At 74.9% G+C, this 57,503-nt stretch carries 46 protein-coding genes (1 of these 46 running past the window's edge); 29 read left to right on the top strand and 17 right to left on the bottom strand.

Annotated features, from left to right (window positions below; translation table 11 throughout):
- The 6 genes in view from AB0K43_RS10480 to AB0K43_RS10455 are tightly spaced (at most 17 nt apart) and all read left to right on the top strand, a layout consistent with a single transcriptional unit that may run on beyond the window.
- A protein-coding gene (locus AB0K43_RS10480; protein ID WP_363637975.1) for an ATP-grasp domain-containing protein crosses the window boundary here: on the top strand, positions 1-260 show its 3' portion. 1,066 nt of this gene lie to the left of the window's left edge; only the last 260 of its 1,326 coding nucleotides appear in the window; the start codon falls outside the window, past its left edge; it ends in the stop codon at positions 258-260.
- Positions 253-1,551 carry an MFS transporter gene (locus tag AB0K43_RS10475; RefSeq protein WP_363637973.1) on the top strand — a complete coding sequence of 433 codons (1,299 nt, stop codon included), beginning with the start codon at positions 253-255 and terminating at the stop codon, positions 1,549-1,551. Before AB0K43_RS10480 ends, AB0K43_RS10475 begins: the two co-directional genes overlap by 8 nt.
- A gap of 6 nt (positions 1,552-1,557) precedes the next feature.
- Positions 1,558-2,859, top strand: coding sequence for an ATP-grasp domain-containing protein (locus tag AB0K43_RS10470; RefSeq protein ID WP_363637971.1), 1,302 nt, complete (start codon positions 1,558-1,560; stop codon positions 2,857-2,859).
- A gap of 17 nt (positions 2,860-2,876) precedes the next feature.
- Positions 2,877-4,061, top strand: coding sequence for a 3-deoxy-7-phosphoheptulonate synthase (locus tag AB0K43_RS10465; protein WP_363637969.1), 1,185 nt, complete (start codon positions 2,877-2,879; stop codon positions 4,059-4,061).
- The gene (locus AB0K43_RS10460; protein WP_363637967.1) at positions 4,058-5,683 is read left to right on the top strand and encodes an aromatic amino acid ammonia-lyase; all 1,626 of its coding nucleotides are present in this window, start codon (positions 4,058-4,060) and stop codon (positions 5,681-5,683) included. The genes AB0K43_RS10465 and AB0K43_RS10460 overlap by 4 nt, the downstream gene beginning before the upstream one ends.
- Positions 5,676-7,055, top strand: coding sequence for an amidase (locus tag AB0K43_RS10455; RefSeq protein ID WP_363637965.1), 1,380 nt, complete (start codon positions 5,676-5,678; stop codon positions 7,053-7,055). The genes AB0K43_RS10460 and AB0K43_RS10455 overlap by 8 nt, the downstream gene beginning before the upstream one ends.
- Positions 7,056-7,064: 9 nt before the next feature.
- Here AB0K43_RS10455 and AB0K43_RS10450 read toward each other — a convergent pair whose 3' ends face one another.
- Positions 7,065-10,154: a BTAD domain-containing putative transcriptional regulator gene (locus tag AB0K43_RS10450; RefSeq protein ID WP_363637963.1), complete on the bottom strand. Its 3,090-nt coding sequence runs from the start codon at positions 10,152-10,154 to the stop codon at positions 7,065-7,067.
- A 145-nt stretch (positions 10,155-10,299) separates the two neighbouring features.
- Here AB0K43_RS10450 and AB0K43_RS10445 point away from each other — a divergent pair, with 145 nt between their 5' ends.
- The 5 genes from AB0K43_RS10445 (at position 10,300) to AB0K43_RS10425 (ending at position 15,712) form a co-directional block, all read left to right on the top strand.
- Entirely contained in the window at positions 10,300-10,905 is a 606-nt protein-coding gene (locus tag AB0K43_RS10445; RefSeq protein ID WP_363637961.1) for a hypothetical protein, read from the top strand.
- Positions 10,902-11,801, top strand: a complete 900-nt coding sequence (locus AB0K43_RS10440; protein WP_363637959.1) for a sporulation-delaying protein SdpB family protein — start codon at positions 10,902-10,904, stop codon at positions 11,799-11,801. The genes AB0K43_RS10445 and AB0K43_RS10440 overlap by 4 nt, the downstream gene beginning before the upstream one ends.
- Positions 11,802-12,064: 263 nt before the next feature.
- Complete coding sequence (locus AB0K43_RS10435; RefSeq protein ID WP_363637957.1) at positions 12,065-12,814, top strand: SDR family oxidoreductase; 750 nt, start codon at positions 12,065-12,067, stop codon at positions 12,812-12,814.
- Between the two features lie 89 nt (positions 12,815-12,903).
- Positions 12,904-14,502, top strand: coding sequence for an NAD(P)/FAD-dependent oxidoreductase (locus AB0K43_RS10430; protein ID WP_363637955.1), 1,599 nt, complete (start codon positions 12,904-12,906; stop codon positions 14,500-14,502).
- 133 nt (positions 14,503-14,635) lie between these two features.
- Positions 14,636-15,712 (top strand): PAS domain-containing protein, encoded by a 1,077-nt coding sequence (locus AB0K43_RS10425; RefSeq protein ID WP_363637953.1) that lies wholly within the window; start codon positions 14,636-14,638, stop codon positions 15,710-15,712.
- Here AB0K43_RS10425 and AB0K43_RS10420 read toward each other — a convergent pair.
- The 3 genes from AB0K43_RS10420 to AB0K43_RS10410 are packed head-to-tail and all read right to left on the bottom strand — an operon-like array spanning position 15,703 to position 20,453.
- The gene (locus tag AB0K43_RS10420) at positions 15,703-16,977 is read right to left on the bottom strand and encodes an MFS transporter (RefSeq protein ID WP_363637951.1); all 1,275 of its coding nucleotides are present in this window, start codon (positions 16,975-16,977) and stop codon (positions 15,703-15,705) included. The two genes, AB0K43_RS10425 and AB0K43_RS10420, sit on opposite strands and share 10 nt — an antisense overlap.
- A 36-nt stretch (positions 16,978-17,013) precedes the next feature.
- Positions 17,014-19,083, bottom strand: a complete 2,070-nt coding sequence (locus AB0K43_RS10415) for a PEP/pyruvate-binding domain-containing protein (protein ID WP_363637949.1) — start codon at positions 19,081-19,083, stop codon at positions 17,014-17,016.
- Entirely contained in the window at positions 19,080-20,453 is a 1,374-nt protein-coding gene (locus AB0K43_RS10410) for an ATP-grasp domain-containing protein (protein ID WP_363637947.1), read from the bottom strand. The genes AB0K43_RS10415 and AB0K43_RS10410 overlap by 4 nt, the downstream gene beginning before the upstream one ends.
- A 335-nt stretch (positions 20,454-20,788) precedes the next feature.
- On the opposite strand from AB0K43_RS10410, the gene AB0K43_RS10405 reads away from it, so the two are divergent.
- The 3 genes from AB0K43_RS10405 to rph all read left to right on the top strand — a co-directional run bounded on the left by AB0K43_RS10405 (position 20,789) and on the right by rph (position 26,287).
- Positions 20,789-21,301: a DinB family protein gene (locus AB0K43_RS10405; protein WP_363637945.1), complete on the top strand. Its 513-nt coding sequence runs from the start codon at positions 20,789-20,791 to the stop codon at positions 21,299-21,301.
- 172 nt (positions 21,302-21,473) lie between these two features.
- Positions 21,474-23,618: an RNA polymerase recycling motor ATPase HelR gene (gene helR, locus AB0K43_RS10400; protein ID WP_363638186.1), complete on the top strand. Its 2,145-nt coding sequence runs from the start codon at positions 21,474-21,476 to the stop codon at positions 23,616-23,618.
- 71 nt (positions 23,619-23,689) lie between these two features.
- On the top strand, positions 23,690-26,287 hold the full coding sequence (gene rph, locus AB0K43_RS10395; RefSeq protein ID WP_363637943.1) for a rifamycin-inactivating phosphotransferase: 2,598 nt from the start codon (positions 23,690-23,692) through the stop codon (positions 26,285-26,287).
- Positions 26,288-26,437: 150 nt separating this feature from the next.
- Here rph and AB0K43_RS10390 read toward each other — a convergent pair whose 3' ends face one another.
- A complete protein-coding gene (locus AB0K43_RS10390; protein WP_363637941.1) occupies positions 26,438-27,049 on the bottom strand; it encodes a response regulator transcription factor in 612 nt (203 codons plus the stop codon).
- Between the two features lie 162 nt (positions 27,050-27,211).
- On the opposite strand from AB0K43_RS10390, the gene AB0K43_RS10385 reads away from it, so the two are divergent.
- The 9 genes from AB0K43_RS10385 (at position 27,212) to AB0K43_RS10345 (ending at position 38,730) form a co-directional block, all read left to right on the top strand.
- The gene (locus AB0K43_RS10385) at positions 27,212-28,051 is read left to right on the top strand and encodes a hypothetical protein (RefSeq protein ID WP_363637939.1); all 840 of its coding nucleotides are present in this window, start codon (positions 27,212-27,214) and stop codon (positions 28,049-28,051) included.
- A 285-nt stretch (positions 28,052-28,336) separates the two neighbouring features.
- Positions 28,337-29,398 (top strand): 3-oxoacyl-[acyl-carrier-protein] synthase III C-terminal domain-containing protein, encoded by a 1,062-nt coding sequence (locus tag AB0K43_RS10380; RefSeq protein WP_363637937.1) that lies wholly within the window; start codon positions 28,337-28,339, stop codon positions 29,396-29,398.
- A gap of 3 nt (positions 29,399-29,401) precedes the next feature.
- Positions 29,402-30,319, top strand: a complete 918-nt coding sequence (locus AB0K43_RS10375) for a hypothetical protein (protein WP_363637935.1) — start codon at positions 29,402-29,404, stop codon at positions 30,317-30,319.
- Between the two features lie 4 nt (positions 30,320-30,323).
- Positions 30,324-32,267, top strand: coding sequence for a fatty acid CoA ligase family protein (locus AB0K43_RS10370; RefSeq protein ID WP_363637933.1), 1,944 nt, complete (start codon positions 30,324-30,326; stop codon positions 32,265-32,267).
- Between the two features lie 8 nt (positions 32,268-32,275).
- Complete coding sequence (locus AB0K43_RS10365; protein ID WP_363637931.1) at positions 32,276-33,307, top strand: NAD-dependent epimerase/dehydratase family protein; 1,032 nt, start codon at positions 32,276-32,278, stop codon at positions 33,305-33,307.
- A 29-nt stretch (positions 33,308-33,336) separates the two neighbouring features.
- Positions 33,337-36,474, top strand: coding sequence for a non-ribosomal peptide synthetase (locus AB0K43_RS10360; protein ID WP_363637929.1), 3,138 nt, complete (start codon positions 33,337-33,339; stop codon positions 36,472-36,474).
- Positions 36,471-37,241: a formyltransferase family protein gene (locus tag AB0K43_RS10355; protein ID WP_363637927.1), complete on the top strand. Its 771-nt coding sequence runs from the start codon at positions 36,471-36,473 to the stop codon at positions 37,239-37,241. The genes AB0K43_RS10360 and AB0K43_RS10355 overlap by 4 nt, the downstream gene beginning before the upstream one ends.
- 32 nt (positions 37,242-37,273) lie before the next feature.
- Positions 37,274-38,077, top strand: coding sequence for an alpha/beta fold hydrolase (locus tag AB0K43_RS10350; protein ID WP_363637925.1), 804 nt, complete (start codon positions 37,274-37,276; stop codon positions 38,075-38,077).
- 248 nt (positions 38,078-38,325) lie between these two features.
- A complete protein-coding gene (locus AB0K43_RS10345) occupies positions 38,326-38,730 on the top strand; it encodes a PPOX class F420-dependent oxidoreductase (RefSeq protein WP_363637923.1) in 405 nt (134 codons plus the stop codon).
- Between the two features lie 59 nt (positions 38,731-38,789).
- Here the strand turns inward: AB0K43_RS10345 and AB0K43_RS10340 are convergent, their stop codons facing one another.
- From AB0K43_RS10340 to AB0K43_RS10325, 4 genes are all read right to left on the bottom strand, one after another.
- On the bottom strand, positions 38,790-39,641 hold the full coding sequence (locus tag AB0K43_RS10340) for an NmrA family NAD(P)-binding protein (protein ID WP_363637921.1): 852 nt from the start codon (positions 39,639-39,641) through the stop codon (positions 38,790-38,792).
- Between the two features lie 11 nt (positions 39,642-39,652).
- Complete coding sequence (locus AB0K43_RS10335; RefSeq protein WP_363637919.1) at positions 39,653-40,120, bottom strand: hypothetical protein; 468 nt, start codon at positions 40,118-40,120, stop codon at positions 39,653-39,655.
- 95 nt (positions 40,121-40,215) lie between these two features.
- Positions 40,216-40,737, bottom strand: a complete 522-nt coding sequence (locus tag AB0K43_RS10330; RefSeq protein WP_363637917.1) for a MarR family transcriptional regulator — start codon at positions 40,735-40,737, stop codon at positions 40,216-40,218.
- A 120-nt stretch (positions 40,738-40,857) separates the two neighbouring features.
- Positions 40,858-41,619 carry an SDR family oxidoreductase gene (locus tag AB0K43_RS10325; protein WP_363637915.1) on the bottom strand — a complete coding sequence of 254 codons (762 nt, stop codon included), beginning with the start codon at positions 41,617-41,619 and terminating at the stop codon, positions 40,858-40,860.
- Positions 41,620-41,797: 178 nt separating this feature from the next.
- Between AB0K43_RS10325 and AB0K43_RS10320 the strand changes: the two genes are divergently transcribed.
- Positions 41,798-42,373, top strand: coding sequence for a helix-turn-helix domain-containing protein (locus AB0K43_RS10320; protein WP_363637913.1), 576 nt, complete (start codon positions 41,798-41,800; stop codon positions 42,371-42,373).
- A 93-nt stretch (positions 42,374-42,466) separates the two neighbouring features.
- Here the strand turns inward: AB0K43_RS10320 and AB0K43_RS10315 are convergent, their stop codons facing one another.
- Positions 42,467-42,820 (bottom strand): VOC family protein, encoded by a 354-nt coding sequence (locus tag AB0K43_RS10315; RefSeq protein WP_363637911.1) that lies wholly within the window; start codon positions 42,818-42,820, stop codon positions 42,467-42,469.
- Between the two features lie 105 nt (positions 42,821-42,925).
- On the opposite strand from AB0K43_RS10315, the gene AB0K43_RS10310 reads away from it, so the two are divergent.
- Positions 42,926-43,714, top strand: a complete 789-nt coding sequence (locus AB0K43_RS10310; protein ID WP_363637909.1) for a DUF6193 family natural product biosynthesis protein — start codon at positions 42,926-42,928, stop codon at positions 43,712-43,714.
- A gap of 100 nt (positions 43,715-43,814) precedes the next feature.
- Here the strand turns inward: AB0K43_RS10310 and AB0K43_RS10305 are convergent, their stop codons facing one another.
- Entirely contained in the window at positions 43,815-46,034 is a 2,220-nt protein-coding gene (locus AB0K43_RS10305) for an NADP-dependent isocitrate dehydrogenase (protein WP_363637907.1), read from the bottom strand.
- Between the two features lie 159 nt (positions 46,035-46,193).
- On the opposite strand from AB0K43_RS10305, the gene AB0K43_RS10300 reads away from it, so the two are divergent.
- On the top strand, positions 46,194-46,964 hold the full coding sequence (locus tag AB0K43_RS10300; protein ID WP_363637905.1) for a Mut7-C RNAse domain-containing protein: 771 nt from the start codon (positions 46,194-46,196) through the stop codon (positions 46,962-46,964).
- Here AB0K43_RS10300 and AB0K43_RS10295 read toward each other — a convergent pair.
- Positions 46,930-48,240, bottom strand: a complete 1,311-nt coding sequence (locus tag AB0K43_RS10295; RefSeq protein ID WP_363637903.1) for a M64 family metallopeptidase — start codon at positions 48,238-48,240, stop codon at positions 46,930-46,932. The genes AB0K43_RS10300 and AB0K43_RS10295 overlap by 35 nt on opposite strands.
- 129 nt (positions 48,241-48,369) lie before the next feature.
- Between AB0K43_RS10295 and AB0K43_RS10290 the strand changes: the two genes are divergently transcribed.
- Complete coding sequence (locus tag AB0K43_RS10290) at positions 48,370-49,740, top strand: helix-turn-helix transcriptional regulator (protein ID WP_363637901.1); 1,371 nt, start codon at positions 48,370-48,372, stop codon at positions 49,738-49,740.
- A gap of 14 nt (positions 49,741-49,754) precedes the next feature.
- Here the strand turns inward: AB0K43_RS10290 and AB0K43_RS10285 are convergent, their stop codons facing one another.
- On the bottom strand, positions 49,755-50,168 hold the full coding sequence (locus AB0K43_RS10285) for a helix-turn-helix domain-containing protein (protein ID WP_363637899.1): 414 nt from the start codon (positions 50,166-50,168) through the stop codon (positions 49,755-49,757).
- A gap of 85 nt (positions 50,169-50,253) precedes the next feature.
- On the opposite strand from AB0K43_RS10285, the gene AB0K43_RS10280 reads away from it, so the two are divergent.
- The gene (locus AB0K43_RS10280; protein ID WP_363637897.1) at positions 50,254-51,084 is read left to right on the top strand and encodes an NAD(P)H-binding protein; all 831 of its coding nucleotides are present in this window, start codon (positions 50,254-50,256) and stop codon (positions 51,082-51,084) included.
- On the opposite strand, the gene AB0K43_RS10275 is transcribed toward AB0K43_RS10280, so the two are convergent.
- From AB0K43_RS10275 to AB0K43_RS10260, 4 genes are all read right to left on the bottom strand, one after another.
- Positions 51,074-54,448, bottom strand: coding sequence for a pyruvate carboxylase (locus AB0K43_RS10275; protein WP_363637895.1), 3,375 nt, complete (start codon positions 54,446-54,448; stop codon positions 51,074-51,076). The genes AB0K43_RS10280 and AB0K43_RS10275 overlap by 11 nt on opposite strands.
- A gap of 226 nt (positions 54,449-54,674) precedes the next feature.
- Positions 54,675-55,682, bottom strand: a complete 1,008-nt coding sequence (locus AB0K43_RS10270) for an NADP-dependent oxidoreductase (RefSeq protein ID WP_363637893.1) — start codon at positions 55,680-55,682, stop codon at positions 54,675-54,677.
- 125 nt (positions 55,683-55,807) lie between these two features.
- Positions 55,808-56,236 carry a DUF3224 domain-containing protein gene (locus AB0K43_RS10265; protein WP_363637891.1) on the bottom strand — a complete coding sequence of 143 codons (429 nt, stop codon included), beginning with the start codon at positions 56,234-56,236 and terminating at the stop codon, positions 55,808-55,810.
- A 53-nt stretch (positions 56,237-56,289) separates the two neighbouring features.
- A complete protein-coding gene (locus AB0K43_RS10260; protein WP_363637889.1) occupies positions 56,290-56,652 on the bottom strand; it encodes a hypothetical protein in 363 nt (120 codons plus the stop codon).
- 332 nt (positions 56,653-56,984) lie between these two features.
- On the opposite strand from AB0K43_RS10260, the gene AB0K43_RS10255 reads away from it, so the two are divergent.
- A partial coding sequence (locus AB0K43_RS10255; RefSeq protein WP_363637887.1) for a substrate-binding domain-containing protein occupies positions 56,985-57,503 on the top strand: 519 nt, incomplete at its 3' end.

Here is a 57,503-nt window from a genome sequence, read left to right as displayed (position 1 = left end):
CGGCGCCGGGCCTGGACACCGAGGTCAGCTGGCTCGCCGAGCACTGGATGTGGCCCGCCGTCAAACCGCTGTCCGACGAGCCGGGGGCGGTCCACATGATCGTCGCGGGCCGCGCCCGCGGCGACCGGCTGGCCGAGATCAAGGCATCCTCGGACCGCTCGGCCATGTACGTCATCGACGCGCCGACACCCGAGGCGCTCGACGCGCTCCAGGCCCGGGTGGACGCGGCGCTCACCGTGGAGGTCGACCCGAATGGCTGAATCCCGTACGGCCGCGGTCAAGCGGCTGGTCCGCGAGCGGCTGGACCCGCTGCGCCCGCCCGGCTACCGGCGGATCGCCGCCGCGATGCTGGTCACCAACGTCGGCAACGGCATGCAGTTCATCGCCAACTGCCTGCTGGTGCTGGAGATGACCCACAGCCCGCGGGCGGTGGCGCTGGTGCTGCTCACCGCGGCGATCCCGGGGGTCTTCTTCGGCCCGCTGATCGGCGTGGCGATCGACAAGTTCGAGCGCCGCTGGGTGTTCGCGCTGGCCGACACCGTCTCGGTGGCCACCCTGGCCGTCACGCTGGCCCTGATCGGCACCGGGCACCTGCGGACCTGGCACGTGTTCGCGATGGTCTTCGTGCTCGGGCTGACCGAGTCGACGGCGGTGCCCACCGGGACGACCATGGTGCGTGAGATCGTCCCGGTCCAGAAGCTGCTGGCGGCCAACGCCACCACCGGCGTGGCGGTCCAGATCGGCAACGTCATCGGCACCGCCTTCGGCGGGTTCCTGATCGCCGCGTCCTCGGTGACCTGGGTGCTGGCGATCAATCTGGTGTCGTTCACCGCCTCGGCGCTGTTCGTCTCCGGGGTGAAGACCGAGCGGGTGATCACCAAGACCGGCGGCGACGGCTGGCGGGAGACGGTCAAGCGGGCCGCGGCCGGCTTCACGTACCTGCGCACGCACCCGGCCACGCTGCCCTCGTACACCATGCTGCTGGTGCTGTTCGCGGTGCTGTACATGATGAACACCCTGGTGGCGCCGTACGCGGAGAGCGTGCTGCAGGTCGGGGCGAGCGGGCTCGGGTTCATCGACGCGATGTTCGCGGTGGGCGCGATCCTCGGCGGGCTGGCGCTGCCGCTGCTGACCGCGCGGCTCAACCGGGACCGGCTGGCCTGCTTCGGGCTGGTCGGCATGGGCATCACGCTGATCCTGCTCTGGCGGGCGGAGGGCCTGGCCCAGCCGATGGTGCTGTACGCCCTGGCGGGCATCAACTTCCAGGCCTTCTACATCTTCCGCACCCGGGTGCAGGAGCAGGTCCCGGTGGACATCCAGGGCCGGGTGATGGCGCTGCTGATCACCACCGTGGGCATCTGCCGGATGGCCGTGTACATCGTGCTCGCGGCCTTCGTCTCCACCCTCACACTGCGGCTGATCTACCTGTTCTGCGGGATCGCGGTGGTGGTCCTCGGAGTCGTCATGACCACCCACACGATCGTGCGGCGGGTCGAATCGCGTCCGCCGGAGAGCGAGCCCGAGCTCGTCCCGGCCACCTCAGGGAGGTAGCCCACCATGGAGAACCGACCCCCCGCCCTGCTGCTGGTCGGCGGGCTGACCGTGGCCTGGAACCAGCGCTACCTGGACGCCGCCCGGGCCCGCGGCCTGGCCGTCCTGGTGCTGGACGCGCCCACCGCGGCCGCCACCGCGCTGCTCGCCGACCCGGCCGCCGCCGGGCTGGCGCCGGGCGCGCTGGCCGAGGCCGCGCTGGTGGCGGCCGAGGACCACGCCGGCCTCGCCGACCGGGCGGCCGGCTGGGCCCGGGCGTACGACATCCGCGGGGTCTGCTGCCTGCGCGAGGAGTACGTGGAGGGCAGCGCCCTGGTCGCCGACCTGCTGGGCCTGCGCTCGCCCGGGCTGCGGGCCGCCCGGGTCTGCCGCAACAAGCACCTCCAGCGCCGCTACCTGGCGGACTGGAGCCCGGCCTCCGCCCTGGTGGCGGCCGGCTCGCGGGAGCGGATCGCGGCCGGCTGGCAGGACTTCCCGCTGGTCGTCAAGCCGGTCGGCCGGCTGGCCAGTTCGGGGGTGCGGCTGGCCGCCGACCGCGAGCAACTGCTCGACTCGCTCGGCGAGTACGGGCCGGACGAGACGCTGCTGTTCGAGCAGCGGGCGGCCGGCCCCGAGTACTCGGTGGAGTCGCTCAGCCTGGACGGCGAGGTGCGCTACCTCGGCACCACCGAGAAGCGCACCACCGAGGTCTTCGGTGACTACTTCGTCGAGATGGGGCACACCACCCCGGCACCGAGCCTGGACGAGGAGGCCCGGGAGCGGCTGTACACCGCGCACCGGGCGGTGCTGGCGCGCCTCGCGTTCGGCACCGGGATGGCCCACGCCGAGTACCGGCTCGGCCCCGACGGCCGGATCACCCTGATCGAGATCGCGGCCCGGCCGCCGGGCGACAGCATCATGGCGCTGCACTGGCTGGCCACCCTCGCGCCGCTGGAGGACGCCGTGGTCGCGGTCGCGCTGGGAGAGCCCCCGGCGCCGGCCCGCCCGCACCGGGTCGCCCGGCAGGTCTACCTGCCGCACCGGGCCGGCGTGCTGGACGCCTTGGAGGTGGCCGAGCAGTTGCGGACCCCCGCCCAGTGGTTCGACCCGGCGCTGGTCCGGCCCCAGGTGACCGCCTGCGGCGAGAGCGCCTCCCCGGCGGCGCTGCGCTGCGTGGTGGCGCTGAAGCCGGTCGGCACGGTGCTGGAGCCGATCCGGCAGTCCGGCGACCGCGCCGCGATGTTCGTGGTGGACGCCCCGACGGCCGAGGCACTGGACGAGATCGAGCAGCGCTGCCTCGCGGCGATCTCGCTGCGGACCCGAGACTGAACGGACGACACCCGACCATGTCAGCACTGTCCACCGTGCGGAGCGCACCCGCACCGGCCCCCGCGCCCGCGGCGGCCCCCGAAGCCGGCTGGCCGTCCCCGCAGGCGGTCACCGAGGTGTCGGCCCGGCTGCGCGCGCTGCCGCCGCTGGTCGCCCTCGGCGACTGTCTCGAACTGCGCCGCCGGCTGGCCGAGGTGGCCGCCGGCGGGGCCCACCTGATCCAGGGCGGGGACTGCGCGGAGCTGTTCGCCGAGGTCTCCGCGCACACCACCCGCCGCAAGGCCGCCCAGCTGCGCGAGCTGGCCGGCCTGCTGGAGGACGGCACCGGCCGGCCCGCCCTCGCGGTCGGCCGGATCGCCGGCCAGTTCGCCAAGCCCCGCTCCCAGCCCGTGGAGAGCGGACCGCTCGGCGAGAGCCTGCCGGTCTACCGGGGGGACGCCGTCAACGGCTTCGCCCCGACCGCCGAGGCCCGCACCCCCGACCCGGGCCGGCTGCTCACCGCGTACGAACTCGCCTCGGACATCCACCGGTACCTGGCCGCCGAGACCGAGAGCGCCGGGCGGCGGGTCTGGACCAGCCACGAGGCGCTGCTGCTGGACTACGAGCTGCCGCTCGCGCGGACCCTGGGCGACCAGCACTACGGCTCCTCCGGGCACCTGCTGTGGATCGGCGAGCGGACCAGGCAGCCGGACGGACGGCACGTCAGGGCGCTGGCCGCGCTGGCCAATCCGGTGGCGGTCAAGCTCGGCCCGGCCACCACCGCCGCCGATGTCGCCGAGCTGGTGGCCCGGCTCGACCCGGAGCGTGCCCCGGGCCGGCTCTCCTTCGTACTGCGCTGCGGCGCCGACCTGGTCGAGCAGGTGCTGCCCGGCCTGGTCCGCGCGGCCGCCGACGCGGGCGCCCGGCCGGTGTGGATCTGCGACCCGATGCACGGCAACACCGAGCGCTCCGCCGACGGCCGCAAGACCCGGCGGATGACCAGGGTGGCCGCCGAGATCCGGTCCTTCGTCCGGGTGCTGCGGCGCCTGGGCGAGCACCCCGGCGGCGTCCACCTCGAACTCACCCCGGACGACGTCACCGAGTGCGTGGCCGGGCCCGGCGACACGCCCGGCGCGGCCCGCTACTGGACGGCCTGCGACCCCCGGCTGAACCCCGCCCAGGCGCGCTTCGCGACCGCCGTGTTCATCGAGGAGGCGCGGTGATCCCGCTGGGTACCGGCGAGTTGAGCGCCGCGCAGGTGGCCCGGCTGGCCGTCCGGCCGGTGGGCCGACGGCTCGGCCTGGACGAGGCGACCGCCGGGCGGATCGACGCCTCGGTGGAGCTGCGGGACCGCCTGGTCGCCTCGGGCGAACCGCTGTACGGGGTGACCACCGGATTCGGCGACCGCAACATCGGCCAGATCGCGGCCGACCGCGCCGCGGCCCTCCAGCACAACCTGGTCCGCTACCACCTGGTCGGCAGCGGGCCCGAGGCCGCCGACGACGTGGTCCGGGCGACCATGCTGGTGCGCGCCAACTGCCTGGCCCGCGGGTACTCCGGGGTGCGCCGGGAGGTGATCGGCCTGCTGCTGGACTGCCTGGCCGAGGACATCCTGCCGATCGTGCCGGAGCGCGGCTCGGTCGGTGCCAGCGGCGATCTGGTGCCGCTGTGCTACCTGGCCTCGCTGCTGATCGGCGAGGGCGAGGCGCGGCACCGCGGTGAACGGGTCACCGCCCGTCAGGCGCTGGCGGCCGCCGGGCTGCGGCCCCTGGTGCTGCAGCCCAAGGAGGCGCTGGCGCTGATCAACGGCACTTCCTTCATGTCCGGCTTCGCGGTGCTGGCCGCCGCCGAGGCGCGCCGGCTGGCCGAGGTCGCCGAGGTCTGCACGGCGCTCACCGTCGAGGTGCTGCTGGGCAACCGCGACCACTACCACCCCGTGATCCACCGGCAGAAGCCGCACCCCGGACAGGTCCGCTCGGCGGCCGCGATCCGGCGGCTGCTGGAGGGCTCCCTGCTCGCCCGGGACCACGCCCAGGTGCTGCGAGCCAACGGCGCGGCCGGGTCGGACGGCTACCGCCGGCTGGAGCACCCCATCCAGGACCGGTACTCGGTGCGGTGCGCACCGCACGTGGTCGGCGTGCTGCACGACACCCTGGACTGGGTGGACCCGTGGCTGGACACCGAGGTCAACTCCACCAACGACAACCCGCTGTTCGACGCGGACAGCGGGCGGGTGCACAACGGCGGCAACTTCTACGGCGGGCACGTGGGCCTGGCGATGGACGCGCTGCGGGTGGCGGTGGCCAGCGTCGGCGATCTGCTGGACCGCCAACTGGCCTGCGTGGTGGACGAGAAGTTCAGCAACGGGCTGCCCGCGGGGCTGGTCCGCCCGGCCGAGCAGGGCGGCCCCGAGGCGGGCCTGCACCACGGCTTCAAGGGGGCCCAGATCGCCTGCTCCGCGCTGGTCGCGGAGGCGCTCTCGCAGGGGATGCCGACGACCGCGTTCTCGCGCTCGACCGAGGCCCACAACCAGGACAAGGTCAGCATGGCCACCATCGGCGCCCGGGCCACCCGGAGCGTCACCCGGCTGGTCTTCGAGGCGGCGGCGATCCAGCTCGCGGCGCTCTGCCAGGCGGCCGACCTGCGCGGCGCCGAACGGCTCGGGCCCGGCACCGCGGCGGCCCACCGGCTGGTCCGCACCCACCTGGCGTTCATGACCGAGGACCGCCGGCTGGACACCGAACTGGCCTCGCTCGCCGAGGCGTTGCGCACCGGCGCGCTCGCGCCGGCCGCCGCCGCCGACGACGAGCCGGCCCCGAGGATCGAGGAGACGACCCATGTCTGAGGTCTCGACCGTCCCGAGCGGCGCGAGCGGCGTCTCGGCCGCGGTGACCGGCTACCTGGCCGGGCTCGGCCCCGAGCCGGTGGAGCCGGCCCGACCGCCGGCCGTGCTGGCCCTGCCGCTTCGGCAGCGGCTCGCCCTGCTCGCCTCCGGGGAGCTGGCACCGGCCGAGTGGAACCGGGCCGCCGACGACTGGAGCCGCGAGGCCGACGCCCGCTACCGGGCCTGCGCCGAACTGCGGCCCGGGGGCCCCGCGGCGGCCCCGCTGCGGCTCGGCGTGAAGGACACCGTGGACGTGGCGGGCTTCGCCACCCGGCTCGGACTGCGCCGCTACCGCCACCATCCGGCGCGCGGCGCGCGGGTGCTCGACGGGGCGCGCGCCCTGGCCACCATCGCCAAGCTGGTCACCACCGAGCTCAACATCGGGATCGGCTCCGGCTGCGGCAACCCGTGGTTCCCCCTGATCGACCCGGCCGGCTCCAGCACCGGGTGCGGGGTCGCCGTCGCCGCCGGGATCTGCGATCTGGCGCTGGGCACCGACGTGCTCGGCTCGGTGCGGTGGCCGGCCGGCCGGTGCGGGGTGGTGGGCCTGCGGATGACCCACGACCCGGCCGCCGTGCACGGGATGCTCCCGCTGAGCCCGTCGATGGACGCCCCCGGCTGGGTGGCACGGACCGCGGACGACCTCGCGGTGCTGGCGGAGGTCTCGGGGCTGCCGATCCCCCGCGCGGAGCGGCACCGGCAGCTGCGGATCGGCGTGGTCGCGGAGGTCGCCGAGGGCGGCGCCGAGGCCGAGATCCTGGCCGCGCTCGGGGCGACCGGCGAGCGGCTCGCCGCGCTCGGCCACCGGGTCCGGCCGGCCCGCCTGGGTGCGCTGTGGGGGCTGCGCGGCGCGGCCTGGGAGCTCTGCGCCCGGGAGGCCTGGGAGGGCAGCCGGGTCTGGGCCGGGCGGATCGCGGACGAGCTGTCGCCCTCGACCCGGCGGGCGCTGGACTCCGGCGCGGCGGTCGGCGACGAGCGGTGGAACGAGGTGCGGGCGCAGCAGGCCGCGGTACGGGCCGGGGTGCCCGGGCTGTTCGAGGACGCGGGGGTGGACGTCTGGCTGCTGCCGCTGGATCCGGACGTGCCGCGACCGCGGGGCGCGGCACGGGCCGCGTCCTCGCTGGTGACGCCCGGTCATCCGGACTACGACCGGGAGATCGGCTACACACCGGTGGCGAGCTTCGCCGGGCTGCCGGCGATCACGTTTCCGGTGGGCCGGAGCGGGGCCGCCCCGCTGGCGATGCAGCTGGTGGGGCGGCCGGGGGCGGAGGGGATGCTGATCGGCCTGGCGTCCGGGGTGGCGGCCGAGCCGGGGTGGCCCGCGACGGGTTGACCGCGTGGCTCAGTGGGCGGGTTGGGGTTGCGGCAGCAGGGTGTCGCGGAGCCGGCGGAGGTCGGCCGCGCGGCCCGGGTGGATGCGGTCGAAGAGGGCCAGGGCCTGGTCGGTGTGGTCGAGCGCGGCCGGGGTGTCGCCGGCGTCCTGGGCCAGGCGGGCCAGGCCCTCGTGGGCGACGCCCTGCTCGAAGCGCAGGCCGAGGTCGACCGCCAGCCGCAGGGCGCGCCGGTGACTGTCCAGGGATTCGTCGGGCGCGTTCCGGCTGTGGTGGATCGCCCCGATCAGATTGAGGGTCTGGCTCTCCAGGTCGCGGCTGCCGATCTCGCGGGCCGCCACCAGCGCCTCCCGGGCCCAGCCCAGGGCCGCGGCCTGGTCGCCGGTGGAGTGCAGCAGGTCGCCGAACGCCCACCGGGTCTGGGCCTCCACCTCCCGGGCCCCCAGCTCGCGGGTGCGGGCCAGCGCCTGCTCCAGGCAGGTCCAGGCCTGGTCGGTGTGCCCGAGCCGGGCGTGCACCCAGCCGACGTTGACCAGGTCGACGGCCTCCCGGAACGGGTTGTCCAGGCCCCGGCTCAGCGCCAGGGCGAGGCGGTGGTACTCCAGCGCCTGGCGGTAGTCGGCCAGGTAGCCGTGGACCACGCCGATGTTGCCCAGCACCGCCGCCTGGTCCCGCGCCGACCCCAGTTGCTCGAAGATCTCCAGCGCCGCCCGGTAGCGGTCCAGCACCTCGGGGTAGTCCCCGCGCAGCAGGCCGACGTGGCCGAGCGTCCACAGGGTCCGGGCCTCGCCGTGCCGGTTGCCGGTGGCCCGGCACAGCAGCAGCGCGCTGCGCAGCGTACGGACCGCCAGGTCGTAGCGGCCGAGCGCGCGGTGGGCGAGCGCGAGGTTGATCTGCACCTCGGCCCGGCCCTCCTCGTCCCCGGCGGTGCGGGTGGCGGCCAGGGCGTGCTGGTAGCCGGTCAGGGCGTCCTCGGCGAAGCCGTTGCGGACCAGCAGCGGGCCGACCGCCACGGCCAGCCGCCAGCTGCGTCCGAGGTCCTCCCCGCTCCAGTCGTGGGCGAGCACCGCGATGATGTTGGCCCGCTCGGCCGCCAGCATCTCGGTCGCGTCGGCCACCGTGCGCAGCCCCGGGATGGCGCCCGGTGCCTCGCCGGCCGGCCGGGTCTGGCGGCCCGGGTCGGAGACCTCGGCGGCACAGCGCGCCAGGGTGAGGTAGTGCTCGCGCAGGCGGCGCAGCGCGGCGAGGCGGCCCTCGCTCTGCTCCTCGTGCTCCGCCCGGGCCAGGGCGTACTGGTGGATGAGGTCGTGGAAGTAGTAGCGGCCGACGGTGTGCTGGCTCAGCAGGTGGGTGTCGAACAGCTCCTCCAGCAGCACCTCCGCCTCGGCCACGGTGGAGCCGCTGAGGACGGCGGCGGTCAGCGCGTCGAAGTCGTGGCCGGGGTGCAGGCCGAGCAGGCGGAAGAGCCGGCGCTGGGGCTCGCCGAGCTGGAGGTAGGACACCTCGAAGGCGGCGGCCACGCTGCGGTCCCCGGCGACGAGTTCGGCGAGCCGGCGCTGGCGGTCGCGGAGCCGGTCGGCGAGGTGGGCGACGGTCCAGGCGGGGCGGTGGCGCAGCCGGGAGGCGGCGATCCGGATCGCCAGCGGCAGCCAGCCGCAGAGCGCCGCGACGTCCCCGATCGCCTCCCGCTCGTCGGTGGCGGTGCGCTCTCGGCCGGCGATCCGGACGAACAGGTCGGCCGCGTCCTCGGGAGCCAGCACCTCCAGCGACAGGTTGACGGCGCCGTCCAGCGCCGCGAGTCTTCGCCGGCTGGTGATCAGGACCAGGGCGTGGCCGGCGCCGGGGAGCAGCGGGCGGACCTGCCGGACGTCCAGGGCGTTGTCGAGGACCACCAGCACCCGCTGGTCGGCCAGCACCGAGCGCCAGGTGGCGGCCCGCTGGTCGACCCCGTCGGGGATCCGCTCGGGGCTGACGCCGACGTAGCGCAGCAGGCGGTCCAGCGCGGTGGCGGGGGCGATCGGGTCCTGGCCGGGGGTGTGGCCGTGCAGGTCGATGAAGAGCTGGCCGTCCGGGTAGCGGTCGGCCAGGGCGTGCGCGGCGCGGACGGCGAGGGTGGTCTTGCCGATGCCGGCCATGCCGTCGACCGCGGTGACCACCAGGGTGGAGCTCTCGGCCGAGTCGGCCAGCGCGACCAGGCGGCCGAACTCGTCGCCGCGGCCGGTGAAGTCGGTGATGTCGTAGGGCAGGAAGCGGCGCTGCTGGGTGCGGAACGCGCTGCTGTCGATCCGGGTGGCGGGCTCCGCGGGCGGCGTGCGGGCGGCCTCGGGGGCGTCGGCCGCCGGGCGGTCCAGGGCCGGGTCGCAGCGCAGGATCTGCCCGTGCAGCCGGCGCAGTTCGGCCCGGGTGTCCAGGCCGAGGTCGGCGGCCAGCAGCGCGCGGCCCTGCTCGTAGACCTCCAGCGCGTCGGCCTGCCGTCCGGCGCGGTAGAGGGCGAGCATCAGCTGGCGGCGGAACGGGTCGCGCAGCGGGTGGGCGGCGACCAGTCCGGACAGGGCGGGGATGAGTTCGGCCGGCTCGTCGGCGTCCAGCCGGACTTCGAACAGCCGCTCCATGGAGGTGAGCCGCTGCTCGTCCAGCCGGGTGGCGGCGATCCGGACGGCCCGGCCGTCCAGCCCGGACAGCGCCGGGCCCTCCCACAGGGCCAGGCCCTCGTCGAGCGCGGCCGCGGCGTCCTCGCGGCGGGCCTCGGCGAGGGCCAGGTCGGCGGCCTCCACGAGGCCGAGGTAGCGGTAGACGTCGACCCGCTCCCGCGGGATCCGGGCCAGGTAGCCGCGGCCGTCGGTGACGATCGAGCCGCGCAGCGGGCCGAGTGAACGGCGCAGCGCCGCGATGGCGTTGTGGACCTGGCGGCGGGCGGTGTCGGGCGGGTTGTCGTCCCACAGCGCGTCGACCAGGGTGTCGAACGGGACGACCCGGTCGGCGCCGAGCACCAGCATCGCGAGTAACTTCTCCTGCCGCGGGCCGTTCAGGTCCAGCTGCCGTCCGCCGACGTGCACCCGGACCGGACCCAGCAGCCCGATTCCCCATTCCTCGCTGCTCACGAGAGTACCGTCCTTCGGGCTTCGGATAGCGGTGGACGACCCGGATCATATATATCAGCAGTCGTAGCGGCTCCGGATTCTCGAACTCCGGGCCGGAGTTGGGACGGTGGCGGCGCGCGCGGGCCGCGGGGAGGCGCGGCGGCCGATGGCGGACCGGGCGGATCAGGCAGGTCGGACGGATCGGTCGGATCAGGCCGAGCGGGCGGAGCGGGGGCGGGCCGAGGAGGCCCGGGGCTTCCAGCGGACGCTGCTGGTGCTGGGGGCGGTGCTGGTGCTCGGCCTGCTCGCCCAACTGCCGGCCGACTGGGGGGCTCCGGCGGCCGGCTCCCGGGTGCGGGACGCCGCCCGGCTGGTGTGGCCGCAGGGGTGGAACCTCTTCGACGACGGCGCCGGAGCCCCGGAGCTGGCCGCCTACCGGCGGGGCCCGTCAGGCTGGACCAGCGCGCTGCTCACCCCGCACGCCCAGGCCCGTAACAGCTGGGGGCTGGACCGCGGCCCGCGCGCCCAGATCGGTGAGGTCGCCGCGCTGGCGGACCTGGTGCCACCGGACGCCTGGCGGCCCTGCGGCGCCCCGACGCCGGACGGCTGCCGCTGGGTGCCGCCGGTGCTGGAGGTGGCCAGCCCGGCCGCCCGGCCGACCCTGTGCGGCGAGCTGGCGCTGACCGTGGAGTCGCTCGACCGCTGGGGCAGCCGGCCGGGCGGCGGCCGGCGGATCGACCGGGCCGTGCAGCTCCGGGTGGGGTGCCCGTGAGCCGGCTGCCGGCCCCGCCCCGGCCGGTGCTGCGGCCCGCTTCGGCGGCCGGCGGCCCGCCTGCGCCGCGCCACGGCCGGCTGCTGGGCGCGGGCCGCGCGCTGCTGGCGGTGGCCCAGGTGCTCACCCTGTTGTTCACCTCCGATGCGGAGCTGTTCCCCGGCGGTCCGCAGTGCGGCGGCGGGCGGCTGCTGACGCTCTGGTGCCTCGGCCCGCCGGACGTCGCGCCGGGCCTGCGCCACCTGCTCGCCGTACTCGGCCTGCTGCTGGTCGCCACCGGCTGGCTGCCGCGCTGGACCTGCCTGGTGCACTGGTACCTGACGTTCAGCCTGACCAGCACGATCGCGGGCGCGGACGCCGGGGACCAGGCCGCCCGGATCGGCACCCTGCTGCTGCTCCCGCTGCTGCTGGGCGACACCAGGCGGTGGATCTGGGCCCGCCCGCCCGTGGCGCCCGCGCCCACCTGGCAGGGGGCCGGCCGGGCCGCACTGCTCCTGCTGCGGCTCCAGGTGCTGATCGTCTACACCCAGGCCGCCGGCTCCAAGCTGCTGGATCCGCTGTGGCGGGAGGGGACGGCGCTGTACTACTGGCTGCACAGCCGCTACTGGGGCAGCTCGCCGGGGCTGCTCCCGCTGCTGGAACCGGCCCTGGAGCACGGCTGGTCGGTGCGGGCACTGACCTGGACGGCGATCGCGCTGGAGCTGGGGATCGCGGGGTGCATGCTCGCCCCGGGCCGGCTGCGGCGGTGGGCGGTACCGGCGGCGGTGCTGCTGCACGGCGGGATCGCGGTCTTCATGGGGCTGCCCGGGTTCGCCCTCACCATGGTCGGCCTGGTGCTGCTGGCCTGCGCCGACATCCCCGCGCTCGGGCGGCGGTGGTGGCCGATGCACTTCTGATGTAACCGGGCCGCAGACTGAGGGGCGGTCAACCACGCTCCCGCACCGCGGGGTGAACGACCGTCGAACGGATCGGCCCGCGGGGCACGGTCCTTGGAGAAGGAGCGGTATGAAGCCGGCATGGCTCGTGGCATGCTTCGTCGCGGCGGTGGCCGTACTCACCGTCGTGTCCCAACCAGCCGCACCGGCGCACCCCGTGCACCGGATGCAGGCCAGTGATGGCTGCCCCTCGATCGGGCCCTGCTAGAGAAGGAGGGACTGCCATGACACGTCTGGTGGTTGTGTCCGGCGGCGGCAGCGGCATCGGCCGGGCGGTCGCCGAGGGCTTCGCCGAGGCCGGCGACGACGTTCTGATCATCGGCCGCCGGGCCTCGACCCTGGAGGAGGCCGCCGCGGCCGTGAACGCCGCCGTGGCGGGCGAGCGGGTCTCCTGGCGGGCGGCCGACCTCACCGACCTCGCGGACATCGAGAAGGTGGCGGCGCAGCTGGCCGAGGGCGGTCGCAGCGTGGACGTCCTGGTCAACAACGCGGGCGGGTTCTACGGGCTGGACCAGCCCGACACGCTGGCCGGCTACGCGGCCCAGTGGCGGGCGAACTTCGAGGGCAACGTGCTGCCGGCGGTGCTGCTGACCGAGGCGCTGCTGCCGCAGCTCACCCGGCCCGGCGCCCGGATCCTCACGCTCTCCTCGATCGCCGCGCTGCGCGGCCCCGGCACCTACGGCGGCGCGAAGGCGGCGCTGCACCCGTGGAACGCCGAGCAGGCCGCGGCCCTCGGGCCGCAGGGCATCACGGCGAACATCATCGCGCCGGGCTTCGTGGAGGACACCGAGTTCTTCGGGGAGCGGATGACCCCGGCGGGCCACGCGGCCCGGGTGGCCCAGACCCTGGTCGGCAAGGCCGGCCAGGCGACCGAGATCGCGGCCCTGGCCCGCTACCTCGCCTCGCCCGAGGCCGGGTTCGTCACCGGCCAGATCTACCAGATCAACGGCGGGGCGCTGCTCGGCCGCGGCTGACCGGCTCCCGCCTTGGCCACGGTCGCGGTGCCCCGCTCGGGTGCCGGCACCGTGGCCAAGGCGTCCCGGCTCTGGTACGACTGGGATTCATGCAGCCACCCAGCCACGGCCCGGCGGCCGAGCACCCGCCGCACCGGCCCACCCGTTCCAGGTACGACGCCGTGATCGTCGGCGGCGGGCACAACGGCCTGGTCGCCGCCGCCTACCTGGCCCGCGCCGGGCGCAGCGTGCTGCTGCTGGAGCGGCTCGGCCGCACCGGCGGCGCGGCCGTGTCCACCGAGGCCTTCCCGGGCGTGCCGGCCCGGCTGTCGCAGTACTCGTACCTGGTCAGCCTGTTGCCCGGCAAGGTGGTGGCCGATCTCGGGCTGAAGTTCGCGGTGCGCCGGCGGGAGGTCTCCTCGTACACCCCGACGCTCTCCGCGGGCCGGGCGACCGGGTTGCTGGTGACCGGGGACGAGGGGCGCACGGCCGAGTCCTTCCGGCAGCTCACCGGATCGGACCGGGAGTTCGACGCCTGGCGGGAGTTCTACGGCCGCACGGCGCGGGTCGCCCGGCGGGTCTTCCCCACCCTCACCGAGCCGCTGCCGAGCCGGGCGGAGCTGCGCCGGGCGGTGGACGACGAGGTGGCCTGGGAGATGCTCTTCGAGCGGCCGATCGGCGAGGCTCTCGAACGGCACTTCCGGCACGACCTGGTCCGCGGGGTGGTGCTGACGGACGCCCTGATCGGCACCTTCACCCATGCCCACGACCCGGGCCTGGCGCAGAACCGCTGCTTCCTCTACCACGTGATCGGCGGCGGCGACGGCGGCTGGCACGTCCCGGTGGGCGGGATGGGCGCGCTGACCGAGGCGCTGGAGGATGCCGCGGCGGCGGCCGGCGCGGAGCTGCGCACCGGCTGCGAGGTGACCGCGATCGACCCGGGCGGCGAGCTCGCCGAGGTGGCCTACCGGGTGGACGGGGTCGAGCACCGGGTCGGCGCGGGCAAGGTGCTGTGCAACGCGGCCCCGAGCACGCTGGCCCGGCTGCTCGGCGAGGAGCCGGCGGCGCCCGCCCCGCAGGGCGCGCAGCTGAAGGTGAACATGCTGCTCCGGCGGCTGCCCCGGCTGCGCGACGCCTCGGTGGACCCGCGTGAGGCCTTCGCCGGGACGTTCCACATCGCTGAGTCGTACCGCGAGCTGGAGGGGGCCTACCGGCAGGCCGCCGCCGGGGCGCTGCCCGCACCGGCACCCTCGGAGATCTACTGCCACTCGCTCACCGACCCCTCGATCCTGGGCACCGAGCTGGCCGCCCGCGGGTACCAGACCCTCACCCTGTTCGGCCTGCACACCCCGGCCGAGCTGTTCGCCCGGGACCGGGAGGCCGCCCGGCGGGCCGCCCTGGACGGGGTGCTCGCGGCGCTGGACGCGCACCTGGACGAGCCGCTCACCGAGTGCCTGGCCGTGGACGGCGACGGCCGCCCCTGCATCGAGTCGAAGTGCCCGCCGGACCTGGAGGACGAACTCGGCCTGCCCGGCGGCAACATCTTCCACCGCGACCTGCGCTTTCCGTACGGCGATCCGGGCGCCGACCGCTGGGGGGTGGCGACCGGCCGGCCGAACGTGCTGCTGTGCGGGGCGGGGGCGCTGCGCGGCGGCGGGGTGAGCGGCATCCCCGGGCACAACGCGGCGATGGCGGTGCTCGGAGGCTAGACACGGCCTAGGCCGTGGTGTGCGAACGGGCACCTCACCACCCCCGGTCGCCGGTGCGGCCGGCGTCTCGTCCATGATCATTGGCGGGCCCCCCGGAGCGGGACCGGCCTGCGGCGGACGGAGGAGCACGCGGATGGACAGTGGCTGGCGGCCGGGGCAGGCGGCCTCCGACCGGCCGGGCGGGCGCCCGGAGATGACGGACGGTCAGCCCGGCGCGGGCGGCGATCCGCAGGCGCAGCGGTGGTTCGCCACCCTGGCGGCGTACGCACCGGCGCCGGCCTTCGTGCGGGACGGCGAGGGCCGCTACCTGTGGGTCAACGCGGCCTACGCGCACCTCTACCAGCTGGAGCCGCAGGCGGTGGCCGGCCGGCGGGTGGAGGAGATCGACCGGCCGGCCGACGCGGCCCAGTTCCTGGCCCTGGACCAGGACGTGCTGGCCTCCCGCCGGCCGGTCCGGCACACCCTGGACTTCCGCCACCCCGACGGCACCCCGGGCCAGGTGGTCGGCCACCGGTTCGTCCTGGACAGCAGCAGCGGCCCCTGCGTCGGCGGCATCTACTCCGACGTCACCAGCCACACCCGCGCGGTGGAGGAGAAGGCGGCCGTCGACGAGGAGATGCACGCGCTGCGCGAGCGGACCGGGCTGGCGGTGGTCACCCTGACCCCGGGCGGCCTGGTGGAACGCGTCAGCGGCGGGGCCGCGCAGCTGCTCGGCACCTCCCGCGGCGCGCTGGAGGGCTCGGCCGCGCTCGACCACCTGGACCCGTCCACCGACCCGGCGCCGCCCGCCCGCCAGATGCGGGACCTGCTCGCCGGCCGGACCTCGCGCGGCAGCGCGCTGGTGCGCTTACGGGTGGCGGGCGGCGGCGGCCGGCTGCTGCGGGCCGATCTCGCGGCCGTCCGCGCCCAGGGGGTCACCGAGCGGGTGGTGGCGGTGCTGACCCCGCTGGGTGCGCCGAGCCCGAGGGCGGTCCGGGTCAGCCCGCTCCAGCTGAGGGTGCTGACCCTGATGGCCGGCGGCGAGCCGAACAGCGGCATGGCGACCCTGCTCGGCCTCTCCCGGCAGGCACTGGACTACCACCTGCGCCGGCTGCGGGAGCTGCTGCAGGCGGCCTCGCGCCCGGAGATGGTGGCCCGTGCCTACGCGCTGGGGATCCTGGACGCCACCGCCTGGCCGCCCCGGGCGACCTCCGGCGTCCTTCACTGCTGATCGGCGGCCGGCCGGGCGGCGGCGCGCCGCACCCTGCGCAGGGCGAGGGCGACCACGGCCAGCAGCACCCCGGTGCCGAGCGCGGCGTGCACCAGCAGCGCGTCCAGCCGGCCCGCCGCCAGGTACCCGCCGACGGCGAGCGCCACCAGCGCGCAGACCCCGCGGTCGATGATCGACTCCAGCGACAGCAGGGTCGCCCGGTACGGGGTGGGCGGGATGGCCGCGTTGATCAGGTTCCGCTGGACGGGGTAGGCGAGGCCGGTGGCGGCGGCGAAGACGCACAGCCAGCCGACCGTCGCCATCGCGCCGGACAGGCTGGTGGCGGCCAGCGACAGTGCCATCACCACGCTCAGCAGCGTCACCGCGGCGGTGTCGGACATCCGGGCCCGCACCCAGCCCGGCCGGGCGGAGCCGACCGCCTCGGCCACCGTCATCGCGGACAGCACCGCACCGTGGTCCGCCAGTGGCACCGCCTTGGCGAGCAGCAGCGGCTGGAACAGGTTGACCTGGCAGATCCGGGCCAGGGTGAAGATCGCCACGCCCTGCACCATCAGCGGCCCGAGCGCCCGGGAGCCGCGCAGCACCGCCAGCGCGTGGCGGGCGGAGTCCAGGTAGCCCCCGGCCGGCCGCTCCCCGCCCGGCCGGGCCGCACCGGCGGGCGCCTCGGGCAGCGCCGGCAGCGCGGTGGCGCAGGCCAGGGAGCCGAGCGTGCAGGCCGCCGTCAGCAGGTAGGGCGCCTGGTGCTGGATGCCCATCAGCACCCCCACCAGCGGCCAGCAGGCGATCTTCGCCCAGAGCCCGAACGCCCGCGCGGTGCCCTCCGCCTGCACGTAGTGCGCGCCCGCGCCCTCGGCGTGCAGGTAGTCGTAGAGGTACGCGCTGGAGGCGCCGGACACCAGCGAGCGGGCCGCCGCGATCGCCAGGAAGTGCAGCAGGAAGCCGGTGGCGGAGGGCAGCGCCACCGGCAGCAGGTTGGCGGCGGTCATCACCGCGGCCCCCAGTTGCAGGCAGCGACGGCGGCCGATCCGGTCGGCGACGAAGCCGGTGGGGATCTCCAGCAGGCAGAAGGCCACGTAGTAGACGCTCTGGATGCCGAAGATCTGATTATCCGTCAGACCGGCCTGGCGCTGGTACTGGTAGAAGACCGGCAGCCACCAGAGCAGGTTGAACAGCAGCTGGAAGCCGTTGTTCAGCCGGATCACGCGGCGGACCGGGGGCGGGGCGGGGAGGGCGCGGGGAGCGCGGGCGAGCAGGGACGGCGGCATGGTTCCTCGTCGGTGTGGGCGGGTGGCGGGGCGCGGTCAGCCGTTGTACGGCCGCAGTTGCAGCAGGTGCACCCGCCCGCCGGGGGCGAGCAGCCACTCGATGTCGAGCGGCGCCGCGAAGGTGTAGTCGGTGGCGAAGTGCGACTGCAGCAGCCGTCCGGCCAGCGCGAGCCGGCCGAGCTGCGCCCTGGTCTCCCGGTCGAGGTCCTGCTCGGCGGCGCCGAGCGAGACGGTCCGGCCGCCGCCCTCCACGGTGTTGTAGAGGTACTGCAGGGGCAGCGCGGTGCCGTCGACCACCGCTTCGGCCGAGCCGAGCGCGCAGTTGAGGTAGACGTTGCGGAAGTCGGCCCGGTTGGTGGGGTTGCAGGTCACCATCACCCCGCCGAGCGGGGACGGCTCGTACCGCTGGACGATCACGCCCATGAAGGTGTCGTCCAGGGCAATGCCGGCCTCGTGGCGCAGCCGGACGCTGCGCGGCGAGAGCAGCGAGGCCCAGACCTGCCGGATCGCGTCGAGCAGCCCGGGCAGGTCGGTGACCTTGGTGTGCGACTCGTAGACTCCCGCGGCGGAGAAGCCCGGCAGGTCCTCGGCGTTGGAGGAGGAGCGCACCGCGAGGCGGTCGGCGCCGGCCAGGTGGCGCACCACGTGGGCGTCCAGCGCGCGCACCAGGTCCTCGGGCACCGGGGTGGCCGCCACCAGCTGCTGGAGCTGGACGCAGACCGGGTCGACGGCGTCCATCGCGCCGAGCTCCAGCGCCATCTTCAGCTTCCCGATGCCCTGCTGGACGGCCCGGGAGGAGTCCAGGAAGCGCTGCTGGAAGGCGAACGGCACCGCGATCCCCTCCGGCGCGCTGACGTGCCGGGCCAGGAACTCGCCCGCGGCCTCGACCAGGTCGGCGCCGTCCGGCGCCGCCAGCCGGCCCGCCAGGTGGCCCAGCAGGTCGGGGCGCGGCGGCCGGGGCACCGCGTAGTAGCCGGTCAGCCGGGCCGAGCCGTGGCGCAGCACGTGGTGCAGTTCGCCGAGGTTGGCGGCCTTGGTGCCGTAGCCGCGGCGGTCGGCGGCGCGCAGCTCGCAGAGCGGCACGATCGGCACGTCCTCCACCCGGGGGGCCTCGATCCGGATCCGCTGGGTGTGCCAGCCGGGGCGGGTGAGGTCGGTGGGCTCCTCGACCCGTTCGAGGGTGGCGTCGTCGGCGGTCACCTCGTAGCGCACCCAGCAGCCGTCCAGGCCGTCCGCGGCGATCCGGTCGAGCACCTCGCGCCGGACGGCGTTGGGTATCCCCCAGCCGGCCGCCAGCATGTTGGTGTGCGACAGCGGGGTGGTGGGCCGGTCGTTGAGCAGCCCGGCCAGCCGCGGGATGTCCTCGGGGACGACCGGCATCGCCACGATGTCGTACCACTCGAGCTCGGACCGGGCGGCCCGGTACTCCTCGGGCCCGGCGAAGGCGCGGAGCCGGCCGACGGCGCAGCCGAGCGTGAGCGGGACGAACGGCCGGGCGGCGAACAGCTCGTCCCCGCTGGTGCGGGGCACGACGGCGGCCGGCACGGCGGCGAGGGCGTGCTCCTGGGTGTGGTTGGCCGGCTTGGTCAGCAGGGCCAGCGCGTGGTCCAGGTGCTCGCGGACGAAGCGGTGGAACTCGGTGAGCAGGTCGGCGCCCATGGTGTCGGCCTCGGTGGTCTCCAGCACCATGAACGGCTGCGGGCGCTCGGCCGCCGGGCCGCCGGCGTGCAGCGAGAGCACGCCGAGCAGGAAGCGGCGGTCCGGGTCGTGGTAGACGCCGTGGTTGAAGCCGTCCAGGTCGGCGTCGAGCTCCGCCAGGGTGAGGCCGGTGATCCGGGTGGCGATGTAGTCGACGTGGAAGGGGTGGACGGCGCTGTCCAGGAGGTGCCACTCGCCCTGCTGCCGGTCCACCACGACCTTCACGTACGGGTGGCCGCCGAGCATCCCGCAGAGCCGCTCGAACAGCGGCAGGGTGAGGCGGGCGCCGATCACCGCGCCGTCCGGGGCGCCGGTGGCCGCGGGGTCGGTGCCGAGGTCGGTGCCGGGGTCGGTGCCGAGGTCGGTGCCGAGGTCGGTGCCGAGGTCGGTGCCGGGGTGCGCGTTCACCGGTCTGCTCCTGTGATGAGGTGGGCGGTCAGGGCCTTGGGGAGGGCGTCGACGATCCGGGCGCAGTCCGCCAGCAGGGCGGGCGCGGACTCGGCGGTCAGGAAGCACAGCGCCGCCATGGTGTTGGCGCCCTCGGCCTCCCGGTAGGCGGGCACCGGGGTGCCGGGCGGGAGGCTGCGCTCGTGCACCGGCTCGATCGTGGAGCCGGGGGTGAGCAGTTCGGACCAGTCGACCGCGTCGAAGTCCCAGCGCGGGTGTTCGGTCCACGGCTCGCCGGCCTGGTCCACCGCCAGGATCACCAGCGAACCGGCCGCCCGCAGGCCCTCGGTGAGCATCCGGGGCGGGTAGGTGACGGGCCGTCCGAGCAGCTGGCGGGTCAGCATCCCGATCATGTCGAGGCCGAACACCTCCTCGGCCTGCCGGGTGGTCAGCACGCCGCCGAAGCGGGCCGCGGTCTCGATCAGCCAGGTGCCCTCGCCGCCGGGGGCGAGCTTGAGCTCGGTGTGGGTGGCGCAGGTGTCCAGGCCCAGGGCGTCGACCGCGGCCCGGGAGGCCTGCTCGATCCGGCGTTGCAAGGGCTCGGGCAGCTCGACCGGGGCGATCGAGGCCCGTTCGGTGAAGGGCGGCACGGTCGGCAGCCGGCCGGTGATGCACAGCGGGTGGTAGACGCCGTCGGCCACGATGCCCTCGACGCTGACGTAGTCGCCCCAGCCGGGCCCGGTGAACCAGCCCCGGGTGCCGGCGGTGACGATCTCCTCCAGCAGGAAGTCGCTCACCCCGGCGCCGGTGGAGTGCAGCTCGGCGTAGCCCTCCTCCGCGGAGGCCGCCATCACGGCGCGACCGAGCCGCCAGGCCCGGGCCGCCTGCCGGCGGTCGTGCACCGTGAGGTGGGCGGTGGAGCCGGCGCTCCAGGCCGCTTTGAGCAGCAGCGGCGGGGTCAGCCGGTCGAAGGCCTCGTCGATGTCGGCGGCCCGGTGGATCTCGGCGAAGCCGGGGACGGGCACCCCGGCGTCCCGCCAGATCCGCCGCATCAGGCGCTTGTCGCGGGCCGCGGCCACCCGCTCCCCCGCGCCGGCCAGGCCGAGCCGGCGGCAGGCCAGCGCGACCGCCACCACCGCGTACTCCGAGAAGGTCAGCACCGCCTCGGCCGCGACCAGCCCGGCCTGCGCGGCGATCAGGTCGACCAGGGCCGCGCCGTCCGCCGGCTCGGCCTCGGTGACCGAGGCGCAGTGCGGCCGCCAGGTCTCGGCGCCGACCTCCGGCATCGGGGCCAGCGCCAGGACGTGGACCTCGGCGTGCGCGGCCATCTTGGGCAGCGCGTACTCCAGGGGCGGCCCGCCCCTGGCATGGACGAACAGGATCGCGCTCATATCGCTCCTCGGCGTCGGGCAGGCCCGGACGGGCCCGTGGATTCGGCTGGGTGGCACCGGACGGAACCGACAGACCGTCAGGTACCGACCTGAGCAACCGAACCACGACGGAGGGTGACGAAACGCCCGGGTGGGCCGCTGCGCACTTTGGCGTACGCCAAACAACCGTCCGAGGCGGGGACTTGCGGGGCGCCCGGGAGTTGACCCCGTTCACCGGTGGGGCCGACGGTGCTGCAGGGGTTCTGCCGGCGCGGATCGTCGTGGCGTACCCGGGCCCGTGGCGGGCGGCGGAAATACCGCGTGCGGCCCGGATCGGCTGCGGTACGGTCGCGTGCATGACACCGCCTCCCCGCAGCCGCCCGGCCTACGACGCCGACGAGCGGACCCAGTTGCTCGGCTGGCTCGACCTCCAGCGCGCGATCATCCACTGGAAGTGCGAGGGCCTGTCGGAGCAGGACGCGCACCGCGCCGTCCTGCCGGGCTCGCCGCTGATGACGATGGCCGGCCTGGTCTCCCACATGCGCTGGGTGGAGCACTGCTGGTTCGAGGTCATGCTGCTCGGCCGCCCGGCCGTCGGGCCGCAGTTCGAGGGGCCGGACGACGCCGACATGCAGGTGGAGGGCCGCCCGCTGGCCGGCCTCCTGGCGGAGTACACCCAGCAGTGCGCCGTCTCGGACGAGATCATCGCCGCCGCCGCACTGGACGACGTGGGCCGCCACCCGGACTACGCGGCCGGCAAGGCGACCCTGCGCTGGATGCTGCTCCACATGATCGAGGAGACCGCCCGGCACGCCGGCCACGCCGACGCCGTCCGCGAGCTCCTGGACGGCTCGACGGGCTACTACTGACGCACCCGGGCCACCGGGCGCAGCCGGGAACGACGAAGGCGAGAGGGAACATCCACCTCTCGCCACTCTCAAGGTATAGCGCACCGGGGGGCTTGCGGCAAGGCCCCCTACCTGCGGCAGGATCGTCGGCCGACGCCGGAACCTGCCGAAATGAGTGAGCCACGTGGTGCATGTGCATCCGTCGACCAGCGCGTTCGACCTGCCCGAGCGCCTCGCCGCCAAGGCCGACCCGGGGCTGATCGCCGGGGACGAACGGCATTTCGCGGCCGTCGCCGAGAGCCTCGACCGGACGATCGCCGAGCTGTCCGAGAGCCTCGATGCCACCCGCCGGGCGCCCGGCGGCGCCGGCCGGGCGGCGATGGACCGGGACGCGGAGATCCACCGGCTGACCGGTCGTCTGCGTGCCCTGCGCCGCTTCGGCCTGGACCTGTGCCTGGGGCGGATCGTCGCCGCGGACACCCCCGAGCCGCTGTACATCGGCCGGCTCGGCCTCACCGACAGCGCGGGCCGCCGGCTGCTGGTCGACTGGCGCTCCCCCGCGGCCGAGCCGTTCTTCGCCGCCACCCACGCCCACCCGATGGGCCTGGCCAGCCGCCGCAGGTACCGCTGGACAGCTGGCCGGATCGGCGACTACTGGGACGAGGTGTTCACCGCGGAGGGGTTCGAGGGGCACGCCGCGCTCGACGACCAGTCCGCCTTCATCGCCAGCCTGGGCGGCGCCCGCTCGGCCCGGATGCGTGACGTGCTCGGCACCATCCAGGCCGACCAGGACGCCATCATCCGCGCGGGCTCCCGCGGCGCCCTCGTGGTCGACGGCGGGCCGGGCACCGGGAAGACCGTGGTCGCGCTGCACCGCGCCGCCTACCTGCTGCACTCCGACCCCCGCCTCGGCCACCGTCGGGGCGGCGTGCTGTTCGTCGGCCCGCACCAGCCCTACCTGGCCTACGTCGCCGACGTCCTCCCCGGCCTCGGCGAGGAGGGCGTGCAGACCTGCACCGTGCGCGACCTCGTCGCGGAGGGCGCCGGCGCAGCGGCGGAGACCGACCCGGAGGTGGCTCGGCTGAAGTCGTCCGCGGCGATGGTGCAGGCGATCGAACCGGCGGTCAGGCTGTACGAGGAGCCACCGACCGAGGGCATGACCGTCGAGACCCACTGGTCCGACCTCCGTCTGAGCCCCGAGGACTGGGCCGCGGCCTTCGACGCCGCGGAACCGGGCGCCGCGCACAACGAGGCGCGCGAGCAGGTCCTGGAGGAGCTGATCACCATCCTGATGGACCAGGACGACGGCGAGGCCCCGCCCGATCAGCTCCGGCGGTCGCTGCTGCAGAACCGGGAGCTGATCGGTACCCTCCACCGCGCCTGGCCGATGCTCGAAGCGACCGATCTCGTCGGGGACCTGTGGTCGGTGCCCGCCTACCTGCGCAGGTGCGCGCCCTGGCTCGACCGCGATGCGGTGCTGCGGCTCCAGCGCGCGCGGGCCCAGGCCTGGACGGTGTCCGACCTGCCGCTGCTGGACGCCGCCCGGCAGCGGCTCGGCGACCCAAAGGCAGCACGGCGCAAGCGTCGCAACGCCGCCGCGGTCGCCGCCGAACGCGCGCGGATGGCCGAGGTCATCGACCACATCCTCCAGGCGGACGAGGACGGCGAGGGCGCGGTGACCATGCTGCGCGGACACGACCTGCAGGGGAGCCTGGTCGACGGGACCGCCCTGGCCGACGCCGACCCCGACCGGCTCGCCGGACCGTTCGCGCACATCGTCGTGGACGAGGCCCAGGAACTGACCGACGCCGAGTGGCGGATGCTGCTGCTCCGCTGCCCGTCCCGGAGCTTCACCATCGTCGGCGACCGCGCCCAGGCCAGGCACGGGTTCACCGAGTCGTGGCAGGAGCGACTGGAGCGGGTCGGGCTGGACCGGATCGAGCTGGCCTCACTGAGCATCAACTACCGGACGCCCGGGGAGGTCATGGCGCAGGCCGAGCCGGTGATCCGGGCCGCGCTGCCGGACGCCAACGTGCCGACCTCCATCCGCCGCAGCGGCGTCCCCGTCCGGCACGGATCCGCCTCGGAGCTGGACGCGATCCTCGGCGACTGGCTCGCAGCGCACGCCGACGGGATCGCCTGCGTCATCGGCGCTCCCGCATACCCGGCGACCGACCGGATCCGGTCGCTGACACCGGAGTTGTCGAAGGGGCTCGAATTCGACCTGGTCGTCCTGATCGACCCGGAGACCTTCGGCGAGGGTATCGAAGGAGCGGTCGACCGCTACGTCGCGATGACCCGGGCGACCCGGCAGCTGGTCGTCCTGACCACCCCGTGACCCCGGCCGAGCAGCCCGACCGGAGGGCCGACAGTGGTACGACGCAGAACGAACGCCCCGGAGGTGGCGCGATGATCGAGCAGCGGTATGTGGTGGGTCTTCAAGAGGTCGACGAGACGCAGGTCGTGAGGGTCGGCGGCAAGGGCGCGCACCTGGGCGCGCTGTCCCGGATCGACGGCGTCCGGGTGCCGGCGGGCTTCTGCGTGACGACGGACGCCTTCCGGCGGATCATGGCCGAGGCTCCGGCGCTCGACGAGCAGCTCGACCGGCTGGCGCGCGTGCACCCGGACGACCGGGAGGCGATCCGCACGCTCGGCGCGCGGATCCGCCGGAGCATCGAGGAGGTCGCCGTCCCGGACGACCTGGCGGCGGCGATCACCCGCGCACTCGCCCGGCTCGGCGAGCAGGGCGGCTACGCCGTCCGATCCAGCGCGACGGCGGAGGACCTGCCGACGGCCTCCTTCGCCGGCCAGCAGGACACGTACCTGAACGTCGTGGGGCCGACGGCGGTCCTGCGGCACATCGGCCGGTGCTGGGCCTCGCTGTTCACCGAGCGGGCCATCGTGTACCGGCGGCGCAACGGCATCGATCACCGTACGGTCCGGATGGCCGTGGTGGTGCAGCGGATGGTCCTCCCGCGGGCGGCCGGCGTCCTGTTCACCGCCGACCCGGTCACGGGCAACCGGAAGATCGCCACCGTGGACGCCGGCTTCGGCCTCGGCGAGGCCCTGGTCTCCGGCCTGGTCAACCCGGACGTCTTCACGGTGCGGGGCGGCGAGGTCGTCGCCAGGACGGTGGCCGTCAAACAGCGCGCCGTGCACGCCGTACCGGGTGGCGGTACGCAGGAAGTGGCGATCGAGCCGCACCGGCGGGAGCAGCCGGCCTTGACGGATGCGCAGGCGGTGCGGCTCGTGCAGCTCGGGCGGCGGATCGAGGCGCACTTCGGCCGCCCGCAGGACATCGAATGGTGCCTGGTGGACGACGAGTTCCGGATCGTCCAGAGCCGGCCGATCACCACGCTGTTCCCCGTCCCCGAGGCCGCCGACGGGGCGGATCACCTCTACGTCTCCGTCGGCCATCAGCAGATGATGACCGATCCGATGAAGCCCCTGGGGCTCTCCATGTGGCAGCTGACGGCCATGGTGCCGATGCACGAGGCCGGCGGGAGGCTGTTCGTCGACGTCTCCGGGCGGCTGGCCTCGCCCGCGAGCCGGGCCGGCCTCCTGGAGCTCATGGGGCGAGGCGATCCGCTGGTCAGGGACGCCCTGGAGACCGTCCTCGACCGCGGCGACTTCCTCCCGCCGCTCCCGGACACGGCTCCCGGTGGCCCGCCGCCCGCCCCGTCGGACCCGGTCGAGGCCGATCCGGCCATCGTCACCGAGCTGATCGGGCGCAGCCGGGAGTCCCTCGCCGCGCTGCGGCGCGACATCGGGGCGAAGACCGGGCCGGCGCTGTTCGACTTCCTGCTGGAGGCCTTCGAGGAGCACAAGCGACTCCTCGCGGATCCGCTGAACCTGCGGGCGATCATGGCGGGGATGGAGGCCACCTGGTGGCTGAACGACCAGCTGCTGGAGTGGCTGGGCGAGAAGAACGCGGCCGACACGCTCACGCTGTCCGCCCCCGACAACGTCACCTCCCAGATGGGGCTGGCGCTGCTCGACGTCGCGGACGTGATCCGCCCGCACCCGGAGGTGGTGGCGTTCCTGCGGGGCGTCGAGGACGACGGCTTCCTGGACCAGCTGGCGAAGCTCCCGGGCGGCACCGAGGCGCGCGACGCCATCGAGGCCTACCTCGACCGGTACGGCATGCGCTGCGTCGGCGAGATCGACATCACCAGGCCGCGTTGGCGCGAGCGCCCCAGCACCCTGGTGCCCGTGATCCTCGACAACGTCCGGAACTTCGAGCCGGGCGCCGCCGGGCGGCGCTTCGAGCACGGGCGGCAGGCGGCGTGGGAGAAGGAACAGGACGTGCTGGCACGGTTGCGCGCCCTGCCGGACGGGGAGCGCAAGGCCGACCGGGCCAAGCGGATGATCGACCAGGTCCGGAGCTTCGCCGGCTACCGCGAGTACCCGAAGTACGGCATCGTCAGCCGCTCCTTCGTCTACAAGCAGGCCCTGCTGGCGGAGGCCGAGCGTCTCGTGCGGGCCGGCGTGCTCGCCGACCGGGAGGACGTCTTCCACCTCACCTTCCAGGAGTTCCACGACCTCGTGCGAACGAACCGGGTGGACGGCCGGCTCATCCGGCGGCGCAAGGACGCGTTCCGGTCGTACCAGGCGCTCACCCCGCCCCGGGTGCTCACCTCGGACGGTGAGGCCGTCGCCGGGGCGTACCGGCGCGACGATGTGCCGGCCGGTGCCCTGATCGGCCTGGCGGTCTCCGCCGGGACGATCGAGGGCAGGGCCCGCGTCATCCTCGACATGGCGCAGGCCGATCTCGAGGCGGGCGACATCCTGGTGACGGCCCACACCGACCCCAGCTGGTCGCCGCTGTTCGTCGGGATCGCGGGCCTGGTGACGGAGGTGGGCGGCCTGATGACCCACGGCTCGGTGATCGCCCGGGAGTACGGCCTGCCGGCCGTCGTGGGCGTGGCACAGGCCACCCGGCTGATCCAGGACGGCCGGCGGATCCGGGTGCACGGGACCGACGGGTACGTCGAGATCCTGCCCTGACCGACCGCGCCCGGGAGCCGGCGGCGGCGTTCGGGGCTCGCCGCAGCGCGAGCCCGAGGAACTCCTCGATGATGCCCGGCGCGGCCCGGTGCACCTCGCGCGGGTCGCACCCCGGGCCCCACGGCGGTCGAGCTCATGGCCGACGGGCGTCTAGGAGCTGGGGGCGATGTCGTTCGCGATGGCGAAGCGGGTGAGGTCGGCGCGGCGGCGGGAGCCGATCTTGTCGCGGAGCCGGTCCAGGTGCGAGTGCACGGTGTGCTCGCTGATCCCGAGCCGCTGGGCGATGCCGTGGTCGGTCTCCCCGGCGGCGAGCAGTTCCAGGATCTGGCGTTCGCGGTCGGTGACCCGGCAGGCGGCCTGCGACCAGGGCCGGACGGCGAGCGCCGCGGAGACGTACTCGCACCCGGCGGCGAGCAGCCCCACCGCCGCCAGCAGCTCCGGCTCACCGGCCTGCCGGCTCAGGCACCCGCGGGCGCCGGCCTCCATCAGCGGCAGGATGTCGGCCCGGCCGGCCGAGCACAGCACCAGCACGGCCAGGCCCTGCCCGGCCAGCCGGTGCACCGTCGCCGCGAGCTCGGAGGTCGGCGACGCCAGGTCCAGCAGCACCACGTCGCCGCTCTCCAGCCGGCCGCCGGCCTCCTCGACCGACCGGGTGGTCACGGTGAGCTCCAGGTCCGCGGCCGACTCGACCACCTGGGCCAGGCCGCGCCGTAGCAGCGGGCAGTCGCCGACGACGGCGACACGTCTCGGATCGGAACACATGGGTGGACCTCGGCGTGGGCGGCTCCTCCAGTCTTCGCCCTGCGGCCCCGTCCGGCACCCGGAGCGCGCGGGCCCGCCGGCCCGCCGGCCGGTTGCCCCACCGCCGCCCGGTGCCACGTTTCGTACCCGGGAATGCCCCGCCGGCGGGGCTAGGCTCGGCCCGTGCAGCGACCCGAGGAGCGTGCGGAAGGCGCCGGACCGTTCGTCACCAGGGTCACCTGGCGGCTCGCGGAGGGTGGCGCGGCGGTCTGGGAATCCCGGCTGGCTCGCAAGCGCGGGGCGCTCAGGGTGCGGGCCGAGGGCGGGGCGGAGCGCTCGCCGCGGAGCGCGGACCGGGTGGTGCTGCGCCGGCTGGCCCGGCTGAACGCGGTGGCCGCGGTGGCGTTCATGATCGGTGGCGCGCTGTTCGCGCTCGGCGCCGGGATCGCCCAGTTCGGCTCGGCCGGCCCGACGACGATCGCCTCGGTCTACTTCGCCGGGGGCCTGTGCTTCAATCTCGGCGGCTACGTCTCGCTGCTCCAGGCGATCAACGCGCCCCGGCGGGCGGCCGGCTCCGGTGCGCTGGTCTCGGCCGGCTGGCGGTGGTGGAGCTACGAGCCGGTGCGGATCGACTGGTTGAGCACCTTCGTGCTGTTCCTCGGCACGCTGGTGTTCGGCGTCAACCTGCTGGACTCGTTCCTCCAGGGGCTCACCGCCCAGCAGGTGAACCGGCTGATCTGGGCGCCCGACCTGGTGGGCTGCCTGCTGTTCCTGGTCTCCGGGCACCTCGCGGTGGTCGAGGTCTGCCACGGTCGGCCGTGCCTGCACGCGCGCAGCCTCGGCTGGTGGATCGTGGCGGTCAACCAGCTCGGTTCGGTGCTCTTCCTGGTCTCCGCGCTGGCCGCCTTCACCCGCCCCGAGACCGGCAGCCTGGTCAACGTCTCCATCGCCGACTGGGGCACCCTGCTCGGCGCGCTGTGCTTCTCGGTCGGCGGTGCGGTCCAGCTCTTCGAGCGTCCGTAGCGCCCTTTCTCCCCCACCGGCGGCGCCGCGCAAGGTCGGTGACCGACCGTCAGTCGACGGTGACTGCCGCGCGTGATGATCGTCACGAATCACCATCGGTTACACATCGGCAACATACTGTCAGGTAACGTGCAGTTGTGACCAGATGACCGGCCGTAGGGCCCCGTCCGCCGACGGCTCCGCCATGGAGCCGGACCAGGTGTCGCACGGGCCCGGTTCGAGGCCGTCCACCGGTCCGGCGCGAGCGGGTTGCCCGCCGGCCGACGAGTACATGAAAGAGGAAAGATGACCTCCGACGCACGGGGCAGTCGTTTCGAGGCCCTTGGCGCGTACCTGCCACCTACGATTCTCGGTACGCCCGACCTGGTCGCCACCGTGACCGGGGCACCGGACGTGGACCTGGAGCGGATCACCGGGGTGTCCCGGCGCCGGGTGTACGACAAGCGGCCGACGGCCGGCGAGGACTCCTACGGGCTGGCGCTGAAGGCCGCCCGGGACGCGCTCGACCACTCCCGGTACGACGCGGGCGACCTGGACCTGGTGGTCTCGGCCTCGATCACCCGCTACCGGGACGGCGACGACTTCTACTTCGAGCCCTCCTTCGCGGGCCTGCTGGCCAAGGAGCTCGGCGCCCACCGGGCGATCCACTTCGACGTCTCCAACGCCTGCGCCGGCATGATGACCGGCGTCCAGTTGCTGGACCGTCTGATCCGCGCGGGCATCGTCCGCAACGGCCTGGTGGTCAGCGGGGAGCAGGCCACCCGGGTGGCCGAGACCGCCGCCCGCGAGATATCCGACTCCTACGACCCGCAGTTCGCCTCCCTGTCGGTCGGCGACTCCGCGGTGGCCGTGGTGCTGGACCGCGCGGTCGACGAGGCCGACCGGATCCACTACGTGGACCTGATGACCTGCTCCGAGTACTCCCACCTGTGCCTGGGCATGCCCAGCGACCGGACCGAGGGCATCGCCCTCTACACCGACAACAAGCAGATGCACAAGGAGGACCGGCTGCGCCTGTGGCCGGCCTTCCACGGCGACCAACTCGCCAAGCTGGGGCGGAGCTTCACCGACGAGGGGTTCGACTACGTGGTCCAGCACCAGGTCGGCACCCGGTTCGTCGACTACGTGAACCGCACCGGGGAGCGCGAGTTCGCCACCCCGATGCCCGAATCGCTGTCCGTGGTCGAGGAGTTCGGCAACACCGCGTCCACCTCGCACTTCCTGGTGCTGCACCGCCACCTGAAGGCCGGCACGGCCCGCCGCGGCGCCCGGTACCTGCTGGTGCCGGCCGCCTCCGGTGTCGTCACCGGCGCACTGTCCGCGACCATCACCAACCTGGGGGTCTGAGCGATGACGACCGTCATCACGGCCGCCGCCACCGTCGCCGCACCGGCGGACGGGCCGGCCGCCGCCGTCCTGCTCGCCGGCCGGGCCTCCCGGGAGTGCCTGGCCGAGGCCCGGCTGTCGCCGGACGCCGTCGGCCTGCTGATCAACGTCGGCGTGTACCGCGAGCACAACACCTTCGAGCCCGCCGTCGCCGCCCTGGTGCAGAAGGAGGCCGGGATCAACCTCGACTACCTGGCCGACCCGGTGCCCGGCGCGGCCTTCTCCTTCGATCTGATGAACGGCGCCTGCGGCGTGCTGAACGCCGTCCAGGTCGCCCAGGCCATGCTGGCCACCGGCAGCACCGAGCGGGTCCTGATCACCGCCGCGGACGTCCACCCGGGCGGCCGGGCCGCACTCGACCCGCACTACCCGTACGCCGACCTCGGTGCCGCCCTGCTGCTGGAGCGCTCGGCGGGCGCCGAGGGCGGCTTCGGCCCGGTCCGCACGGCCGGCTCCACCGAGCCCTCCGCCGTCGCCGGCTACCTGCCGACGGCCGGGATGCGCGCGGGCGGCCGCTCGATGATCACCGTGCGGCGCGAGGCCGGCTTCGCCGACCAGCTGCTCGACCTCGCGGCGGCCACCGCCGCCGAGTACGCCCGCGCCGAAGGGCTGGACCTGGACCGCACCCTGCTGGTCACCTCCCGGCCGACCGCGGACTTCGCCCAGCGCCTCGCCGCCCGGCTGGGCCTGCCGGCGAGCGCCGCCCTGGCCCCCGACGCGCCCGGCCCCGGCGCAGGGCTGCCGCACACCGCCGCCCCGATCCTGGGCTACCTCGAGGCCGTGGCCGAGGGGCTGCCGGCGGGCGTGGACCAGCTGCTGTTCGTCGCGGCGGGCGCCGGCCCGAGCGCCGCGTGCGTCTCCTACCGCCCCCTGGACCGGTGACCCGGTGACCACCGCCACCGACCTGCTCACCGGCGGCCCCGGCCTCGCCGACCAGCTGGAGCGCAACGCGCTGGCGTTCCCCGCCAAGACCGCGCTGATCCACCCCGTGGGCGACCGGCACACCGAGCTCAGCTACGGCGAGCTCTGGCAGGACGTGGTCCGGCTGGCGGACGCGCTGGCCGGCATCGGGATCGGGCACGGCACCAGGACGGTGCTGATGGCACCGCCCGGCCCGGACCTCTTCGTGCTGCTCTTCGCCCTGCTGCGCAACGGCGCCGTGCCCGTCGTGGTCGACCCCGGCATGGGCGTGCGGCGGATGCTGCACTGCTACCGCGCGGTGGGCGCCGAGGCGTTCGTCGGGCCGCCGGTCGCGCACGCCGTCCGGGTGCTCGGCCGGCGCGCGTTCGCCGCGGTCAAGGTGCCGGTGACGCTCGGCCGGCGGTACGCCTGGGGCGGCCACACCCTGACCGCGCTGCGCACCCGCGGACGGGCCGACCAGGCACCGCCCGCGCCCGTCCGCGGCGAGGACCTGATGATGATCGGGTTCACCACCGGCTCCACCGGCCCCGCCAAGGGCGTCGAGTACACCCACCGGTCCGCGGCCGCGATGGCCCGGGCGGTGCGGGCCGCCCACGACCGCGACCGCGACGAGGTCTCCCTGGTCACGCTGCCGCTCTACGGGATGCTCGACCTGCTCTACGGCTCCACCCTGGTGCTGGCGCCCCTCGCGCCCGCCCGGGTCGGCGCGGCCGACCCGGCCCGGCTGGTGGCCGTGATGCGCGAGTACCGCACCTCCACGATGTTCGCCTCCCCCGCACTGCTGCGGCGCCTCGGCGACCATCTGACGGAGCATCCGGCCGCGCTGCCGGACCTGCGCTGCGTGGTGTCCGGCGGCGCCCCCGTGCCGCCGGAGGTGGTCGCCACGCTGCGCCGGGTGCTGGACGAGAAGGCGGCGATCCACGTCACGTACGGCGCCACCGAGGCGCTGCCGATCACCTCGATCGAGTCCGCCGAGATCCTGGCGCAGACCGCCGGCCTGGCACCGCTGGGTGCCGGCACCTGCGTCGGCCGCCCGGTGCCCGGCACCGAGGTCCGGATCGTCCGGGTCACCGACGGCCCGCTGCCGCACTGGCACGACGGACTCCCGGCACCGGCCGGCGAGATCGGCGAGATCGTGGTCCGCGGGGAGTCCGTCAGCCCGCGCTACCACGCCTCCCCCGCCGCGGACGCCGCGCACCGGATCGCCGACGGCGCCGGGCCGTCCTGGCACCGCACCGGCGACCTCGGCCGGCTCGACGAGCAGGGCCGGCTGTGGTTCTGCGGGCGGCGCAGCCAGCGGGTCCGCACCGCCGGGGGCGACCTGCACACCGTCCGCTGCGAGGGCGTCTTCAACGCGCATCCGCTGGTGCGCCGCACCGCCCTGGTCGGGGTCGGCGCACCGGGCGCCCAGCGTCCGGTGGTGTGCGTGGAGACCGAGCCCGGGGTCACGGACGCGCAGTGGGCCCGGCTGCTGCCCGAGCTGCGGGCGCTCGGCGCCGCGCAGCCGCCGACCGCGGGCCTGGAGGAGTTCCTGCGGCATCCGGCCTTCCCGGTGGACATCCGGCACAACGCCAAGATCGGCCGCGAGCGGCTGGCCCGCTGGGCCGCCGGACGCCTGGCCGGGCCGGGCCCGGCCCGGGCCGGGGCCCTGCGCGCCGTCCCGCTGGCCGGCTGGGCCTACCTGGCCGCCGGGCTGCTGCACCCGGTCGACCAGCCGGCGCTGGTCGCGCTCTGGTGGGTCGACGCCTTCCTGAGCATCGTCGTGCACGCCGTCCAGATCCCCGCGGCGCTGCCCCGGGGCCGGGCCGCCGGGCGCGGTGCGGCGGCCACCGCCGCGCTCACCCTGCTGTACGGCGCGACCTGGTGGCGCCTGCTGCCCGCCGCGGCCGGGGCGGGGGCCGGCCGGTGAGGATCCTGGTGACCGGGGCGTCCGGGTTCCTCGGCGGCCACCTGGTGGACGGCGCGCTCCGGGCCGGGCACCAGGTCCGCGCCCTGGTCCGGCCGACCAGCGACCTGACCCGGCTGCGGACGGTGCCCGGACTGGAACTGGCCTTCGGCGACCTCGGCGACGGCGACTCGCTGCGGCGCGCGGTCGACGGGGTGGACGTGGTGCAGCACAGCGCCGCCCGGGTGGTCGACTTCGGCGGCCGGGCCCGGTTCACCGCGGAGAACGTCGAGGGCACCGCCCGGCTGCTGGCGGCCGCGCGCTCCGCCGGCAGCGGCCGGTTCGTGTTCATCAGCAGCCCCAGCGCGCTGATGGGCCCGGCCGACGGCGACCGGCTGGGGATCGACGAGACGATCCCCTACCCGGAGCGCTGGCTGAACCTCTACTCCGAGACCAAGGCCGCCGCCGAGCAGCTGGTGCTGGCCGCCAACGGGCCCGGGTTCACCACCCTCGCGCTGCGCCCGCGCGGCATCTGGGGGCCCCGCGACCACGCCGGCTTCCTGCCCCGGCTGGTGGGCCGGATGGTGGCGGGCCGCCTGCCGGACCTGTCCGGCGGCCGGCCGGTCCTGGTCTCGCTGTGCCACTGCGACAACGCGGTCGCGGCCACCCTGCTGGCCTCCACCGCGCCGGCCGAACGGGTGGGCGGCAGGCCGTACTTCGTCACCGACCGGGAGCAGACCGACCTGTGGGCCTTCCTCGGCCGGCTGGCCGGCCTGTTCGGCGGCACGCCGCCGACCCGCCGGCTGCCGCCGCCAATCCTGAACGCGCTGGTGGCGGCGGTGGAGCTGCTCTGGCGGGTGCCGGCGCTGGCCGACCACCGCGAGCCACCGCTCAGCCGGTACTCGATGGCGCTGCTCACCCGCTCCGCGACGTACAGCACCGCGGCGGCCGAACGGGACTTCGGCTACCGGCCCGTGACGGACCAGGAGAGCGGCCTGCGAGGGCTGCTCGACTGGGCCCGGTCGATCGACGGCGGCCCGGCCTTCGCCCGGCCGCCGCACTGACGACCCCGCACCGACCCTGGAAGACAGTGATGACTCCGCACGACCACACCGCCTCCACCCCGGCGGGCGAGCCCGCGTTCCGGCGCCCGGTCTCGGCCACCGAGTGGCTCTACCTCGGCGCGCACCGGCTCGGCAGCGCCATGGTGCTCCAGCTGGTGGTGGAGGGCGACGGCGCCCCCGACCCGGCCGGGCTCAGGGCGGCGCTGGCCACCGCCGCCCGGGCCTGCCCCGGCTCCCGGCTGATCCGCCAGGGCCGCAGCTGGATCGACTCGGGCCGCCCGCCGCGTCTGCGGGTGGCCCCGCCCGACAGCGGACCGGACGGCGAACTCCGCCTCGGCACCGCCCTGTTGGAGGCCCCGCTGGACCTGGCCGAAGGGCCCGGATGCGAGCTGCTGCTCCTGCCCGGCCCGCCGGGCGGGCGCACCGCGCTCGTCTTCCGCGCCTTCCACGGCGTGATGGACGGGCACGGCGCGCAGCTGTGGATGGGCGAGGTCTTCCGCGCCCTGCGCGGTGAGGCGCCCCGGCCGGCCCGCTCCCCGCTGACCGACACCGACCTGCTGGCCGGGCTCGGCGCCCGCGGCCGCCGGCCCGCGCTGCTGCTCGACCAGCCGTCGCCGTTGGGGCCGGCCCTCGCACCCGCGCCGCCCGCACCGGCGGCCGCGCCCGGGCCGACCGCGCTGTGGCGGCGGCGTACGCTGCCGGGCCGGCACCGCTCGCTGACCGCGCGGCTGGCCCGGGCGGTGGCCGACGCCACCGGTGCGCCGCAGGCCCGGGTGATGGTGCCGGTGGACCTGCGCCGCCACCGCGGCGGCTCGTCCAACACCGGCAACCTGACCCTGCCGATCTTCCTCGACCTGGCCGCGGGCGAGGGCTGGCAGGGCGCCCAGGCGCAGCTGCTGGGCGCCTTGGCGGAGCGCCGGGAGCTGGCCGCCGGCTTCGAGTCGGCGCTGGCCCGGCTGCCGCTGCCGGCCGCCGCCGCACTGCTGCGGGCGGGCGGGGCCGTGGCGCGCCGGCGCGACCGGCACCTGGCCTCGGCGGTGGTCTCCCATCTGGGCCGGATCGGCCCGGCGGACTGCTCGGCCGGCGCCTTCACCGCGCGCTCGGTCTACGCCCTCCCGGTGCACGCGCCCCTGGTGCCGGTGTCCTGCGTGGCGGTCGAACTGCCCGGGCACACCGAGCTGACCGTCGGCTTCCAGGGCGGCCCCGGGCTGGCCGAGCGGGCGGACGACCTGATGGAGCAGCTGGTCGCGGCCGTGACCGGGCAGGTCGGCACCGGCGCCCGGCGCCGCACCGGCGCGCTCCCCGCCGATCCGACCACGGTGGTCGGGGTACTCCGGCGGCAGGCGGCCCGGACCCCGGCGGCCCCCGCGCTCGACGGGCCGGCCGGCCCGGTCGGCTACGCCGCGCTGGACCGCCGCTCGGACGCCGTCGCGGCGGAGCTGATCCGGCGTGGGGTCGGGCCCGAGCAGGTGGTCGCTCTGCTGGTGGAGCGGTCCCCGGCCGGGGTGGCGGGGCTGTGGGGCATCCTCAAGGCGGGCGCCGCCTACCTGCCGCTGGACCCGCACCAGCCGGATGCCCGGATCGCCGAGGTGCTCCGCGAGTCCGGCGCCGTCGCCTGCCTCACCGAGCGGTCCTCGCTCGCCCGGGCGGCCGGCCTCGCGCCGGGCCCCGTACTGGCCGTCGAGGACGTCCCCGACGCGCCGGCGGACGCCGTGCCGCTGCCCGAGCCCGACCCCGGCCGGCTCGCCTACGTCATCTACACCTCGGGCTCCACCGGCCGGCCCAAGGGCGTGCAGATCGAACACCGGGCGCTGCTCGCCTTCGTACGCTGGGCGGCCGAGCTCTGCCGGGTGGACGAGCGGACCAGGTTCGCCTTCCTGTCCTCGTTCGCCTTCGACATCTCCTGCTTCCCGCTGTTCGTCCCGGCGCTGCACGGCGGGACGACCGTGCTGGTGCCGGGCGGCCCGACCCGGCCGGCGCTGCGCGAGCTGCTGGCGCGCCACCGGGCGGACACCCTCGCCGTGACGCCCACCCACCTGCAGCTGGCCGAGGCCTACGACCTGGACCTCTCGGGGCTGCGCACCCTGCTGGTCGGCGGGGAGCAGTTCACCCGGACCGCCGCCGAGCGGGCCGGGCGCCGGCTCGGGCCGGATGCCCGGCTGGTCAACGCCTACGGGCCGACCGAGGCGACCGTCGGGTGCCTGGCGCACGTGCTCGACGGCACCGGGACGGGGGCGGTCGTCCCGATCGGCCATCCCGCGCCGACCGTCGGGGTCGAACTGGTCGACGCCGAGGGCGAGCCGGTCGGGCCGGAGCGGGCGGGCGCGGTCGGCGAGATCCTGCTCTCCGGGGTCCAGCTGGCCCGTGGCTACCGGGGCCGGCCGGATCTGGACGCGCAGGCGTTCCCGGTCGGCGCCGACGGCGTCCGCCGCTACCGCACCGGCGACCTCGGCCGCCGACTGCCCGGTGGCGCGCTGGAGTTCGCGGGTCGCAACGACGAGCAGCTGAAGCTCGCCGGGCACCGGATCGAACCCGCCGAGGTGCGCGCCGCGCTGGAGGGCCACCCGGAGGTGCGGGCCGCCGCGGTGACCGTCCGCACCCGCCCCGGCGGCGGGCCCGCGCTGTGCGCGTACGTGCTGACCACCGATCCGGCCGGTACCGAGGCAGGGGACGCGCTGGGCGCGGCGCTGCGCGCCCGGCTCGGCGAGCAGCTTCCGGCCCATCTGGTGCCCGCCGTGGTCCTGCCGGTCGCCGAGTTCCCCCGGACGGTGTCCGGCAAGACGGACCTGGCGGCCCTGCCCGACCCCTTCGGCCCCCGGGAGCCGGCCGACACCGCCCCGGCGGCGCCCGCCACCGCGACACCGACGGACGCCCTGGTCGAGCGGGTGGCCGAGGTGTGGGCCCGCACGCTCGGGGTGGACCGGCGGCTGATCGATGCCGAATCGGACTTCCAGGAGCTCGGCGGCGACTCGCTGGCCGTGCTGGAGATGCTCTCCACGGTCGCCGAGGAACTGCTGGTGCCGGCCGCGGCCGACGCTTTCACCGCCGATCTCGACGGCGTGCTGGCCGCGTTGACCCTCACCCGGGTCGCCGAGGCGGTGGACCGGGCCCGGCGCGGAGCCGGGCCGGGCGGCCGGACGGCCGGGAGCACGGGGAGCACGGCATGATCTTCGTCGGACGCGGCGCCCTGCTCGGCCGGGCCGTCGGCCACGCCCTCCGTGCGGGCCACCGGGTGGATCTGGTCGTCTCGGACGACCCCGCCGACCCGCCGACGGCCGAGGTACGGCATCTGGTCGGCACGGACGTCAACGCGCTGGCCGGGGAGCTGATCGCGCGCTGCTCGGACGGCCTGGTCTGGTCGGTCAACAATCGGATGATCTTCCGCGAGCCGCTGCTCTCGGCCGGTCTGCGGATCCTCAACATCCACAACGGCCTGCTGCCGCAGCACCGCGGGCTGCCCTCGGCCGCGGTGGCCTTCGCCCTGCTGCGCGGCGACCGGGAGTACGGCGCCACGCTGCACGAGGTCGACGCGGGCGTGGACACCGGCCGGGTGCTGGCGGAGCTGCCGTTCCCGGTCGGTGCCGAGGCCCGCTACCACCAGGTGCTGCTGCGCGGGGTGCAGAGCTGCCACCGGCTCTTCCAGCAGACGCTGGACCGGGTGGCCGCCGGGCTCGCCCTGGCGCCGCCGGCCGCCCGCGTACCGGCCGGCGCCGGCTACTACGGCCTGCGGGCGCTGCGCGAGCTGCCCTCGTACGCCGGGCATCCCGCCTACTCCCGGGCGACCGACCTGGGGGTGGCCGCGCCGTTCGTACCGGAGCTGGTCGAGGCGCTGCGCGCCGGGCGGGCCGGCTCCGCGACCGGCTCGGCAGCCGGGTCGGCGACCGGCTCGGGATCCGGTTTCGGACTATTGACGAAAGTTCTCACAAGTGAGTGACCCGCGGGTAACTTAGCCCTACGCTCGTGGCCATGGACCTTGTACACGAGCGTCGCGGCGACGGCCCTCCCCTCCTGCTGCTGCACGGGATCGGCCACCGCTGGCAGGGCTGGAAGCCCGTTCTCGACCTGCTCGCCCGCGAGCGCGAGGTGATCGCCGTCGACCTCCCCGGCTTCGGCGCCTCGCCGCCGCTGCCCGCGGGCATGCCCTACACCGTCGCCAGCGCGGTCACCGTACTCGGCGACTTCCTGGCCTCGATCGGTGTCGAGCGCCCGCACCTGGCCGGCAACTCGCTGGGCGGCCTGTTCGCCCTGCACGCCGCCCAGCACGGGCTGGCCTCCTCCGCCACCGTCCTGTCACCGGCCGGCTTCTACCGCGCGGCGGGCTTCCGCTACGCCGCCGGCGTGCTGAACCTGCACCGGTTCGCCGCCCGCACCCCCGAACCGGTCCGGGCCCGGCTGGCCGAGTACCCGCTGGGCCGCAAGGCGATGTTCGGCATGATCTACGGGCGGCCCGAGCAGCTCGACCCCAAGGAGCTGCTGCTCGACACCAGGGCGCTGCTGGAGGCCCCCGGCTTCCGCCAGACCCTGCGAGCGGGGCACGGCGAGCGGGCCCAGGGCTTCCCGTCCGCCATCCCCGCCGACGTCCCGGTCACCATCGCCTGGGGCACCCGCGACCGGCTGCTGCCCAACCTCCAGGGCCGGCGGGCCCGCCAAGTCCTGCCGACCGCGCGCTTCGTGCCGCTGGTCGACTGCGGGCACGTGCCGATGGGCGACAACCCGGCCCTGGTGGCCCGGGTCCTGCTGGACGGCAGCAGCTCCCCGCTGCTCCGCTGATCCCGGCCGATCGGCCCCGGTGGCACCGCACCGCGGCTCGGCCGGCGGCAATTCCGTTCAGGTGAGGGGCCGTTGTGCCACACCACCGGCAGCGAGCAGCCGGGCGGGAAGCGGCCGACCGCCGCCGGCGAGCCCGTCGGGCCGGCCGGCGGCGGTGTTTGGGGAACGGTCCACGGTCGGTCGAACGCCCTGCCGCGGCAGCGGGGCCGCATCGTGCCGGCCGGCCCCACCGTCCTAGACTCTCGGCCATGGACCACACGCCGCAGGAGCGGCTCGAACGCCTCGTCACCCTCGCCTCCGGGAGCTACCTGCTGGTCACCACCTACCGGAAGGACGGCACCGCGGTGCCCACGCCGGTCTGGGTGGTCCGGGACGGCGACGCGCTCGGCGTCTGGACCGCCACCGACTCCTGGAAGGTCCGGCGGATCCGCAACCGCGCCGACGTCCTGGTCGGCCCGTGCGACGCGCGCGGCAGGTCGACCGGCGAGCAGGTGCCGGCCGTGGCGGAGATCTGCTCGCCCGAGCGGACGGCCGCCTACCGGACGCTGCTGCGCCAGAAGTACGGCCTGCTCGGCGTGGTGACGCTGCTGGGCAGCCGGCTGCGGCGTGGCGAGCGCGGCACCACCGGCATCCGGATCACCCTGACGGACTGACGGACTGACGGCCGCCGCGGCCGGCCCGGCCCGGTCCGTCGCCGGATCCGTCGCCCCGCTCAGCGGAACGCGTCGATGTGCTCCGTCAGGAATGCCTCCAGCCCGCGCGGGGCGCGCCCCAGGAGCCGGGCGACCGTGTCGGTCGGGGTCTCCGGTCGGGCGACCGCGAGCTGCTGGATCTCCACCACGTGGTCCGCCAGCCAGCCCGGCAGTCCACGCTCCGCGCTCAGCTGGGCCCGCAACTGCTCCGGCGGCAGGTCCAGGTGGCGGACCGGGCGCCCGCGCAACCGGCCCAGCAGCTCGGCGAGCCGGCCGAACGAGCAGGTCTCGGCGCCGGTCAGGCTGTACATGCCGCCGGCCAGTTCGGGGCGGGTCAGGACCGCGGCCGCCACCTCACCGATGTCCCGGCAGTCGATGTAGTTGCACGGTGCCTGGCCCATCGCGCCCACCACCGGGCCGCCGTGGGCCACGCCCGGCCCCAGCAGCAGAAGGTTCTGCATGAACGCGTAGGGGCGCAGGACGGAGGCGGTGACACCGGCCGCCCGCAGCCGGCTCTCGATGGTGTGGTGGCCGCGGGCTATCGCGACCGGGGAGTCCGGCTCCGCGGCCGGGGAGGAGATCTTGACGATGTGTTCGATGCCGGCCTCCACGGCGGCCTCGATGGCACGCAGCTCGAATTCGACCTGCCGCGGGCCGTTCTCCATGGTGAGGAAGAGCTGCCGGCCACCGCTGAACGCGGCGCGCAGCGAGGCGGGGTCGGCCGCGTCGGCGGCGTGGACCTCGACCTGCGGGGCTGCCGCGCCGAGGCGGGCGCGCAGTCCCTGCGGCTCGCGGCTCAGGGCCCGGCAGGGCACCCCGCTGCCGGCCAGACTGCGCACCAGTGCGCCGCCGGTCGCTCCGGTGGCTCCCATGACGATGATCATCAGTTTCCCTTCAGGGGTCGGGTGGTGAACCGGCCGCGCCAGCGCCAGCCGACGATCGTGGCGGCGAGCGCCGCGGAGAGCGGCAGGTCGAGGGAGAGGCGCTCCAGCCACGGCCCGCGCCACCCGGTCCAGCCGGGCAGCCAGCGCAGGGCCGCGCAGGCAAGGGCGAAGGCGAGCGCGGCCGCCAGGACCGCGCCGGCCAGCGACAGGACGGCCCGGTGCGCCGGCCCGGTGGCGCGGCGGCGGCCGAAGGCCTGCAGCAAGCCGCCGGCCAGCAGGGCGACCACCGCCGAGGTGCCGGCTATCGAGGTGCCGGCCGCCCGCAGCAGCTCGGTGTTCCCGCCGATGAGCGCGCCCGCGCCCGCCGTCACCGCGGGCGCGAGGTAGGCCATCGCGACCTCGCGCCAGAGCACGAACGGCGGCGGCCCCCCGGTCCGTTCGCCGGTCCGATGCTTCACCTTGGTCATGCGTTCCTCCCGAGAACAGTTAATTAGCTGCCTAACTATATGGGCCGAACAAAGCCCGCCGACCAGTGGCGGCGGGCGATGCCACGACCCTTCCCCTACTCCTCCACCAGGGCGCCGATGCCCTGCGCGATCCGCTCCAACAGCTCCAGGAACGTGCCTCGTTCGACCTCGCTGAGCCCCCCGACCATCGCTTCCAGTCGCCGGAAGTGCTCGGGGGCCATCTCCCGCAGCCGCTGCGCGCCGCGCGCCGTCAGCACCACGACCGTCCCCCGACCGTCCTCCCGGGAGGAGCGGCGAGCCACCAGGCCCTCCCGCTCCAGCCCGTCCACCAGGCCGGTGACCGTGGCCCGCGTCACGCCGAGCCCGGCCGCCAGCTGCGAGGGCGACTTCTCGCCACCGCAGTCCTCCAGGTCGGCCAGCAGCCGGTAGCGCCCCGTGGACAGACCGAACCTGCCGAAGTGCACCTCGCTCGCCTGCCCGAGCCGGGCGCCGGCAGCCATCAGCCGGACCGCGACCAGGACGGCCTGCGGGTCGGCGGTCAGCCCGTAGCGCCGGATCTGAACTGCGGCCTGATCCAGCGTCGGCTGGGCGAACTCACGATCGGCATCCTGCGGCATGCAAGTAATATGGCAGCTAATCACTGACTTCGTCAACCAGGTCCGCACCCCACTTGCAGGGCACGCCACCAAGCGGACCCGGCGGCCCGACCGGATGGCCGGGCCGCCGGGCGGTGTGACTCACACCTGCGCCATGCCGCCGTCCGCGAAGAGTTCGACACCGGTGATGAAGCTGGAGGCCTCGCTGGAGAGGAAGACCGCGGCCCTGCCCATCTCCCGCGGGTCGGCGATCCGGCCGGTGGGGTTGCCCTCCCCCATGGCCGTGACGGAGGCGTCGACCTGGTCGGCCCCTTGCGCCATCGCCAGCGCGCTGCGCAGCGAGGCGGTGTCGACCGCACCGGGGCTGAGGATGTTCATCCGGATGCCCGATCCCTTGATGTCCTGGATCCAGGCCCGGATGAAGTTGCGCACCGCCGCCTTCGAGCCGCCGTACAGGCTCATCCCGCGCGGCGGCTGGATGGAGGCGGTGGAGCCGATGATGACGACGGTGCCGCCGGGCGGCAGCAGCGCGAGCGCGGGCTGGACGGTGAACAGCACGCCCTTGGCATTGACGTCGAAGGTCCGGTCGAACTGCTCCTCGGTGATCGCGCCGAGCGGGGCGTGCGCGCCGATCCCGGCATTGGCCACGACCGCGTCGAGCCGCCCGTGACGCTCCTTCACCTGCCGGTAGGCGGCCTCCATGTCCGCGAGCCTGGTGACGTCGGCCACCACGCCCGAGCAGTTCGGCCCGATCGCCGCGACCGCCTCGTCCAGCGCCTCCTGCTGCAGGTCGGTGATGACCACGCGGGCGCCGTTGGCGACGAACTCCTGGGCGATGCCCAGGCCGACCCCGGACGCGCCGCCGGTGACGACGGCGACCTTTCCTTCGAGCGAGAGGCTCATCTTCTTCTCCTGTGGGTGAGCGGATTGCCGCATGCCGCCTGCGCGGCGGTAGCGGGGCACACCGGCGCGCGGCCGCCGGCCGGCATGCCCTAGAGTGGGAAGTGGAGGCGCCTCCAGTTCCTTTACTGTAAGTGGAGGCGCCGCCGGTTAGCAAGCCGGAACGACAGGGAGGCCGCGGATGGCCGCAGAGACAGGGCGCCCGCTACGGGCCGACGCGCAGCGCAACCGGGACAAGATCCTCGCGGCCGCGGTGCGGGTCTTCGCCGAGGACGGACTGGAGGCGCACCTGGAGCGCATCGCCAAGGAGGCCGGTGTCGGCTCCGGCACGCTCTACCGCAACTTCCCCACCCGGGAGGTCCTGATCGAGGCGGCCTACCGCAACGAGCTGATCCGGCTGTGCGACGCCGCCCCCGAGTTGCTGGCCACGTCGGCCCCGCGGGAGGCCCTGCGCGCCTGGACGGGCCGCTTCATCGACTACGCGACCGCCAAGTTCGGCATGGCCGACGCCCTGCGCGCCCTCGTCGAATCCGGCGTCAACCCCTATGCCCGGAGCCACGAGATGATGATGGCCGCCCTGTCCTCGCTGCTGGCCGCCGGCGTCGAGGCCGGCACCATCCGTTCCGACATCGGCGCCGCCGACATGTTCGCCGCGCTCACCGGCATCGCCCTCACCTCGGGAAAGCCGGAACAGCGGGAGCAGGCCGAACGCCTCCTCGACCTCACCCTGGACGGCCTGAGCACCGACCGCCGCTGACCGGCGGCGGGCTGCCGGCGCGAGCGCCGGGTCGTTCGTGGTCCTGCCGGGAGCGGGCACCTCACCGCTCCCGGCAGGACCACGGTGTGAGCCTTACGGGCGCCGCTGGCCCAGGACGCAGAACTCGTTGCCTTCGGGGTCCGCCAGGACGACCCACGACTGGTCGCCCTGGCCGATGTCGACACGCTGTGCGCCGTGGGCCACCAGCCGGGCCACCTCGGCGTCCTGGTCGTCAGGCCTGAAGTCGAGGTGCAGCCGGCTCTTGCTCTTCCTGCTCTCTTCGATCCGGACGAAGTCCAGCCCCGGCAGGCGATCCGGCGCCGGGCGGATCTCGAACTCGTCGTCCGAGGAGTGGACCACCACCCAGCCGAGAGCCGTGGCCCACCACTGCCCCAAGGCCGCCGGATCCACCGAGTGGACGATTACCTGTTCCCATTCCAAGGTCATTTACCGAGCTTAGAGCTGATCGGGCGTCGAACAACAGGGGCTCAGGCCCACCTCGTCGCCCACCTCACCGCCTGCCGGCGGACGGCGACCGCGAGAATGGCCCGCATGGACGATGCCACCTCCCCCCGCACTGCCCGCCGGACGGCTCCCCCCGCTGCTGTCCGGCCCGATCCCCTGCTGTACCCGGAGGTGGCCGCCGCCGGAGACCTGGTGTCGGCCCTGCGGCGCACCGCCGAGGACCTGCGGATCGACCTCGGCGGCGTGCGCGGCCCGAAATCGCCGACCGACTCCTGGCGGCACATCCTCGCGGTCGTGGAGGGTGGGCGCGGTCCGCTCACCGTGACGCTCCGGCGGGAGGAGCGGCGCTTCGACCTCACGATGTGGTGGACGGGAGTCGGAGAGAGCGGCCTCGGCGGCGTCGGCGGCCTGAAGGCCGTGGTCGAGCTGGCGGACGCCTGGCGAGCCGGTATGAAGCTCGGCGAGATCCGGGCGAGGTGGCCCTCCCTCGAGGTCGACGACCTCACCTTGGCGCACGACCGCGGAGCGGCCGTCGCCTTCAAGTGGCAGCTCACCCGCGACGCCCCCGACCGGCTGATCGACCACGACCTGGTCGAAGCGGCGTACGCGGCCCCGGCGCTCCGTGCGCTGTATCCGATGATCAGTCATGGCAGCCTGCAGTTCAGCCGCTGCACCCACCACCCGTTCTCGGGCGACGTCCCCAGCCTCTTCCCGCTGGCCGGCGGTGGCTGGCGGGTGGTCTGCCTGTGGGGCGGTGGCGCGATCCCGCACCGGGACGCCGCCACCCCGGAGCAGGCCGTCGAGTTCGTGCTGGCGGGGCTGCCCGAGGGTTGCGGGCCCGCGGTGGAGGGGCCCGCCGAGCTGCTGCCCGGCTGAGCGGCCGCGGGCCCGTCAACGGGCGGGGCCCCCGGCCCCGGTCGCCGCAGCAGCGGCGAGCCGGGTCCGGGGGCCCTGTCCGTCAGGTGTCCGAGCGGTCTCAGGCGAGGGTCGCGAGAGCCTCGTTGAGGGTCTTCGACGGACGCATCACCGCGGCCGCCTTGGCGACCACCGGCTGGTAGTAGCCGCCGATGTCGACCGGCGAGCCCTGCACCGCGATCAGCTCGTCGACGATCGTCTGCTCGTGCTCGGCGAGCGACTTGGCCAGGCCCGCGAACGCCTCGGCCAGCTCGGCGTCGGCGGTCTGCTGCGCCAGCTCCTGGGCCCAGTAGAGGGCCAGGAAGAAGTGGCTGCCGCGGTTGTCGATCCCGCCCAGGCGGCGGCTCGGCGACTTGTCGCGGTCCAGGAAGGTCCCGGTCGCCCGGTCCAGGGTGTCGGCGAGGACCTGGGCCCGCGCGTTGCCCGTGCTCTGCGCGAGGTGCTCGAAGCTGGCCGCCAGCGCGAAGAACTCGCCCAGGCTGTCCCAGCGCAGGTAGTTCTCCTTGACCAGCTGCTGGACGTGCTTCGGCGCGGAGCCGCCGGCCCCGGTCTCGAACAGGCCGCCGCCGTTGATCAGCGGGACCACCGAGAGCATCTTGGCGCTGGTGCCCAGCTCCAGGATCGGGAACAGGTCGGTCAGGTAGTCGCGCAGCACGTTGCCGGTGACCGAGATGGTGTCCTCGCCGCGGCGGATGCGCTCCAGCGAGAACGCGGTCGCGCGCTCCGGCGACATGATCTCGATCTGCAGGCCGTCGGTGTCGTGCTCCGGCAGGTACGCCCGGACCTTGGCGATCAGGTTGGCGTCGTGCGCGCGGCCCTCGTCCAGCCAGAACACCGCCGGGCTGCCGGTGGCGCGGGCGCGGTTGACGGCGAGCTTGACCCAGTCACGGATCGGCACGTCCTTGGTCTGGCACATCCGGAAGATGTCGCCGGCGCCGACCGGCTGCTCCAGCACCGCGTTGCCCGCGGCGTCGAGGACCCGCACCGTACCGTCGGCGGGGATCTCGAAGGTCTTGTCGTGGCTGCCGTACTCCTCGGCCGCCTGCGCCATCAGGCCGACGTTGGGCACCGAGCCCATGGTGGCCGGGTCGAAGGCGCCGTTGGCGCGGCAGTCGTCGATGACGACCTGGTACACGCCCGCGTAGCTGCTGTCGGGGATGACGGCGAGGGTGTCGGCCTCGTTGCCGTCCGGGCCCCACATGTGGCCGGAGGTGCGGATCATGGCCGGCATCGAGGCGTCCACGATCACGTCGCTCGGCACGTGCAGGTTGGTGATGCCGCGGTCGGAGTCGACCATGGCCAGCGCCGGGCCGTCGGCCAGCTCGGCGTCGAAGGACGCCTTGATCGCCGCGCCCTCGGGCAGCGCGTCCAGGCCGTGCAGGACCGCGCCGAGGCCGTTGTTCGGGTTCAGGCCGGCGGCGGCCAGCACCTCGCCGTACGCGGCGAAGGTCTTCGGGAAGAAGGCCCGCACCACGTGGCCGAAGATGATCGGGTCGGAGACCTTCATCATGGTGGCCTTGAGGTGCACCGAGAACAGCACGCCCTCGGCCTTGGCCCGGGCGACCTGGGCCGCGAAGAACTCGCGCAGCGCGGACACCCGCATCACGGAGGCGTCGACGACCTCGCCGGCCAGCACCGGGACGGACTCGCGCAGGACCGTGGTGGTGCCGTCGGCACCGACCAGCTCGATCTTCAGCGCGCCGGCCTCGGTGACGACCGCGGACCGCTCGGTGGAGCGGAAGTCGTCGGCGCCCATGTGCGCGACGTTGGTCTTCGAGTCGGCGGTCCACACGCCCATCCGGTGCGGGTGCGCCTTGGCGTAGTTCTTCACCGACAGCGGCGCGCGCCGGTCGGAGTTGCCCTCGCGCAGCACCGGGTTGACGGCGCTGCCCTTGACCTTGTCGTACCGCGCGCGGACGTCGCGGTCCTCGTCGGTCTTCGGGTCGTCCGGGTAGTCCGGCAGCGCGTAGCCCTGCTGCTGCAGCTCGGTGATCGCCGCCTTGAGCTGCGGGATGGAGGCCGAGATGTTCGGCAGCTTGATGATGTTGGCGCCCGGCGTCTTGGCCAGCTCGCCGAGCTCGGCGAGGGCGTCGGCGATCCGCTGACCCTCCTCCAGACGCTCCGGGAAGCTGGCGATGATGCGCCCGGCCAGCGAGATGTCACGGGTCTCCACCGTGACGCCCGCACTGGCGGCGTACGCCTGGACCACAGGCAGGAACGAATACGTTGCCAGGGCCGGGGCCTCGTCAGTATGCGTATAGATGATGGTCGAGTCAGTCACCGGTACTCCGCTCCACGTCGACAACGTCTCGACATCAAGATATCTCGGGATCGCCCCCGCACTCCACCGACCCCCGGATCGAGCCGCGTCGCGCGCCCCGGGCCCGCCCCCCGGGTTAACCGCTCGCAGCCCGGCGCGCCGCGCTGGCATGCTGGCCGGGTGGACAGACCGGAGATCTGGATCGACTTCGCCCCTGAACTGCACGTCTTCGTGCCCTCGGCCCGGCGGGCCGGGCGCTCGGCGCTCACCACCGACGGCGTCTCGACGCTCGGGCACCTGGTGGAGTCGCTCGGGGTGCCGCTGACCGAGGTCGGCGAGCTGCTGGTGGACGGCGAGCCGGTGCGCACCGCACACCTGCCCCGCCACGGCGAGCAGGTCACGGTCCGCGCCGTGAGCCGCCCGCAGCGGCTGGCCGGGCCGGCCCGCTTCCTGCTCGACGTGCACCTCGGGACGCTCGCCCGGCGGCTGCGGCTGCTCGGCGTGGACACCGCCTACGAGAGCGTGGACATCGGGGATCCGGCGCTGGCCACGCGCTCCGCCGCCGAGCAGCGCGTCCTGCTCTCCCGCGACCGGGGCCTGCTGCGGCGCCGGGAGCTGTGGGCCGGCGCCTACGTCTACAGCCACCGGCCCGCCGAGCAGCTCCGGGAGGTGCTGGCCCGGTTCGCGCCGCCGCTGCGCCCGTGGACCAGGTGCACGGCCTGCAACGGAACGCTGCGCCCGGCCACCAAGGAGGAGGTGCACGACCGGCTGGAGGGCGGCACCGAGCGCGCGTACGACACCTTTGCCCGCTGCACCGAGTGCGCGCAGGTGTACTGGCGCGGCGCCCACCACGCCAGTCTGGACGCCATCGTGGCCGGGGCGCTGCGCGAGTTCGGCGCCGCCGCCGAGGGTGGGGTCAGCGGCCCACCTGCCAGGTCAGCGAGTCGGTGAGGGAGGCCTTCAGGGCCGGGTCGATCACCGCGGGGGTGGGGTCGGTGGCCACCGCGGTGAGCCGGTGCGGCGCGCCCCAGCGGGGCAGCAGCCCGAGCCAGGCGAGCGGGATGCTGGTGCGGTCGCGCAGCGCCCACAGCTCGATGCCGTCCAGGTACCAGCGCAGCCGGGTGCCCGGGACGGGCAGCTCGACGGTGAGCCGGTCGGCCGCGGTGAGCGGCCGGTCGGTCGGCGTGGCGCTGGAGAGCGTGGCGGCGTAGCGGTAGAAGCCGGCGATCATGGCCTCCCGCCCGGGGAGGTTGAACTCCCGGCCGAGCGACCGCATGATCGAGTTGTCGGTGGGGCGGTAGAGCCCCTGCGGGTAGTAGCCGGCCCCCTCGTACGCGCCGACGGTGCCGCCGTCCGGCGACTGCCGGCCCAGCCAGCGGTACCACTTGGTGTGGGTGCGGCGCAGCCGGTCGGCGGTCAGCGTGGTGGTGTTGGCCTCGGCCGGCTCCTCGCCCTGGTAGGCGCCCTGGCCCTCGTAGAAGTACTCGTCGGCGAGGTGGCCCAGGGAGTGGCCGGTCTCGTGCACGGCGATCTGGCCGGACCGGTCGTTGCCGCCGGCCACGGTGGCTATCCCGGAGTAGCCGAGCGGGGAGACCACGTCGTTGTAGCCGGCGCCGCCGTACTTGGCGCTGTTGGCGACCACCACCACGAGGTCGGCCTGCGGTGCCTTGGCCGCGTAGCGGTCGACCGCGTCGGTGTCCACGCACAGCAGGCGCTCGACGTCCTCGCACCAGAAGTACGAGCCGAGCGCGGTGTCCCGGACGGTGGCCCGGTCCGGGTCGCCGGTGATCCCGGACTGGGCGGAGACGGCGGAGACGGCCCACACGTTGAACAGCGCGTGGTAGGTCGCGTAGGGCTCGACCGCGGTGATCTCCTGCCACTTCGTGGCGGCGTCGGCGCGGAACTTGTCCTGCTCGGCGGCGGTGTAGCCGTCCCCGATCATCACCACGTCCAGCTTGGCCGCGGTGCTGCCGCTCTGCAGGATCGGGGTGACGGTGCCGTCCCCGGCGGCGGGGGCGGCCGGGCGCGCCCGGGGGGCGAGCGCCGGTCGGGCCGGCACCTCGACCCGGCTGATGCCGCCGTCCTCGGCGAACACCTCGACCTGGTGCGCCGGCCGGCCGCTCGGCCCGGCCGGCCCGGACGCGACGGCGGGTCCGGCGCCGGTGGCGCCGGCCGCCAGGGCGGTGGCAGCGGCCAGGGCGATGGTGGCGAGTCTTCCCTTGCCCACGATGAGGTCCTCCCGGATCGACTTAACTTGACGATTAATCAGGCTTAATCGATGAGTTAATGTAGGGCACCACCGCGTCCCCGACAATGGGTCGGTGGCAACGGCGAGTTCGCGACGGAAGGGGCGGCCATGACCGAGGAGCAGGGCCCCGCCGAGATCGGTCGGCGCGTCCAACAGCTGCGGCACGAACGGGGGATGACCCAGCGAGCGCTGGCCGAGCCCGCCTACACCGCCGCCTACGTCTCCACCGTGGAGGCCGGCCGGGTGCGGCCCTCGGAGGCGGCCCTGCGGCACCTGGCCGACCGGCTCGGCGTCACCTACGACGAGCTCGCCACCGGCCGACCGGCCCACCTGGCCACCGAGTTGAGCTTCTCCCTGACCGAGGCCCAGAGCGCGCTGGCGGCCGGTGACACCGCCGCCGCGGCGGCCGGCTTCGCCACCGTGCTGGAGCGCGCCGACCGGCACGGCCTGGCGCCCGCCCGGGCCGCCGCCCTGCTCGGCCTCGGCGAGTGCGCGCTGGAGAGCGGGCGCCTGGACGAGGCCCGCGAGCACTTCGAATCGGCCGAACTCCTGCTGGCCGCCGAGGCGCCACCGCGCCGCGCCGCCGCGGTCCGCGGCCGCGCCGTGGCCCACCTGCTCGCGGGCGAACTCCGCTACGCCTGCTACCTGCTGGAGACCGCGATCGACCAGCTCAACGCCGGCGGGCTGCACGATCCGGACGCCCTGCTGCTCCTCTACTCCGCCGTCATCGGCCCGTACATGGACATGGGGGCGCACGCCCGCGCCGCCCAGGCCGCCGAGCTGGCCCTCGCGCTGGCCCCCGGCGCCACCGACCCGGCCCTGGTCGCCGGGCTGCACCGGAGCGTGGCCCGGACCCTGATCGCCGAGGGCCGCACCGCCGAGGCCGACGCCTCGCTCGCCAAGGCCCAGGAGCTCTACCAGCGGCTCCGGCTCAACTCGGACCTGGCCAAGTGCCACTGGATGCGCGGCTACGTGCACGCGCAGGCCGGCGACCTGGACCGGGCGGAGCACGAACTGCGCACGGCCCGCGCCATGCTGGCCTCCCAGCGGGCCGAACTCTTCACCCACCAGGTGGACGTCGAGCTGGCCGACGTGCTGCGCCGGCGCGGCCGCGACCAGGAGGCCGGCGACCTGCTCCACCGGCTGCTGGACCGGATCGGCCCGGAGCGCGGCGCCGTGCACGCCGCCGGGGCGCACCGCCTGCTCGGCCTGATCGCCGAGGAGCGGGAGGACACCGAGGCCGCCGAGGAGCACTACGTCGCGGCGCTCTCACTGCTGGAGCGGGCCGGGGCCGCCGGTGACCTGGCCGACCTCTGCCGGCTGCTGGGCGACCTGCTGCGGCGTACCGGCCGGATCGAACTCGCCCTGGACGTCTACCGCACCGGCCTCGGCCACCGCGCCGCCCCGGGCACCACCACTCTCGGCCCCGGCCCCGCCCACCCCCCGATCCACACCGCCGGGGCCACGCCGGATCGCTAGGGCTTGCCCCCCGCTCAGCGGATGCCGGAGTCGGGGTGCTCGGCGTCCCACGCGCGGCGCGCCCGCGCGATGGAGTCGCGGTGTGCCGCGGACCAGTCGGCGAGGGCCCTGACCAGGTGGGTCAGGCTGCGGCCGGTCGCGGTGAGCTCGTACTCGACCTGCGGCGGCACGGTGGGGTGCACGGTGCGGGCGAGCAGCCCGTCCCGTTCCAGCCGCCGCACCGTCAGCGTCAGCATCCGCTGCGAGATGCCCGGCACGGCGCGCTGCAGCTGCCGGAACCGCCGTACGCCCTGGGCCAGTTCGACCACGATCAGGACCGACCACTTGTCCCCGATCCGATCCAGCACCTCACGGATCCCGCAATCCTCGTGCTCCTCCCCGCAGCTGACGACGGGTGAGTCGGTTACCTCCGTGTGCCCCACCGACACCGAAGTGCCTCCTTACGCCTTCCGGTGCAGAACCGCAGGATGGTCCTGGTTACCGAACAGAACCTACCCGAAGAGGGAGACCCCGATGATCCTGGTCACCGGCGCCACCGGCGCTCTGGGCACGCTGATCGCCGAGCGGCTGGCCGAGCGCGACGACACCGTCCTCGGCACCCGCGATCCGGACGGGATCGACTCCCCGCTGCCGGTCCGCCGGATCGACTTCGACGATCCCGGCACCCTGGTCGAGGGCTTCGAGGGCGTGCACGTGCTGCTGCTGATCTCGGCCGGCTACGGCGAGGACGACACCGTCATCGCCCGGCACGGCGCCGCCCTCGACGCCGCCGCGAAGGCCGGCGTGCGCCATGTCGTCTACACCAGCCTCACCGGCGACGGCGACCACCTCCCGTACGCGCTGGCGCACCGCTGGACCGAGCGCCGGCTCCGGGAGAGCGGCCCGGCCTGGACGATCCTGCGCAACGGCCTCTACGCGGAGCTGCTGGGCCGGCTGGCGGCGCCCTCGGCGGACGGGCGGATCACCGCCCCGCTCGGTGACGGGCGGGTGGCGGCCGTCGCCCGCGCGGACCTGGCCGACGCCGCGGTCGCGGTGGTGCTGGATCCCGCCGCCCATGCCGGCCGCAGCTACGAGCTCGTCGGTGAGGAGACCGTGGGCGGCGCGGACCTGGCCCGGGCGCACGGCCCCGGGGTCGTCTACCGGCCGGAGACCCTCGCCCGGGCCAGGGCGGGGATCGCCGCCTCGGGCGCGGAGCCGTTCCAGGTGCCGATGGCGGTCGGCACCTGCTCGGCCGTCGCCGCCGGCTTCCTGGCCCGCACCGGCGGCGATCTGCGCGCCCTGCTGGGCCGCGCCCCCCGCTCCCCGCTCGCCGCGGCCGTCGGCCGGGAGCCGGTCAGCGGATGACCAGCAGCAGGTCACCGCCGTCCACCCCGGCCACGTCCGCGACGGCGAGCCGGTCGACCGTGCCGGCCACCGAGGTGGTGATGGCGGCCTCCATCTTCATCGCCTCGATGGTGGCGACCGTCTGGCCGGCGCTGACCTCGTCCCCGGGCCGGACGGTGACCGTGACGACGCCGCTGAACGGCGCCGCGACCTGGCGGGCGTTGCCGGCGTCGGCGCGCTCGCGCTCGGGCTTGCTGCTCTCGATCGAGCGGTCGCGCACCGAGACCGTGCGGGGCTGGCCGTTCAGCCGGCAGAACACGCTGCGGTGGCCCCGCTCGTCGGGCTCGCCGACCGCGTCGATGCCCAGGTAGAGCGAGACGCCGGCGGACAGTTCGGCGCACACCTCCTCCTCCGGCCGCAGACCGTAGAAGAACGCGGCGCTCGGCAGCACCGAGAGGTCGCCGCCCTCGGCCAGCGACGCCCGGTACTCCCGGGAGGGCCCGGGGAAGAGCAGGTCGTCCAGGGTGCGCCGGACCTGGTCACCGCCGAGCGCGGCCTCCTGCTCCGCGGTCAGCGCCACGCCGTGCGCCGGGACCGGACGCCCGGCCAGCGCCTTGCCGCGGAACGGCTCGGGCCAGCCCCCGGGCGGGGTGCCGAGTTCGCCGGACAGGAAGCCGACCACGCTCTCGGGGATGTCGAAGGAGCCCGGGTCGGCCTCGAAATCGGCCGGGTCCGCGTCCACCGCCGCCAGGTGCAGGGCGAGGTCGCCGACCACCTTGCTGGTCGGGGTGACCTTGATGATCCGGCCGAGGATCCGGTCGGCCGCCGCGTAGAGGCGCTCGACCTGCTCGAAGCGGTCGGCCAGGCCCAGCGCGGCGGCCTGCTGGCGGAGGTTGGAGAGCTGCCCGCCGGGGATCTCGTGCTGGTACACCCGGCCGGTGGGCGCCGGCAGGCCGCTCTCGAACGGCCGGTACAGGGCACGGACACCGGCCCAGTACGGCTCCAGCTCGCACAGCGCGTCCAGCGACAGCCCGGTGGCCCGCTCGGTGTGGTCGGTGGCCGCCACGATCGCGGACAGCGCGGGCTGGCTGGTCGTGCCGGAGAGCGCGGCCGAGGCGCCGTCCACCGCGTCCACCCCGGCCGCCGCCGCGGCCAGGTAGGTGGCGAGCTGGCCGCCGGCGGTGTCGTGGGTGTGCAGGTGGACCGGCAGGTCGAAGTTCTCCCGCAGCGCCTGCACCAGCCGGTGCGCGGCCGGCGGGCGCAGCAGGCCGGCCATGTCCTTGACGCACAGCACGTGCACGCCCGCCCGCACCAGCTGCTCGGCGGTGCGCAGGTAGTGGTCGAGGGTGTAGAGGCGCTCGGCCGGGTCGGAGAGGTCGCCGGTGTAGCAGAGCGTGCCCTCGGCGATCGCGCCGGTCTCCAGCACCGCGTCGATGGCGGGCCGCATCTGCCCGACGTCGTTCAGGGCGTCGAAGATCCGGAAGATGTCGATGCCGGTGGCCTCGGCCTCGTGGACGAAGGCCTGGGCCACCCGGTCGGGGTAGGGCGTGTAGCCGACCGTGTTGCGGCCCCGGAGCAGCATCTGCAGGCAGAGGTTGGGCATCGCCTCGCGCAGCTCGGCGAGCCGCTGCCACGGGTCCTCCTTGAGGAAGCGCAGCGCCACGTCGTAGGTGGCGCCGCCCCAGGCCTCCACGGAGAGCAGCTGCGGGGTGAGCCGGGCCACGTGCGGCGCGATCTCCACCATGTCCCTGGTCCGCAGCCGGGTGGCCAGCAGCGACTGGTGCGCGTCGCGGAAGGTGGTGTCGGTGACGGCCAGCGCGGGGCTGCTGCGCAGCTCGGCCGCGAACCGCTCGGGGCCGAGCGCCCGCAGCCGCTGGCGGCTGCCCTCCGGGGCGGGCCGGGTCAGGTCGGTGGACGGGAGCGCCGTGCGCGGGTCGGCCACCGCGGGCGCGGCGCCGAACGGCCGGTTGACGGTGACGTCCGCCAGGTAGGCCAGCAGCCGGGTGCCGCGGTCGGCGCCGGTGGGTGCGGTGAGCAGGTCGGGGCGGTCCTCGATGAAGGAGGTGGTCAGCCGGCCGGCCCGGAAGTCCGGGTCCTTGAGCACGCCCTGCAGGAACGGGATGTTGGTGGCCACGCCGCGGATCCGGAACTCCGCCACCGCCCGCTCGGCCCTGCTCACGGCGGTGTCGAAGTCCCGCCCCCGGCAGGTGAGTTTGACCAGCAGGGAGTCGAAGTACGGGGTGACCTCGGCGCTGCTGTAGGTGCCGCCGTCCAGCCGGACCCCGGCGCCGCCGGGCGAGCGGTAGGCGGTGATCCGGCCGGTGTCGGGGCGGAAGTCGTGGGCCGGGTCCTCGGTGGTGATCCGGCACTGGAGGGCGGCGCCGCTCAGCCGCACGCCCTGCTGGGTCAGCCCCAGGTCGGCAAGGCTCTCGCCGCCGGCGATCCGCAGCTGGGCCTGGACCAGGTCGACCGAGGTGACCTCCTCGGTGACGGTGTGCTCGACCTGGATCCGCGGGTTCATCTCGATGAAGACGTACCGGCCGCGCTCGTCCAGCAGGAACTCCACGGTGCCGGCGCCCAGGTAGCCGATCTCCTGGCCCAGCCGCACCGCGTCGGCGCACATCCGCTCGCGCAGCTCCGGGTCCAGGCCCGGGGCCGGGGCGATCTCGACCACCTTCTGGTGGCGGCGCTGGACCGAGCAGTCGCGCTCGTACAGGTGGATGACCTGCCCGGTGGCGTCCGCGAGGAGCTGCACCTCGATGTGGCGGGGGCGGACCACGGCCTCCTCCAGGAAGACCGTGGGGTCGCCGAAGGCGGAGGCGGCCTCGCGCATGGCCGCGTCCACGGCGGCCGGGAGCGCCTCCCGGTCCTCGACCCGGCGCAGCCCGCGGCCGCCGCCGCCGGCGGCCGCCTTGACGAACAGCGGGAAGCCGATCGCCTCGGCCGCGGCCACCAGGGCGGCCGGGTCGTCCTGCGGGTCCACCGTGTTCAGCACGGGGAGCCCGGCGGAGCGGGCCGCCGCCAGTGCGCGGACCTTGTTGCCGGCCAGGTCGAGCACCTCGGCGGGCGGGCCGACGAAGGTCAGCCCCTCGCGGGCGCAGGCCAGGGCGAGTTCGGGGTTCTCCGACAGGAAGCCGTAGCCGGGGTAGACGGCGTCGGCGCCGCAGCGCACCGCGGTCGCGACGATGGCCTCGACGTCGAGGTAGCTGCGCAGCGGGTGCCCGGGTTCGCCGATCTGGTAGCTCTCGTCGGCCTTCTGCCGGTGCAGCGAGTGGCGGTCCTCGTGCGGGTAGACGGCCACCGAGCGGATGCCCAGCTCGTTCGCCGCGCGGAACGCCCTGATGGCGATCTCGCCGCGATTCGCCACGAGCACCTTGCGGATCATGTCGGGGTCTCCTTGCGCGGTGGCGGACTGCGGGGGCGGACTGCGGGGGCTGCGGGCAGTTCGTGCTGTTCGGCGGCGCTCAGGTGCCCCGTGGTGCGGCGGCCGCGCTCCGGGCGTCACCCGCTCGGGGCCCGGTCGCCGCCAGGACGGTGCCAGCGTAGGGCGATGATCCGCAACGGTCCAGTACGCCGGGCGGGCGCCACCGGCCCCGCGCCGCGGCCCGCGGTCAGCCGATCTCCAGCACCAGCTTCCCGGTGTTCTCGCCGCGGAAGAGCATCTGCAGGGTCTGCGGGAAGTCGTCCACACCTCCCCGGACCAGGTGCTCCTTGACCTTGATCCGGCCGTCCGCGATCCAGCCGGCGAGCTCGCGCGCGGCCTCGGCGAAGCGGGGGGCGTAGTCGAAGACCACGAAGCCCTCCATCCGGGCACGGCGCACCAAGAGTGTCAGGTAGTTGGCCGGGCCCTGCACCGCGGCCTCGTTGTTGTACTGGCTGATGGCACCGCAGATCACCACCCGGGCGTGCATCGCCAGCCGGGTCAGCGCGGCGTCCAGGATGTCGCCGCCGACGTTGTCGAAGTAGACGTCGATGCCGTCGGGGGCGTGGGCGCGCAGTGCCTTGCGGACGTCCTGCGCGCGGTAGTCGATCGCCGCGTCGAAGCCGAGCTCCTCGGTGAGCAGGGCGCACTTCTCGGCGCCGCCGGCGATCCCGACCACCCGGCAGCCCTTCACCTTGGCGATCTGGCCGACCATGGTGCCGACCGCGCCCGCCGCCCCGGACACCACGACGGTCTCGCCCTCCTTGAGCGCGCCGACGTCCAGCAGGCCGAAGTAGGCGGTCATCCCGGACATCCCGAGCGCGCCGAGGAAGGTGGACGGCGGGGCGAGCGCCGGGTCGATCTTCAGCGCGCCCTTGCCGCCGGAGACCACGTACTCCTGCACGCCGAAGGTGCCGACCACGTGGTCGCCGGGGTGGTAGTCGGGGTGGTTGGACTCGGTGACCTCGATGACCGACCCGGCCCGCATGACCTCGCTCAGACCCACCGGCGGCAGGTAGGAGGGGCGGTCGTCGAGCCAGCCGCGCATCGCCGGGTCCAGCGAGATGTACCTGGTCCGGCCGGCGAACCGGCCTTCGCCGGGGGCCTCGGCCGGCTCGGTGACGTGCGCCCAGTCCTCGGGCTTCAACTCGCCCACCGGGCGGGCGGCGAGGCGGATCTGGCGGTTGGTTCCCGGCATGAGGTCTCCTGTGGCCTTCTGGGTCGAAACGGGTGGCCCCGCGACGCGACTGCCGACAGTCTAAGCAAGCGCTTAGTCATCCGCCAGGGCGGGGCCGCGCCGCCGGGTCACCTCGACGGGAGCCGTCAGGAGGAGGCGCCGGGCCCGGCATCCAGCTCGTAGTCGAACCACATCCGGTGCGTACCGTCGGCGTCGACCGCCAGCCCGCCGCCGCCGCGGATCCCGGCCAGCTCCCCGGTGCCGCTGGCGGGCACGATGGTGAAGAACTCGGCCGTCCGGTCGCTGCCCGAGGTGGTCGCCGAGTGGGCGAAGTTGAAGGCACCCTCGCGCCCGTTCAACGAGCCCTCGAAGGACTCCATCGCCACATAGGTGCCGACACCGGTCTCCTGGTCGAAGGCCGCCGTGAAGAGGGTGGCGGAGCGGCCGACGACCTCGCCCTCGAAGCTCTTCTCCAAAGTCGCCACCCCCACCGGGAGGTTGGTGCCGATCGCCGGGGCCGGCACCAGCTCGGTCGGGACGAAGGACTTCACGCTGAACGTTCCGGAGGCTCTCATGCCGGCCATGGTAGGGGCGGGGTAGGACAGCCCGGCCGGACGACACCCCACCCTCAACCGCCGCCCCCGCCACCACCCCGGACGGTCGCGCCGTGGTGGCAGGCGAGCACCAGGCGCGCCTCCCGGAGCAGGCCGAGCGCGGTCCGCAGGTGCCGGGCGACCTGCGGCAGCAGGGTGCCGCGGAACCGGTCCGCGCGGGCGAGCTCGGCGGCCGCGCGGGCCAGCAGGTCGGCCGCGTCCGGAAAGTCCGGATGGCGCCCGTCCGCGGCGGTCTCGGCCGCGACGGCGGCCAGGAGTTCGGCGATCTCCCCCGCCCCAGGGTCGTCCAGCACGTCCTCGCCCCAGAGCAGCAGCTCCCGGGCGACCGCGTGCAGCAGGGCATCCCGACGTCGTTCCCACCAACCCCCGCATGTCACACGGAGATCATCCCTCATCACGGAGCGCAGCGAGGGCGGATGGCCCAGCTCGCATCCAGGTGTTGGTTTTCGGGCGATCCTGTTCGGTTTTCCGACCCGGGCACCCACCGGCAACCCGGGCAGAACGTCACAAGGGGATCTCAGCCGCCCGAACCTCTTGACGCAGTCGCCGTAACAGGGATGTCATATGGCCCATCACGTTTGAACATGTTGAGTTATGGGCGCTTTTTGGCCAGTGGGCCACTGAACCGAACTGCTCCCCGCACCGAGCCGATCCCACCCCGACACCGTGCCACCGCCGAGCCGCGGCGAGCGCATCAAGGAGCGTCATCGTGTCCCGTACCTACCGCCACCAGGCCGCCGCCGCCGGCCTGCTGCTCGTCCTCGGCCTGGCCACCGGCTGCTCCACCGGCCGGGAGGCCACCGGCGGCGACGCCTCGGTCGCGCCGGTCAGCGGGAAGATCTCGATCACCTACCTGCAGAAGCAGGGCGACCAGGAGTACTTCATCGGCGAGGCCGCCGGCGCGAAGGCGAAGGCCGCGGAGCTGGGCGTGGACCTGAAGGTGGTGAACCTCGGCAACGACGCCAACAAGACGGTCAGCGAGGTGCAGTCGGCGATCGCGCAGAAGAGCAACGGCCTGATCATCGTCGTGCCGGACCCGGCCGTCGGCCCGCAGGTGGTGCAGACCGCGAAGGACGCCAAGGTCGCCCTGCTCACCTCCGACGACCAGATCTGTGCCACCGGCCCCGCCCCGGCCTCCTGTGCCAAGAGCGACCTCGTGCCGCGGATCGGCTTCAGCGGCGCCCAGATGGGCGGCGAGGTCGGCAAGCGCGCCGTCGAGGAGTACAAG

Origin of the sequence: Kitasatospora sp. NPDC049258 (assembly GCF_040678895.1) — a bacterium.
Classification (GTDB): Bacteria; Actinomycetota; Actinomycetes; order Streptomycetales; family Streptomycetaceae; genus Kitasatospora.
Note: the sequence above shows the minus strand (reverse complement) of the source record. Positions and strands in the feature narration are given on the sequence as shown.

What these genes read in the sequence shown, in the direction of transcription:
- AB0K43_RS10435 (WP_363637957.1), top strand. Translation starts at nt 12,065, where the DNA reads ATGACACGTCTGGTGGTTGTGTCCGGCGGCGGCAGCGGCATCGGCCGG.
- AB0K43_RS10280 (WP_363637897.1), top strand. Translation starts at nt 50,254, where the DNA reads ATGATCCTGGTCACCGGCGCCACCGGCGCTCTGGGCACGCTGATCGCC.
- AB0K43_RS10430 (WP_363637955.1), top strand. Translation starts at nt 12,904, where the DNA reads ATGCAGCCACCCAGCCACGGCCCGGCGGCCGAGCACCCGCCGCACCGG.
- AB0K43_RS10315 (WP_363637911.1), bottom strand. Translation starts at nt 42,820, where the DNA reads ATGACCTTGGAATGGGAACAGGTAATCGTCCACTCGGTGGATCCGGCG.
- AB0K43_RS10445 (WP_363637961.1), top strand. Translation starts at nt 10,300, where the DNA reads ATGGCGGACCGGGCGGATCAGGCAGGTCGGACGGATCGGTCGGATCAG.
- AB0K43_RS10425 (WP_363637953.1), top strand. Translation starts at nt 14,636, where the DNA reads ATGGACAGTGGCTGGCGGCCGGGGCAGGCGGCCTCCGACCGGCCGGGC.
- AB0K43_RS10350 (WP_363637925.1), top strand. Translation starts at nt 37,274, where the DNA reads ATGGACCTTGTACACGAGCGTCGCGGCGACGGCCCTCCCCTCCTGCTG.
- AB0K43_RS10330 (WP_363637917.1), bottom strand. Translation starts at nt 40,737, where the DNA reads ATGCCGCAGGATGCCGATCGTGAGTTCGCCCAGCCGACGCTGGATCAG.
- AB0K43_RS10410 (WP_363637947.1), bottom strand. Translation starts at nt 20,453, where the DNA reads ATGAGCGCGATCCTGTTCGTCCATGCCAGGGGCGGGCCGCCCCTGGAG.
- AB0K43_RS10380 (WP_363637937.1), top strand. Translation starts at nt 28,337, where the DNA reads ATGACCTCCGACGCACGGGGCAGTCGTTTCGAGGCCCTTGGCGCGTAC.
- AB0K43_RS10275 (WP_363637895.1), bottom strand. Translation starts at nt 54,448, where the DNA reads ATGATCCGCAAGGTGCTCGTGGCGAATCGCGGCGAGATCGCCATCAGG.
- AB0K43_RS10390 (WP_363637941.1), bottom strand. Translation starts at nt 27,049, where the DNA reads ATGTGTTCCGATCCGAGACGTGTCGCCGTCGTCGGCGACTGCCCGCTG.
- AB0K43_RS10310 (WP_363637909.1), top strand. Translation starts at nt 42,926, where the DNA reads ATGGACGATGCCACCTCCCCCCGCACTGCCCGCCGGACGGCTCCCCCC.
- AB0K43_RS10470 (WP_363637971.1), top strand. Translation starts at nt 1,558, where the DNA reads ATGGAGAACCGACCCCCCGCCCTGCTGCTGGTCGGCGGGCTGACCGTG.
- AB0K43_RS10270 (WP_363637893.1), bottom strand. Translation starts at nt 55,682, where the DNA reads ATGCCGGGAACCAACCGCCAGATCCGCCTCGCCGCCCGCCCGGTGGGC.
- AB0K43_RS10455 (WP_363637965.1), top strand. Translation starts at nt 5,676, where the DNA reads ATGTCTGAGGTCTCGACCGTCCCGAGCGGCGCGAGCGGCGTCTCGGCC.
- AB0K43_RS10290 (WP_363637901.1), top strand. Translation starts at nt 48,370, where the DNA reads ATGACCGAGGAGCAGGGCCCCGCCGAGATCGGTCGGCGCGTCCAACAG.
- AB0K43_RS10345 (WP_363637923.1), top strand. Translation starts at nt 38,326, where the DNA reads ATGGACCACACGCCGCAGGAGCGGCTCGAACGCCTCGTCACCCTCGCC.
- AB0K43_RS10335 (WP_363637919.1), bottom strand. Translation starts at nt 40,120, where the DNA reads ATGACCAAGGTGAAGCATCGGACCGGCGAACGGACCGGGGGGCCGCCG.
- AB0K43_RS10465 (WP_363637969.1), top strand. Translation starts at nt 2,877, where the DNA reads ATGTCAGCACTGTCCACCGTGCGGAGCGCACCCGCACCGGCCCCCGCG.
- AB0K43_RS10420 (WP_363637951.1), bottom strand. Translation starts at nt 16,977, where the DNA reads ATGCCGCCGTCCCTGCTCGCCCGCGCTCCCCGCGCCCTCCCCGCCCCG.
- AB0K43_RS10320 (WP_363637913.1), top strand. Translation starts at nt 41,798, where the DNA reads ATGGCCGCAGAGACAGGGCGCCCGCTACGGGCCGACGCGCAGCGCAAC.
- AB0K43_RS10265 (WP_363637891.1), bottom strand. Translation starts at nt 56,236, where the DNA reads ATGAGAGCCTCCGGAACGTTCAGCGTGAAGTCCTTCGTCCCGACCGAG.
- AB0K43_RS10340 (WP_363637921.1), bottom strand. Translation starts at nt 39,641, where the DNA reads ATGGGAGCCACCGGAGCGACCGGCGGCGCACTGGTGCGCAGTCTGGCC.
- AB0K43_RS10360 (WP_363637929.1), top strand. Translation starts at nt 33,337, where the DNA reads ATGACTCCGCACGACCACACCGCCTCCACCCCGGCGGGCGAGCCCGCG.
- AB0K43_RS10325 (WP_363637915.1), bottom strand. Translation starts at nt 41,619, where the DNA reads ATGAGCCTCTCGCTCGAAGGAAAGGTCGCCGTCGTCACCGGCGGCGCG.
- AB0K43_RS10405 (WP_363637945.1), top strand. Translation starts at nt 20,789, where the DNA reads ATGACACCGCCTCCCCGCAGCCGCCCGGCCTACGACGCCGACGAGCGG.
- rph (WP_363637943.1), top strand. Translation starts at nt 23,690, where the DNA reads ATGATCGAGCAGCGGTATGTGGTGGGTCTTCAAGAGGTCGACGAGACG.
- AB0K43_RS10475 (WP_363637973.1), top strand. Translation starts at nt 253, where the DNA reads ATGGCTGAATCCCGTACGGCCGCGGTCAAGCGGCTGGTCCGCGAGCGG.
- AB0K43_RS10375 (WP_363637935.1), top strand. Translation starts at nt 29,402, where the DNA reads ATGACGACCGTCATCACGGCCGCCGCCACCGTCGCCGCACCGGCGGAC.
- AB0K43_RS10355 (WP_363637927.1), top strand. Translation starts at nt 36,471, where the DNA reads ATGATCTTCGTCGGACGCGGCGCCCTGCTCGGCCGGGCCGTCGGCCAC.